This window comes from Nocardia cyriacigeorgica NBRC 100375, assembly GCF_000308555.1.
In the GTDB taxonomy this organism is placed as follows: Bacteria; Actinomycetota; Actinomycetes; order Mycobacteriales; family Mycobacteriaceae; genus Nocardia; species Nocardia cyriacigeorgica.
Window position 1 is genome coordinate 1 of the sequence record NZ_BAFY01000201.1, and the last position, 55990, is coordinate 55990.

56 protein-coding genes and 1 pseudogene are annotated in these 55990 nt (G+C 68.9%); 28 read left to right on the forward strand and 29 right to left on the reverse strand.

Features of this window, described 5'->3' with window-relative positions; all coding sequences use genetic code 11:
- The 7 genes and pseudogenes from RJ05_RS31470 to RJ05_RS20295 all read left to right on the forward strand — a co-directional run.
- Positions 1-321 (forward strand): annotated as a pseudogene (locus RJ05_RS31470) (lytic transglycosylase); the annotation flags it as partial.
- A 167-nt stretch (positions 322-488) separates the two neighbouring features.
- On the forward strand, positions 489-1358 hold the full coding sequence (locus tag RJ05_RS20275; RefSeq protein WP_036539415.1) for a lytic transglycosylase domain-containing protein: 870 nt from the start codon (positions 489-491) through the stop codon (positions 1356-1358).
- 19 nt (positions 1359-1377) lie between these two features.
- Complete coding sequence (locus tag RJ05_RS20280; RefSeq protein ID WP_036539417.1) at positions 1378-2514, forward strand: Mrp/NBP35 family ATP-binding protein; 1137 nt, start codon at positions 1378-1380, stop codon at positions 2512-2514.
- A gap of 170 nt (positions 2515-2684) precedes the next feature.
- Positions 2685-3041 (forward strand): DivIVA domain-containing protein, encoded by a 357-nt coding sequence (locus tag RJ05_RS20285; RefSeq protein WP_036539419.1) that lies wholly within the window; start codon positions 2685-2687, stop codon positions 3039-3041.
- Positions 3038-3598 (forward strand): DNA-3-methyladenine glycosylase I, encoded by a 561-nt coding sequence (locus RJ05_RS20290; RefSeq protein WP_036539422.1) that lies wholly within the window; start codon positions 3038-3040, stop codon positions 3596-3598. The genes RJ05_RS20285 and RJ05_RS20290 overlap by 4 nt, the downstream gene beginning before the upstream one ends.
- Positions 3599-3764: 166 nt before the next feature.
- On the forward strand, positions 3765-3932 hold the full coding sequence (locus RJ05_RS30130; RefSeq protein WP_011211259.1) for a DUF3117 domain-containing protein: 168 nt from the start codon (positions 3765-3767) through the stop codon (positions 3930-3932).
- Between the two features lie 31 nt (positions 3933-3963).
- Entirely contained in the window at positions 3964-4815 is an 852-nt protein-coding gene (locus RJ05_RS20295) for a putative RNA methyltransferase (RefSeq protein WP_085996244.1), read from the forward strand.
- A gap of 3 nt (positions 4816-4818) precedes the next feature.
- On the opposite strand, the gene glgA is transcribed toward RJ05_RS20295, so the two are convergent.
- Positions 4819-5988, reverse strand: a complete 1170-nt coding sequence (gene glgA / locus RJ05_RS20300; protein ID WP_036539502.1) for a glycogen synthase — start codon at positions 5986-5988, stop codon at positions 4819-4821.
- A gap of 128 nt (positions 5989-6116) precedes the next feature.
- Between glgA and glgC the strand changes: the two genes are divergently transcribed.
- Entirely contained in the window at positions 6117-7331 is a 1215-nt protein-coding gene (gene glgC, locus RJ05_RS20305) for a glucose-1-phosphate adenylyltransferase (RefSeq protein WP_036539424.1), read from the forward strand.
- A 51-nt stretch (positions 7332-7382) separates the two neighbouring features.
- On the opposite strand, the gene RJ05_RS20310 is transcribed toward glgC, so the two are convergent.
- The 4 genes from RJ05_RS20310 to RJ05_RS20325 all read right to left on the reverse strand — a co-directional run bounded on the left by RJ05_RS20310 (position 7383) and on the right by RJ05_RS20325 (position 11522).
- A complete protein-coding gene (locus RJ05_RS20310; protein ID WP_085996245.1) occupies positions 7383-9044 on the reverse strand; it encodes an ABC transporter permease in 1662 nt (553 codons plus the stop codon).
- Entirely contained in the window at positions 9041-9988 is a 948-nt protein-coding gene (locus RJ05_RS20315; protein ID WP_036539427.1) for an ABC transporter ATP-binding protein, read from the reverse strand. The genes RJ05_RS20310 and RJ05_RS20315 overlap by 4 nt, the downstream gene beginning before the upstream one ends.
- A gap of 21 nt (positions 9989-10009) precedes the next feature.
- Complete coding sequence (locus RJ05_RS20320) at positions 10010-10675, reverse strand: TetR/AcrR family transcriptional regulator (RefSeq protein ID WP_036539430.1); 666 nt, start codon at positions 10673-10675, stop codon at positions 10010-10012.
- Positions 10676-10883: 208 nt separating this feature from the next.
- Positions 10884-11522 carry an O-methyltransferase gene (locus RJ05_RS20325; protein WP_014352679.1) on the reverse strand — a complete coding sequence of 213 codons (639 nt, stop codon included), beginning with the start codon at positions 11520-11522 and terminating at the stop codon, positions 10884-10886.
- 258 nt (positions 11523-11780) lie between these two features.
- Here RJ05_RS20325 and sigE point away from each other — a divergent pair, with 258 nt between their 5' ends.
- From sigE to RJ05_RS20360, 6 genes are all read left to right on the forward strand, one after another.
- Positions 11781-12452 (forward strand): RNA polymerase sigma factor SigE, encoded by a 672-nt coding sequence (gene sigE / locus RJ05_RS20335; RefSeq protein WP_051016765.1) that lies wholly within the window; start codon positions 11781-11783, stop codon positions 12450-12452.
- 77 nt (positions 12453-12529) lie between these two features.
- Complete coding sequence (locus tag RJ05_RS20340; RefSeq protein ID WP_036539435.1) at positions 12530-12922, forward strand: hypothetical protein; 393 nt, start codon at positions 12530-12532, stop codon at positions 12920-12922.
- A gap of 10 nt (positions 12923-12932) precedes the next feature.
- Positions 12933-14462 (forward strand): S1C family serine protease, encoded by a 1530-nt coding sequence (locus RJ05_RS20345; protein WP_036539438.1) that lies wholly within the window; start codon positions 12933-12935, stop codon positions 14460-14462.
- 33 nt (positions 14463-14495) lie between these two features.
- Positions 14496-14912, forward strand: coding sequence for a Sec-independent protein translocase protein TatB (gene tatB / locus RJ05_RS20350; RefSeq protein ID WP_036539440.1), 417 nt, complete (start codon positions 14496-14498; stop codon positions 14910-14912).
- Between the two features lie 52 nt (positions 14913-14964).
- A complete protein-coding gene (locus RJ05_RS20355; RefSeq protein ID WP_036539442.1) occupies positions 14965-15825 on the forward strand; it encodes a hypothetical protein in 861 nt (286 codons plus the stop codon).
- Between the two features lie 236 nt (positions 15826-16061).
- Positions 16062-16538, forward strand: coding sequence for a hypothetical protein (locus tag RJ05_RS20360; RefSeq protein ID WP_138445650.1), 477 nt, complete (start codon positions 16062-16064; stop codon positions 16536-16538).
- 43 nt (positions 16539-16581) lie between these two features.
- Here RJ05_RS20360 and RJ05_RS20365 read toward each other — a convergent pair whose 3' ends face one another.
- The 6 genes from RJ05_RS20365 to dapE all read right to left on the reverse strand — a co-directional run bounded on the left by RJ05_RS20365 (position 16582) and on the right by dapE (position 22975).
- Positions 16582-17520 (reverse strand): glucosyl-3-phosphoglycerate synthase, encoded by a 939-nt coding sequence (locus RJ05_RS20365; RefSeq protein ID WP_051016766.1) that lies wholly within the window; start codon positions 17518-17520, stop codon positions 16582-16584.
- Entirely contained in the window at positions 17517-18398 is an 882-nt protein-coding gene (gene folP / locus RJ05_RS20370; protein WP_036539446.1) for a dihydropteroate synthase, read from the reverse strand. The genes RJ05_RS20365 and folP overlap by 4 nt, the downstream gene beginning before the upstream one ends.
- Positions 18399-18450: 52 nt before the next feature.
- Positions 18451-20160, reverse strand: a complete 1710-nt coding sequence (locus RJ05_RS20375) for a long-chain-acyl-CoA synthetase (protein ID WP_051016771.1) — start codon at positions 20158-20160, stop codon at positions 18451-18453.
- 58 nt (positions 20161-20218) lie between these two features.
- Positions 20219-20854, reverse strand: coding sequence for an LOG family protein (locus RJ05_RS20380; RefSeq protein ID WP_036539448.1), 636 nt, complete (start codon positions 20852-20854; stop codon positions 20219-20221).
- Complete coding sequence (locus RJ05_RS20385) at positions 20848-21654, reverse strand: LOG family protein (protein WP_036539450.1); 807 nt, start codon at positions 21652-21654, stop codon at positions 20848-20850. The genes RJ05_RS20380 and RJ05_RS20385 overlap by 7 nt, the downstream gene beginning before the upstream one ends.
- Positions 21655-21877: 223 nt before the next feature.
- Positions 21878-22975, reverse strand: coding sequence for a succinyl-diaminopimelate desuccinylase (gene dapE, locus RJ05_RS20390; protein ID WP_174343960.1), 1098 nt, complete (start codon positions 22973-22975; stop codon positions 21878-21880).
- 121 nt (positions 22976-23096) lie between these two features.
- Here dapE and dapD point away from each other — a divergent pair, with 121 nt between their 5' ends.
- Positions 23097-24044 (forward strand): 2,3,4,5-tetrahydropyridine-2,6-dicarboxylate N-succinyltransferase, encoded by a 948-nt coding sequence (dapD, locus tag RJ05_RS20395; RefSeq protein WP_036539451.1) that lies wholly within the window; start codon positions 23097-23099, stop codon positions 24042-24044.
- A gap of 124 nt (positions 24045-24168) precedes the next feature.
- Here dapD and RJ05_RS20400 read toward each other — a convergent pair whose 3' ends face one another.
- Complete coding sequence (locus tag RJ05_RS20400) at positions 24169-25596, reverse strand: acyl-CoA synthetase (RefSeq protein WP_036539453.1); 1428 nt, start codon at positions 25594-25596, stop codon at positions 24169-24171.
- 167 nt (positions 25597-25763) lie between these two features.
- Here RJ05_RS20400 and RJ05_RS20405 point away from each other — a divergent pair, with 167 nt between their 5' ends.
- Positions 25764-26615 (forward strand): oxygenase MpaB family protein, encoded by an 852-nt coding sequence (locus tag RJ05_RS20405; protein WP_036539455.1) that lies wholly within the window; start codon positions 25764-25766, stop codon positions 26613-26615.
- A gap of 20 nt (positions 26616-26635) precedes the next feature.
- Here RJ05_RS20405 and RJ05_RS20410 read toward each other — a convergent pair whose 3' ends face one another.
- A complete protein-coding gene (locus RJ05_RS20410; RefSeq protein ID WP_036539457.1) occupies positions 26636-27262 on the reverse strand; it encodes a TetR/AcrR family transcriptional regulator in 627 nt (208 codons plus the stop codon).
- A 131-nt stretch (positions 27263-27393) separates the two neighbouring features.
- On the opposite strand from RJ05_RS20410, the gene RJ05_RS20415 reads away from it, so the two are divergent.
- On the forward strand, positions 27394-28254 hold the full coding sequence (locus RJ05_RS20415; RefSeq protein WP_036539459.1) for an oxygenase MpaB family protein: 861 nt from the start codon (positions 27394-27396) through the stop codon (positions 28252-28254).
- A 15-nt stretch (positions 28255-28269) separates the two neighbouring features.
- On the opposite strand, the gene RJ05_RS20420 is transcribed toward RJ05_RS20415, so the two are convergent.
- From RJ05_RS20420 to RJ05_RS20440, 5 genes are all read right to left on the reverse strand, one after another.
- Complete coding sequence (locus RJ05_RS20420; protein WP_036539460.1) at positions 28270-29220, reverse strand: proline dehydrogenase family protein; 951 nt, start codon at positions 29218-29220, stop codon at positions 28270-28272.
- Complete coding sequence (gene pruA, locus RJ05_RS20425) at positions 29217-30857, reverse strand: L-glutamate gamma-semialdehyde dehydrogenase (protein WP_036539463.1); 1641 nt, start codon at positions 30855-30857, stop codon at positions 29217-29219. The genes RJ05_RS20420 and pruA overlap by 4 nt, the downstream gene beginning before the upstream one ends.
- Before the next feature lie 119 nt (positions 30858-30976).
- Entirely contained in the window at positions 30977-32074 is a 1098-nt protein-coding gene (dapC, locus tag RJ05_RS20430; RefSeq protein ID WP_036539464.1) for a succinyldiaminopimelate transaminase, read from the reverse strand.
- Between the two features lie 35 nt (positions 32075-32109).
- Complete coding sequence (gene fdxA, locus RJ05_RS20435; RefSeq protein ID WP_014352705.1) at positions 32110-32433, reverse strand: ferredoxin; 324 nt, start codon at positions 32431-32433, stop codon at positions 32110-32112.
- A gap of 109 nt (positions 32434-32542) precedes the next feature.
- Positions 32543-35128 carry a bifunctional FO biosynthesis protein CofGH gene (locus RJ05_RS20440; protein WP_036539467.1) on the reverse strand — a complete coding sequence of 862 codons (2586 nt, stop codon included), beginning with the start codon at positions 35126-35128 and terminating at the stop codon, positions 32543-32545.
- Between the two features lie 99 nt (positions 35129-35227).
- Here RJ05_RS20440 and RJ05_RS20445 point away from each other — a divergent pair, with 99 nt between their 5' ends.
- Together RJ05_RS20445 and RJ05_RS20450 are read left to right on the forward strand one after the other, a co-directional pair.
- Entirely contained in the window at positions 35228-35725 is a 498-nt protein-coding gene (locus RJ05_RS20445) for a PH domain-containing protein (RefSeq protein ID WP_036539468.1), read from the forward strand.
- Between the two features lie 194 nt (positions 35726-35919).
- Positions 35920-37515, forward strand: coding sequence for a PH domain-containing protein (locus tag RJ05_RS20450; protein ID WP_085996246.1), 1596 nt, complete (start codon positions 35920-35922; stop codon positions 37513-37515).
- A 101-nt stretch (positions 37516-37616) separates the two neighbouring features.
- On the opposite strand, the gene RJ05_RS20455 is transcribed toward RJ05_RS20450, so the two are convergent.
- From RJ05_RS20455 to typA, 5 genes are all read right to left on the reverse strand, one after another.
- A complete protein-coding gene (locus RJ05_RS20455; protein WP_051016767.1) occupies positions 37617-38069 on the reverse strand; it encodes a hypothetical protein in 453 nt (150 codons plus the stop codon).
- A complete protein-coding gene (locus RJ05_RS31670; RefSeq protein WP_165448901.1) occupies positions 38066-38224 on the reverse strand; it encodes a hypothetical protein in 159 nt (52 codons plus the stop codon). Before RJ05_RS31670 ends, RJ05_RS20455 begins: the two co-directional genes overlap by 4 nt.
- Before the next feature lie 10 nt (positions 38225-38234).
- Positions 38235-39128, reverse strand: a complete 894-nt coding sequence (mshB, locus tag RJ05_RS20460; protein WP_036539471.1) for an N-acetyl-1-D-myo-inositol-2-amino-2-deoxy-alpha-D-glucopyranoside deacetylase — start codon at positions 39126-39128, stop codon at positions 38235-38237.
- Positions 39125-40870, reverse strand: a complete 1746-nt coding sequence (locus RJ05_RS20465; RefSeq protein WP_036539473.1) for an ABC transporter family substrate-binding protein — start codon at positions 40868-40870, stop codon at positions 39125-39127. The genes mshB and RJ05_RS20465 overlap by 4 nt, the downstream gene beginning before the upstream one ends.
- 140 nt (positions 40871-41010) lie before the next feature.
- Entirely contained in the window at positions 41011-42912 is a 1902-nt protein-coding gene (typA, locus tag RJ05_RS20470; RefSeq protein WP_036539475.1) for a translational GTPase TypA, read from the reverse strand.
- Positions 42913-43184: 272 nt separating this feature from the next.
- Between typA and RJ05_RS31675 the strand changes: the two genes are divergently transcribed.
- Together RJ05_RS31675 and RJ05_RS20475 are read left to right on the forward strand one after the other, a co-directional pair.
- A complete protein-coding gene (locus tag RJ05_RS31675; RefSeq protein ID WP_085996247.1) occupies positions 43185-43361 on the forward strand; it encodes a hypothetical protein in 177 nt (58 codons plus the stop codon).
- A gap of 51 nt (positions 43362-43412) precedes the next feature.
- Complete coding sequence (locus RJ05_RS20475; protein WP_036539477.1) at positions 43413-43712, forward strand: 4a-hydroxytetrahydrobiopterin dehydratase; 300 nt, start codon at positions 43413-43415, stop codon at positions 43710-43712.
- On the opposite strand, the gene RJ05_RS20480 is transcribed toward RJ05_RS20475, so the two are convergent.
- Positions 43651-44907 carry a mannosyltransferase gene (locus tag RJ05_RS20480; RefSeq protein ID WP_081597439.1) on the reverse strand — a complete coding sequence of 419 codons (1257 nt, stop codon included), beginning with the start codon at positions 44905-44907 and terminating at the stop codon, positions 43651-43653. The genes RJ05_RS20475 and RJ05_RS20480 overlap by 62 nt on opposite strands.
- Positions 44908-45280: 373 nt before the next feature.
- Here RJ05_RS20480 and RJ05_RS20485 point away from each other — a divergent pair, with 373 nt between their 5' ends.
- Both RJ05_RS20485 and RJ05_RS20490 read left to right on the forward strand, forming a co-directional pair.
- Positions 45281-46060 (forward strand): Rv1157c family protein, encoded by a 780-nt coding sequence (locus RJ05_RS20485; RefSeq protein WP_036539479.1) that lies wholly within the window; start codon positions 45281-45283, stop codon positions 46058-46060.
- Positions 46061-46206: 146 nt separating this feature from the next.
- Positions 46207-46566 carry a hypothetical protein gene (locus RJ05_RS20490; RefSeq protein ID WP_036539482.1) on the forward strand — a complete coding sequence of 120 codons (360 nt, stop codon included), beginning with the start codon at positions 46207-46209 and terminating at the stop codon, positions 46564-46566.
- Between the two features lie 3 nt (positions 46567-46569).
- On the opposite strand, the gene RJ05_RS20495 is transcribed toward RJ05_RS20490, so the two are convergent.
- From RJ05_RS20495 to RJ05_RS20510, 4 genes are all read right to left on the reverse strand, one after another.
- A complete protein-coding gene (locus tag RJ05_RS20495) occupies positions 46570-47286 on the reverse strand; it encodes a DUF1906 domain-containing protein (RefSeq protein ID WP_036539484.1) in 717 nt (238 codons plus the stop codon).
- 176 nt (positions 47287-47462) lie between these two features.
- A complete protein-coding gene (locus RJ05_RS20500; protein ID WP_036539517.1) occupies positions 47463-48605 on the reverse strand; it encodes a hypothetical protein in 1143 nt (380 codons plus the stop codon).
- Positions 48606-48859: 254 nt separating this feature from the next.
- A complete protein-coding gene (locus RJ05_RS20505; RefSeq protein ID WP_036539487.1) occupies positions 48860-49465 on the reverse strand; it encodes a CHAP domain-containing protein in 606 nt (201 codons plus the stop codon).
- A gap of 107 nt (positions 49466-49572) precedes the next feature.
- Positions 49573-51018 (reverse strand): MFS transporter, encoded by a 1446-nt coding sequence (locus tag RJ05_RS20510; RefSeq protein WP_036539488.1) that lies wholly within the window; start codon positions 51016-51018, stop codon positions 49573-49575.
- A 69-nt stretch (positions 51019-51087) separates the two neighbouring features.
- Between RJ05_RS20510 and RJ05_RS20515 the strand changes: the two genes are divergently transcribed.
- The 5 genes from RJ05_RS20515 to RJ05_RS20535 all read left to right on the forward strand — a co-directional run bounded on the left by RJ05_RS20515 (position 51088) and on the right by RJ05_RS20535 (position 55337).
- Positions 51088-51576 (forward strand): MarR family winged helix-turn-helix transcriptional regulator, encoded by a 489-nt coding sequence (locus tag RJ05_RS20515; RefSeq protein ID WP_051016768.1) that lies wholly within the window; start codon positions 51088-51090, stop codon positions 51574-51576.
- 99 nt (positions 51577-51675) lie between these two features.
- Positions 51676-52326 (forward strand): ABC transporter permease, encoded by a 651-nt coding sequence (locus RJ05_RS20520; RefSeq protein WP_036539490.1) that lies wholly within the window; start codon positions 51676-51678, stop codon positions 52324-52326.
- Positions 52319-53476, forward strand: a complete 1158-nt coding sequence (locus tag RJ05_RS20525) for an ABC transporter ATP-binding protein (protein ID WP_036539491.1) — start codon at positions 52319-52321, stop codon at positions 53474-53476. The genes RJ05_RS20520 and RJ05_RS20525 overlap by 8 nt, the downstream gene beginning before the upstream one ends.
- Positions 53473-54255 carry an ABC transporter permease gene (locus RJ05_RS20530; protein ID WP_036539493.1) on the forward strand — a complete coding sequence of 261 codons (783 nt, stop codon included), beginning with the start codon at positions 53473-53475 and terminating at the stop codon, positions 54253-54255. Before RJ05_RS20525 ends, RJ05_RS20530 begins: the two co-directional genes overlap by 4 nt.
- Positions 54252-55337, forward strand: coding sequence for a glycine betaine ABC transporter substrate-binding protein (locus RJ05_RS20535; protein ID WP_249040527.1), 1086 nt, complete (start codon positions 54252-54254; stop codon positions 55335-55337). Before RJ05_RS20530 ends, RJ05_RS20535 begins: the two co-directional genes overlap by 4 nt.
- Positions 55338-55341: 4 nt before the next feature.
- Here the strand turns inward: RJ05_RS20535 and RJ05_RS20540 are convergent, their stop codons facing one another.
- On the reverse strand, positions 55342-55785 hold the full coding sequence (locus tag RJ05_RS20540; protein WP_036539495.1) for a MarR family winged helix-turn-helix transcriptional regulator: 444 nt from the start codon (positions 55783-55785) through the stop codon (positions 55342-55344).
- Between the last annotated feature and the right edge of the window lie 205 nt (positions 55786-55990).

The window sequence follows — 55990 nt, forward strand, 5'->3', positions numbered from 1 at the left end:
ATCTTCTGCCCGCCGCCTCCGCCGCCGGCCCCCGGCCAGGTGGTGCCCGCGCCGATGCCCAAGCCCGGTGCGCCCGCCGAACCGGCGCCTGCCGCACCGCCGGCCGACCCGGCCCAACCCGGTCAGCCCGCGCCCGCCCAGCAGGCGCCCGGCGATCCGGCTCAGCCCGCGCCCGCGGACCCGAACGCGCAGCCTCCCGCCGAACCGTCCACGACCCCGGAGCCGGGTCCCCCGCCCGCGCCCACCGCCACGCCGACACCGCAGCCGGCGGTGACGCTGCCGTTCGGCATCGTGGTCCCACTTCCCGCTCCCCCAAAGTGATTTCAAACCGGAACACAGATCACGAAGCAGTAACAAAAAGATCTCGGATGCTGTAGCCTTCCTTCGTAGGTCACGAAGGGCTCACGGCTGAGACAACGGCTCGTAACGGAGTCGGCGCCCCTCCGCCGTGAGCTCGGCTCATTGAGTCGATGGAGGGTCACAGCACCGTGGGGCGTCACCGCAAACAACCGCCGCCTACCGTTCGGCGAAGCTCCGTACTTGCATTGACCGGGCTCGTTCCCGCCGGATTGGTCGCCGTCAACACCGCATCGGCCGTCGGCACCGATCCCACCGCGGCCTCGATCCAGGCGCACCTGCCCGGCGACGAGGGCGCCGACACCACCGCGAGCTTCGCCGCCGACGCACAGACCGTCGTCGACCTGGAAAGCCTCACCCACGCGATGGCCAAGCAATCGCGTGCGGTCCCGCCGACGGTGAAAACCGTTGCGCTGCCCGAAGATCGGGTGCCTGCCGACCTGCCCGCCGCGCAGATGGGCATACCGGGCATCGCGCACGCCGCCTACGTCGCCGCCGAACAGGCCCTCGCCGTCGAGAACCCCACCTGCCATATGCCGTGGACGGTGCTCGCGGGCATCGGCCGGGTCGAATCGACCCACGTCTACAACGGCAAGGCCGATGCCGACGGCAACGCCCTCGACCCGGTCTACGGCCCGGTGCTCGACGGCAGCCTCGCAGGCAACAATGTCATCCACGATTCCGATGGCGGTGCCCTCGACGGCCTGTCCGGCTACGACCGCGCCGTCGGCCCCATGCAGTTCCTGCCCGAAACGTGGTCGCATTACGCGGCCGACGGCAACGGCGACGGCATCGCCGACCCGCAGAACTACTACGACGCCACCCTGACCGCGGGCAAATACCTCTGCGACGGCGGCCTGGACATGCGCGATCTGGCCCAGCAGTCCAAGGCGATCCTGCGCTACAACAACTCCATGGCCTACGTCGCCAACGTCATGGCATGGGCCAATTCCTACGGCACCGGCATCGCACCACAGCCCGCACAGCTGCCCCGTATCTGAGACGCCTAAAATCGGCGGCATGCCAGTGGTAACGGAAGCGGACGTGCGGGGCGCCCTCGCAAAGGTCGACGACCCGGAAATTCGCAAACCGATCACCGAACTGGGCATGGTGAAAAGCGTCAGCATCGGCGCCGACAGCGATGTCCATATCGAGGTCTACCTGACGACGGCGGGCTGCCCGCTGCGCACCGAGATCACCCAGCGGGTCAGCAAGGCGGTCGCCGACGTCCCCGGCGTCGGCGCGGTCACCGTCGACCTGGACGTGATGAACGATGAGCAGCGCACCGAACTGCGCAAGCAGTTGCGTGGCGACTCCGCCGAACCGGTCATCCCCTTCGCCCAGCCCGGCTCGCTGACCCGGGTGTACGCGGTGGCCTCCGGTAAGGGCGGTGTCGGAAAGTCCAGTGTCACCGTCAATCTCGCCGCTGCCATGGCCGCGCGCGGACTGTCCGTCGGCGTGCTCGACGCCGACATCTACGGCCACTCCATCCCGCGGATGCTCGGCACCGACGCCCGGCCTACCCAGGTCGAGCGGATGATCATGCCGCCCATCGCGCACGACGTGAAGATGATCTCCATCGCCCAGTTCACCCAGGGCAACACGCCGGTGGTGTGGCGCGGCCCGATGCTGCACCGCGCGCTGCAGCAGTTCCTGGCCGACGTGTTCTGGGGCGATCTGGATGTGCTGCTGCTCGACCTGCCGCCCGGCACCGGCGACGTGGCGATTTCCATCGCCCAGCTGATCCCGAACGCCGAGATCCTGGTCGTCACCACCCCGCAGCCGGCCGCCGCCGAGGTAGCCGAGCGCGCGGGCGCCATCGCCTTGCAGACCCGTCAGCGGATCGCCGGCGTGGTGGAGAACATGTCCTGGCTGGACCTGCCCGACGGCACCCGGATGGACCTCTACGGCTCCGGCGGCGGCCAGGCTGTCGCCGAGCGCCTCACCCGCGCTGTCGGCGCCGACGTGCCGCTGCTCGGCCAGATCCCGATCGAGCAGTCGCTGCGCGAGGCGGGCGACGAGGGCACCCCCATCGTGCTGCGCGATCCGGAGAACCCGGCCGCGGTGGCGTTGCGCGAGGTCGCCGACAAGCTCGCGGTGCGCCGGCGTGGACTGGCGGGTATGTCCTTGGGGATCGACACCACACGCCACCTATAGGACACCAGCCGTGGCGTGGTATCGAATCCGACAGTGACAACTGATTTCGCACCGACATGGGTAACTCGCCGGGTACGGGCTAACCCAGCCACTCAGCGACCGCCGGCCGCCGACGCCGCTGGTGCCGCGCCTGAGTCCGGCCAAAAATCGCGGAGAGGCGGAACAGCGTCATGCTCACGCTGCTGTTGTATGTGCTGATCGTCGGGTTGTTGGCCGCGGTGCTGTTCCTACTCGCGGGGGCGGTCTTCGGGCGGTCGGAGGAGCTGGGACCGCTACCGGAGGGCACCACCGCGACGGTGCTTCCGGTCGAGGGGATCTCCGGCGCCGATGTGCGCTCGCTGCGGTTCCAGCAGGTGCTGCGCGGCTACAAGGCCGGTGAGGTGGACTGGGCGCTGGCTCGGCTCGCCGCGCGCATCGACGAACTGCACGGCCAGCTGGCCCAGGCGCGTGCCGAGGCCGGGGCGAACGTGGGCGCCGCCGCGCAGCCCGGTCCGGTTCAGCCGCCGGTTGGCCCGGATCCGCGATGACCGCCGTCGAGCCGGTCCGCTGCCCGTGGTCGCTGGAATCGCAGCTCTATCGCGACTATCACGACACCGAGTGGGGCCGCCCGCTGCACGGTGACGACGCCATGTTCGAACGGCTGTGCCTCGAGGCCTTCCAATCGGGCCTGGCCTGGATCACCATCCTGCGCAAACGCCCGGCGTTCCGGGCCGCCTTCGCGGGGTTCGCCATCGAGAAGGTGGCCCGCTTCGACGACACCGACCGTGAACGCCTGCTCGCCGACCCCGGCATCGTGCGCAACCGCGCCAAGATCGACGCCGCCATCGCCAATGCCAAGGTCGCCCGCGACCTCGATACCAGCCTGGACGAGCTGATCTGGTCGTTCGCTCCGCCCCCGCGCCCCCGTCCGCGCACCCTGGCCGACGTGCCCGCCGTCACACCCGAATCCACCGCTCTGGCAAAGGAATTGAAGCGCCGCGGATTCAGATTCGTGGGCCCGACCACGGCGTACGCGCTGATGCAGGCGACCGGGCTCGTCGACGACCACCTGGCCGATTGCTGGGTCGGCGGCGACCCGCCCTAGACCTACCGAGCGGTCACATTTCGAACTCAGGTATCCGTCCACTCCGGCGATAAGGAAGAATAGACCGAGTGCAGCTCGCCACAATGCCGGCGAGCTGCCCAGTTGGCGACAACTGGAGTTCCAAGCAAGTGCGCAGCACACCGCGCAGATCTGGAGGGAGCAGAGGATGGCGGCCATGAAGCCCCGCACCGGGGACGGTCCCCTCGAGGCAACCAAGGAAGGGCGTGGGATCGTCATGCGGGTTCCACTCGAGGGTGGCGGGCGTCTGGTCGTAGAGCTCACGCCGGATGAAGCCGCAGCGCTCGGTGACGAATTGAAGAGTGTCACCAGCTAGTCACCCGACGACGCACTCGGCACTGACGCTGGTGACGAGTGCGCTGGCCTGCCCGGAATGCCAGGCCGGATTGGCGATGTCGGAGCGGTCGTTGCGCTGCGGCGCGGGGCACAGCTTCGATATCGCCAAGCAGGGGTACGTGACCCTGCTGACCGGTGCCTCGACCAAGATGACCGGCGATACCGCGGCCATGCTCGACGCCAGAGCGGCTTTCCAGGGCGGCGGGCATTTCGCGCCCATCGCCGACGCCATCGTCGCGGCCGTCGCCGGGAACGGGTCCGCCGGGTACCCAGGCTCGGGTCCAAGCGCGTCCGCACTCGTGCTGGAGATCGGCGCGGGCACCGGCTACTACCTGGCCCGGGTCCTGGACGCACTGTCGCATGCCAACGGCATCGCACTCGACGTGGCCAAACCTGCCGGACGACGCGGCGCCCGTGCCCATCCACGGGCCGCGGCGGTGGTCGCCGATGCCTGGCGTGGCCTGCCGCTGCGCGCCGGCACCGTCGACGTGGCCCTGTCGGTGTTCGCCCCGCGCAATCCCGGCGAGGTGGCGCGGGTACTGACCCCGAACGGCCGATTCGTCGTCGTAACCCCTACCGACCGGCACTTGGCCGAGCTGATCGAACCACTCGGCATGGTGAGTGTGGACCCGGACAAGCAGGATCGGCTGACCGCCACCATGTCCGGGCAGTTCGCGCTGCGCGGGCGCGATGCGGTCGAGTACCCGATGAAGCTGGCGCGCACCGACGTCGCCCAGGTGGTCGGCATGGGGCCGTCGGCTCATCACACCGATGCCGTCGAGTCCCGGCTCGCGGCCCTGCCGGACACCATGGAGGTCACCGCTTCGGTACTGGTGGGTACCTATGAACTCGCCGGAGTCTGAACCTCAGGGTTTGCGGACCCGGTCGTAGACCTCGAGAGTCTGCGCGGCGATCCGTGACCAGTCGAATTCGGCCACCGCCCTGGCCCGGCCCGCGGCCCCGTATTCGGCCGCGAGCACCTGATCGGCGGCCAGCTCGTTCACCGCCTCGGCCAGGCCACGCTCGTATTCGCCCGGCGCGGCCGGGTCGTAATGCACCAGCCGTCCGGTGTTGCGGTCGGCGACCACCTCGGGGATGCCGCCCACATCCGAGGCGACGACGGCGGTGCCGCAGGCCATGGCCTCGAGATTCACGATGCCGAGCGGCTCGTACACCGACGGGCAGACGAAGACGGTCGCGGCGGCGAGCACCTGCCGGATCTGCTCGGTGGGCAGCATGTCCTGCACCCAGAACACATTGCCGCGGCGACGGCTCAATTCGTCGACCGCCGAGGCCACCTCGGCGGCCAGCTCCGGCGTGTCGGCCGCGCCGGCGCACAACACCACCTGGATCTCCGGGTCGAAATCACGGGCGGCGGCCAGCAGATGCGCGACGCCCTTCTGCCGGGTGATCCGCCCGACGAAGGCCGCGATCGGCCGGTCCGTGCGTACCCCCAGCTGCCACAGGAAGGGCTCGCCGCCGGTTTCGGGTGCGCCGGGGTGCCACACCGAGGCGTCGATGCCGTTGTGCACCACGTGCACCCGCGCGGGATCAACGGCCGGGTAGGCGTCGAGCACGTCGCGGCGCATCCCCGCGCTGACCGCGATGATGGCGTCGGCGTGTTCGACGGCATTGCGTTCCGACCAGGACGACAGCCGATAGCCGCCGCCGAGCTGCTCGGCCTTCCACGGCCGCCGCGGTTCCAGCGAATGCGCGGTCAGCACATGCGGGATGCCGTAGAGGGTGGCCGACAGATGTCCGGCCAGGCCCGTGTACCAGGTGTGCGAATGCACCACGTCGACCTCGCCGGTGGCATCGGCCATCCGCAGCTGGGCCGACATCATCTGGATCGCGGGATTGGCGGCGTAGAGGTGGGTGTCGGGCTGATGGACCACCGCATCCTCGCGCGGGGCGCCCATGCAGTGCACGGTGACCTCGGCGAGCGCGCGCAGCTCGGCCACCAGCTCGGTGACGTGCACGCCCGCACCGCCGTAAACCTCCGGCGGGTATTCGCGGGTCAGCATGGCGACCCGCAGCCGATCGGCCGGCCCCGTCATCGCCGCCGCGTGCGCGAAACTCACGGATTCAACGTAGACGCTCGGCCGGGCCCGGGCCACTCGCACGCCGCCCCACCTCCTGGCGTGAGGTTCGGTAGTTTGACAGTGTGAGGAGCCAGCCGCACGTACTAGGAATCGTGCTCGCCGGTGGCGAGGGCAAGCGACTCTTTCCACTCACCGCCGACCGCGCCAAGCCGGCGGTCCCGTTCGGCGGTGCCTACCGCCTCATCGACTTCGTCCTCAGCAACCTCGTCAACGCCGGATACCTGCGGCTGTGTGTGCTCACCCAGTACAAATCGCATTCGCTGGACCGGCATATCTCGCAGACCTGGCGACTGTCGGGTTTCGCGGGCGAATACATCACCCCGGTACCGGCGCAGCAGCGGCTCGGGCCGCGCTGGTACACCGGCAGCGCCGACGCGATCATGCAGTCGCTGAACCTGATCTACGACGAGGACCCCGATTACATCGTGGTCTTCGGCGCCGACCACGTCTACCGGATGGACCCCGAGCAGATGGTGGCCCATCACATCGAGTCCGGCGCCGGTGTCACCGTGGCCGGTATCCGGGTGCCGCGCAGTCAGGCCAGCGCGTTCGGCTGCATCGACTCCGACGAGTCCGGGCGCATCACCCAGTTCCTGGAGAAACCCGCGCACCCGCCCGGCACTCCGGACGACCCGAATTCGACGTTCGCTTCCATGGGCAATTACGTGTTCACCACCAGGGTGCTGGTCGATTCGATCCGCGCCGACGCCGAGAACTCCGATTCCGACCACGATATGGGCGGCGACATCATCCCGAAGCTGGTCGCCGCCGGTCAGGCCGCCGTCTACGACTTCGCCGACAACGACGTCCCCGGCGCCACCGACCGCGACCGCGGCTACTGGCGCGATGTCGGCACCATCGACGCCTTCTACGAAGCGCATATGGATCTGGTCTCGGTGCATCCGGTGTTCAACCTCTACAACAAGCACTGGCCGATCCGCGGTGCCGCGGAGAACCTGCCGCCGGCCAAGTTCGCCCAGGGCGGGCTGGCGCAGGAGTCCATCGTGGGCGCGGGCTCGATACTGTCCGCCGCGACGGTGCGCAATTCGGTGCTCAGCGCCAATGTGGTGGTCGACGACGGCGCCACCGTCGAGGGCAGCGTGCTGATGCCGGGAGTCCGCATCGGCAAGGGCGCGGTGGTGCGGCGCGCGATCCTGGACAAGAACGTGGTGGTCTCCGAGGGCGAGATCATCGGCGTCGATCTCGACCGCGACCGCGACCGCTTCGCCATCAGCAACGGCGGCGTCGTCACCGTCGGCAAGGGCACCTGGGTCTGACATCTGACGATGCCCCCTGGCATCGTTGCCAAGGGGCACCGCCGCGTCGGTTCAGCGCAGGTCGCGCCCGCGCCAGCCGACCAGACCCAAGGCCAGCAGAGCCGCCGCCACCAGGGTCACCACCAGCACCGGGGTCGCGGTGAACTCCAATCCCGGCACCTTCGGGGCATGGCTGAACGGTTCGAGATCGCGCAGCCACTGCGGCGCACCCGAGACCGAACCGAGCAGGAAGACCGCGATCGCCGCCGTCAGCACACCCCACGCCACCGGCGTCCAGCGCGGCGCGAGTCCGAACAGGGCAACGGTGATCGCGACGAACAACCAGATCGCCGGCAACTGCACCAGCGCGGCGGCCAGCACACCGGGCAACTTGCCGCCGATATCGTCGGCCGCCAGGCCGTACACCAGCCCGCCGAGCAGGCCCGCGGTCAGCATGGCCAGCACCGGGCCACCGAGCGCGAACAGCAGATGCGACAGCGCCCACCGGACCCGGCCGACGGCGCCGGTGACGACGGTTTCGGCGTGCCCGCTGGTCTCCTCACCGAACATGCGCAGCGTCGCCGAGATGGCGTAGGCCGAGCCCGCGACACCGAGCATGGTGAACGCGTAGGTGACCATCGAGTCCTCCAGCGATTCGGTGCCGCCCATCCGGGTGATGAGATCTCGAATGGTCTCATTCGAACCGAGTTCGTCGCCGATGCCGTGCACCACGCTGCCGATCAGCAACCCGTAGAGCCCCAAGCCGATCGTCCAGGCCAGCAGGGTGCCCCGTTGCAGGCGCCAGGCCAGCCCGAGTGGACCGGCCAGTCCCGTACCGGCCGCGGGCGGGCCGAGTCGTTCGGCGATCAGGCCCGCACCCACGTCGCGGCGCATCAGCAGCAGATAGGCCGCGCCGACACACACCAGCACGGTCACCAGATGCAGCGCCAGGACCCACCAGCGGTCCCCGGCGAAGGCCCGCACCTGCAACGACCAGCCCTGCGGCGAGAGCCAGGTCAGCGGGCTCACCGGCCCGTTCCCGGCCTGGGCGTCGCCCACCGCCCGCAACGTGTAGGCGAGCGCCAGCACACCGAAGGCGATGCCGCGCGCCAGCCGGGCGCTGGTGGACAGCTGCGCGGCCACCGCGGCCACCGCCGCGAACACCATGCCGGAGCCGGCCAGCGCCGCCCCGAACGCCAGCGATCCGCCGGCCGGGACGTCGGTGGCCATCAGGCTCAGCGCGCCGATCACACCGGTGGCCAGCGCGCCGCCGAGCCCGAGCACCAGCGCCGCGGTGAGACCGGCGAAGCGCCCCACCGAGGTGGAAGCGACCAGCTCCGTACGCCCGGTCTCTTCCTCGGCCCTGGTGTGCCGGATGACGGTGAGGATGGTCGCCACCGCGACCAGGGTGAAGAACATCCCCGCTTTCCAGATGCCGACCGCACCGATGCTGGTGTTGTAGATCGGCCCGTACATGGCCAGCTGCGAGGGGCTGGCCAGGATGGAGTCGGCGAAGGAGGCGCGGTCGGCCTCGGTCGGATAGACGGTTTCGATACTCGCGACGTAGACGCTGCCCAAGGGCACCGACAGCAGTAATACCCAGGCGGGCAACACGATTCGGTCGCGGCGCAGCGCCAGGAGCAGCATCCGGCCGGTGCCGGCGAAACCGGACGCGGTGCGGTAGCGGGTGGCGACGCGATGCTCGCCTGTCCTCGGAAGCGTTGCGGTGGTCATTTGCGCACCTGCACCAGCTCGGAGCCGGACGCGGCGTCTTCGGATGCGGCCGCATCCTCGCCATTGACCGAATAGTGCCGCATGAACAGCTCTTCCAGCGTCGGCGGCTGGCTCACCAGACTGCGCACCCCGGTATCGCCGAGGATGCGGATCAGTTCACCCAGATGCTCGCTGTCCACCTGGCAGCGCAGCGTGCGGTCGTCCAGCTGCACATCTTCCACACCCGGCAGCGCACTGAGATCGCCTGGGTCGCCGGTCAATTCGGCGGTGATGGAGGTGCGGCTCAGGTGCCGCATCGAGTCCAGCGTTCCGCTTTCCACGGTGCGGCCGGACCGGATGATGGTCACCCGCTCACACAGCACCTCTACTTCGGACAGGATGTGGCTCGACAGCAGGACCGTGACCCCGCGTTCGGCGGCCTCGGCCACACAATCGCGGAACACCTGCTCCATCAACGGATCGAGGCCCGAGGTCGGCTCATCGAGCAGCAGCAGTTCGGCATTCGACGAAAACGCCGATACCAGCGCGACTTTCTGCCGGTTGCCCTTCGAATAGGTGCGGGCCTTCTTGCGCGGATCGAGTTCGAACCGCTCGATCAACTCGGCGCGCCGGGCGGTATCGATGCCACCGCGCATCCGGGCCAGCAGATCGATGGTCTCACCGCCGGACAGCGACGGCCACAACGTGACATCGCCTGGCACATAAGCGATCCGGCGGTGCAACTCGACCGCGTCCACCCACGGGTCGTGGCGCAGCAGCCGTACGTCGCCGGAGGTGCGGGCCAGCACGCCGAGCAGGATCCGGATGGTGGTGGATTTGCCGGCACCGTTGGGGCCGAGGAAGCCGTGCACCTCGCCCCGGTTCACTTCCAGGTCCAGCCCGTCGAGGGCGCGGACCTGACCGAAGTGTTTGTGCAGGTCCCGGACGTGGATTGCCGATGTCATGGGAACTCCTTCTGCGGAGATCTAGGTATCTGGACTCGGTTGATCGAGGAGAGCGTCGAGCATCATCGGACTGGTCAGCAGGCCGTTGGTGAACAGCTCGACGCCGGGGAGAAGCATTTGGTCGGCGTAGGCGCGCAGGGCCTTGCCGTAGTCGAGGGGGCCGTCGTGCGCGGCGGCATACAGCTGTAGGAACAGCATCAATCCGCCGCCGTTGTTGAGCGCCAGGTAGCGGGCGGTGGCGTGTAGATCGCGCGGGGCGCGGATCGTGCCCGCCGCGATGCCCGCACGCAGATACTGCTCGACGTCGGACACCATGTGCTCGAACAACGTGCCGGCCAGGGCGCCGCCCGCCTGAAAACTTCGCACGATATAGGCGATGACCGGCCCGAAGCTTTCGATCTCGGCGAGCTGGCCGAGGATGTTGGACGGCGACGGATGCTCGACCGAATCCAGCTTGGAATCGCGGATGACCTTGCGTACGTAGTCGTCACATTCCTCGCGCAACCCGTCTTTCGACCCGAAATGGTGATTGACGAGTCCCGGCGAGACACCGGCGGCGGTGGCGATGGCACGCACTCCGACGTTGAACCCCTGCTCACCGAAGACGGTGATGGCGGCGTCGCGGATGCGCGCACGAGTACTCAGATCCGGGGCGGATCCTTCCGATACGGCTGGTCGGTTAAACACATGTTCAATATACTAAACACTCGTTCAATCGGCCGTCAATGGGTGGGCGCAGAACTTCCGTCGAGCGGTCTGGACACCGCCGCGAGCAGCGCAGATGACGGCATCGGGACGGCATGAACGCCCTTCGGTGCAGCGCGGACATCAGGCACGGGAGGCGCGGATGTCGATCACGGGAGACGCGAGCGACAGCCGGCGAATTTGGCCGACGTCAGCCGCGGGAAGCGCAGAGCAGCCCATCCCCGACCGGGATCAGCACGCTGGTCAGATTCGGATCCTCCGCGATCGCCCTGGTCGCCGCGCGCACCGCCTGCGTGGCCGCATCGCGTTGCGCCGGATCGGGCACCCGCCCGCCCAGCAGTGCGTTGTGCAACAGGATCGCCCCGCCGTCGCGTAACAGCCGCACCCCCTCGGCGACGTACTGCGGGTGCTCGACCGGCGCGGCATCGATGAACACCAGGTCGTAGGCACCGTCGGCCAGGCGCGGCAGCACATCGAGGGCGCGGCCGTTGATCAACCGGGTGCGGGCGAGCGGGATATCGGCGGCGCGGAAGGCCTCCTTGGCCGCTCGCTGGTGCTCCGGCTCGGAATCGATCGTGGTCAGCGTGCCGTCCTCGCGCATGCCGTCGAGCAGCCACAGGCCGCTGATTCCCGCGCCGGTTCCCACCTCGACCACGGCCCGCGCGCCGAGCATCTGGGCGTACATGCTCAGCAGCGCGCCCACCGACGGCGCCACCGGGGCGGCGCCCAGCTCGGTGGCCCGCTCGCGGGCGCTGACGAGGATCTCGTCCTCCACGACGGATTCCTCCACGTAGGCGAGATTTCGCTCCAGATTCGATGCCACGCCCATGAGGCTATGCCAAACCGTGACCAGCGGCCTGAAACATTCTCAGGTGTCCCTCAGGATCTCCATACACAGGCCATATCGCGACAGGAAAGAGTAGGCAGCACGCAAGACCAGCCGACCGGCGGGCTCAGAGCCAGAGCACCGGGTCGGGAACAACCGGACACCTTCTCTCGGTTGTACCCGACAGCGACGGTCCGTGGACCCGGACCGCTGCTCGAACTCCGACGCCTCGGTCCCGAGTAGGAGGTATTTCCCATCCACATGGTCGATGCGGCGCGCGAGTACGCCACCCTGCCCGAGCTGCCGACGCAGCGCGATGTCACCGCCCTGGAGCTGGCCGAGGTGGCCGAAGACGAACTGACCGGCACCGCGGCCTTCGATGCCACCGGCGATCGCTCGGTCATGCCCACCTGGGACGAGCTGGTCCGCGAACATGCCGACCGGGTCTACCGGCTGGCCTACCGTCTCTCCGGCGACGCCCAGGACGCCGAGGATCTCACCCAGGAGACCTTCATCCGGGTCTTCCGCTCACTGTCGAACTATCAGCCCGGCACCTTCGAGGGCTGGCTGCACCGCATCACCACCAACCTGTTCCTCGACATGGTCCGCCGCCGCAGCCGCATCCGGATGGAAGCGCTGCCCGAGGACTACGACCGGGTGCCGGCCCAGGGCCCAGGGCCCGAGCAGGTCTACCACGACGCCCGCCTCGATCCCGACCTACAATCGGCGCTGGACGCGCTGGCGCCGGAATTCCGCGCCGCGGTCGTGCTGTGCGATATCGAGGGGCTGTCCTACGAGGAGATCGGGGCAACGCTCGGGGTCAAACTCGGCACCGTCCGCAGCCGGATCCATCGCGGCCGTCAGGCACTGCGCGAGCACCTTGCGCATAATGGAACCCAGGACCGGTTCGCCGACGCGGCGACCAAGTCCTGAACCAGCAAGAACGGGTGATCTCCGGCCGTGGCGCCGCGCCCGGCCGTGATCGAGTCGGTTGGAAGGATGAGCACCGAATGGTTGGCGACTCCGGTACGTCAGGTCGTTCACCGCGTTTCCGTTCCACCGAGCATCTGGCGAGCGAGGCTGTCGCCGCCTATGTGGACGGCGAACTGCGGATGAACGCGTATCTGCGTGCCGCGCAGCACCTTTCCGTCTGCCCCGAATGCGCGGCCGAGGTCGAAGCCCAGCAGCAGGCGCGCATCGCCCTGCGCAGGGCCGCCCAGATCTCCATCCCGCACGGGCTGCACGACAGCCTGACCCGCATTCCGCTCGGCGAACTCCCCGGCACCGATCGTTCCGCCGCCGCGGCGCACAAATCCCGTGACGAGGCCGTTTCCGGTTTCCTCGGTGCGTCTTTCGCGACGAGCTTCGACAGTAGGCGGTGGACAACGTGGTGGCGCAAGTAGAGTTTGGCGCGTGACCACCGAATCGACGAACACCGGATCGGCCGACACCTCGGATTCGGCGGCCAACAGGGGGAACCTGCGGCCGCCGGACGCGCCCGTACTCGGGCCGCGCCCGGTATACCGCCCGCACGTGGATACCCACACCGCTCGCGCCTTCCGCCGCCCCAACGGTCAGGCCGGATCCTTCGCACCACGGCCCGGCTCGGCCACCGCCGCCCAGGGCCCCGACCAGGTGCAGAACCGGCCGCCGGACGCCGTGCTGGCCGAGGCGTTCGGCCGGCCGGAAGGTTCCGACGAACTCCTCCAGCGTGATCCCGACGCCGTCACCGGCGAGCCCGAGGTGGCAGGCCCCGCCGATCCGTGGCGCGACCCGGAATCCGGCGCCCGCCTCGGTGCGCCCGCCCTGCCCACCCCCGCGGCCCGGACGCACACCGAAGCCACCAAGCTCTCGGCGCGCGAGGTGCTGTTCGGTTCCCGGGTGGCGCCGCGCGCACTGGCGCTGCTGGCCGCCATTGCCTTGGTCATCGGCCTGATCGGCGGCCTCGTCGGCCGGTTGACCGCGGAGACCGCCTCCACCCTGACCTCACGCAAGGTTGCCCTCGAGCAGACCGGAGATCCCGAGCAGCCGCACGGTCAGATCGCCCAGGTCGCCGACGCGGTGCTGCCATCGGTGGTCTCGATCCGCACCACCGTCGGCGACAACGGTGCCACCGGCTCGGGCGTGGTCATCGACGGCAACGGCTACATCGCCACCAACAATCACGTCATCTCGATGGCCGCCCAGGACGGTTCCGGCAACGCCAAGATCCAGGTGATGTTCTCCGACGGCACTCGGGTGCCCGCGAACATCGTCGGCCGCGACACCAAAACCGACCTGGCGGTACTGAAGGTCGATGTGAAAAATCTCACTGTCGCGCAGCTCGGTAAGTCCGAGGACGTCCGCGTCGGCGACGCCGTGCTCGCCATCGGTTCCCCACTGGGACTGAGCAAAACGGTCACCTCCGGGATCGTCAGCGCACTGCATCGCCCGGTGAAGCTCGAGGGTGAGGGCAGCGACACCAAGGCCGTCATCGACGCGGTGCAGACCGACGCCTCCATCAACCCCGGTAACTCCGGTGGCGCGCTGGTGGACATGGAGGGCCGGGTCGTCGGCATCAATACCGCCATCCGCAGCGAGACCGGCGGTTCGGTCGGCCTCGGCTTCGCCGTCCCGGTGGACGTGGTCACCGACGTCGCGCAGACGCTGATCCGCGATGGCGTCAAACACCATCCGGTGATCGGCCTGAGCGCTCGCACGAAGGCCGTGGCCAACGAGGCGATGAGCGGTGCCGAGGTGGCCGATGTGGCGCCGGGCGGGCCTGCCGCGCGGGCGGGGATCGTGGAGGGTGACGTCATCGTCAAGGTCGGTGATCGTGAGGTGACCGGGCCGGAAGAGCTGGTCGTCGCGGTGCAGGCGAACAAGATCGGCGACACCGTGACGGTGCGGTTGATCCGGGAAGGCCGGCAGGTGGACGTTCCGGTCACCCTGGAATCCGACTGATCCGGCGCCCCCGGCGCGCGGTAGCCTGGTCTGGTGTTCAGCAACATCGGGTGGAGCGAGATGGTCATCCTGCTCGTGGCCGCCCTCGTCATCCTCGGTCCGGAGCGTTTGCCCGGTGCCGTGCGCTGGACCACGCGCAGCCTGCGCCAGGTGCGCGATTACGCCAGTGGCGCGACCGCGCAGTTGAAGCAGGAGCTCGGGCCCGAATTCGAGGACCTGCGTAAGCCGCTCGCCGACCTGAACGAGCTGCGCGGCATGACCCCGAAGTCGATGGTGACCAAACACCTTCTGAACGGTGACGATTCGCTGTTCAGCGATCTCGGCAAGGCCATGCCGGACAAGCAGGACCTCTACGGCACCAATAGCGGTATGCCGGGTTACCCAGCGCCGAAGCCGGAGAAACCGTTGGAGCGCAACGAACGTCCGCCGATCGACACCGACGCCACCTGATCTGTCAAGCGAACTAGACACCCGTCCGGCTTACGCTGTCTACACTTCGCACATGTCGGCCGATGACGTGGCGCGGGTGTTCGCGATCGAGGACAAGGTCGAGCGCCTCAAGGCAGCCACTGACGGTGTCGCGGCGGCGCAGCAGACCATCAACGAGCTCACGCGAATTCGTCGCGCGGTTATTCGTGAATTGCATGCCGAGGGCTGGACGTTCGCCAGAATCGGTGCGGCAGCCGGGCTTTCCCGGGCGCGCATCCATCAGGTGAGCACGCAGGGCCCGGCGCCGGAAGGCTTGTTCTTCGGGCACGGCTCGCTCACCGTCCTCACGCCCCGGGTGCGTACCGGTCGGTTGATCGGCGCCCCCGATCCGGCCGCGGCCCCACGCCTGGCGGATCTGCTGCGGGAACTGGGATTCGCGGTCACCGTCGAACAGTTCCCGCCGGGACATCCCCTCGATCTCAATCGCGACGGGCTGATCGTGCTCGGCGGGCCCGAACTCTCGCCGAGCCTGCGTCAGCTCATCGCCGCCGATCCGCGGCTGCGCCGCTCGGTGGCCCGTGCCGGTGACGGACGTCGCGGTATCGAGGATCGGGCTGCGCGGCGGGTGTACCGGCCCTCCGGTCCCGACCCGCACGACATCGCCTATCTGGCCCGGCTGCCGCGCCCCGACGGCCAGGGCTCGATTCTGGTGATCGACGGCCTGCACCCGCCCGGCTCGCTCGGCGCGGTCCGCCTGCTGGCGACTCGGCTCGCCGGACTGCACGAACGCGCGGGCACCCGCCGGTTCTCGGTATTGATCGCGGTGCGCTTCGACCGCGCGACCGGTGAGCCACTGGAAGCCGAGCTGCTCACGCCGGTGTATCGCCATGAGCCGGCCGAGGTGCGGCCGACGGCCATTCGCACCCGTCGCTGAATCCGGCCCGCCGCTGACCGGTGCGGCGGTGAACCGGTCGCGCCGCTGGTCCCGGCACGACGGTGAGCCCGCCGACGACTGAATCACCGGCGACACCGCAGCTTGAACGCTCACCCTCGAGCTCACACGTCACCGCCACATGCTTAGATAGCCAGGAAATAACCATTCGTCGGCACCGACCCTGCTCGGTACCGGTTTTCCGGCAATCACATGACGCGGAGGCACAGGTGAATGTGATGACGATCATTGCGATAGCACTGATCGCAATCGGATTGCTGGTGACCATCGCCATCTTCATCCGCAAGCCCGCCGAACACCGCCGCGCCCACGTCACGGTGGCCGAGCTCCAGGCCAGGCTCGCCGATGAGTCCGGGCCGGAGCACGCGCGCGCAGAGAGCCCGGAGTCGGCAGCGGAGTCCGGAGCGACGGCAGCGGATTTCGAGCCGGCAGCGCCGGATGTGCGTGATCGGACGAGCACGGACGCGATCGGACCGGCCCGCACCGACGAGCAGACCGCCGGCACGGACGAGCAAGCGCGAGCCCACGCCGACGAGCAGGCACCGGCCGATACGGGCCCACAGGCGCTGGGCGATACCGCAACGGCCCAGAAGCCGACCTCCGAGCAGGCACCGACAGAACCGTCAGCCGACGCTGACCGCCGGACCGAGACGCAACCTGCCGAAGACACGACCCACAAGCCCGACGCAGGCTGAGGCCACCCCGGCCGCTCTCACCGACCGGCTGCCCGGTCTACCCTCAGGCCGCGACGCTCTCCGGCCGCACCGTGTTCATCGGCGGCCGATCCGTCAGGCACACCTCCGTGCTGTGTGCGGTGAACTCGTCGCCGATCAGCGGGAACTGGGTCAGCGCCGCGCCGGAATCACGTACACCGCTGCGGCCCAGGACGGTGCCGAGGATCTGCCTGCTCATCACGCCGAGGTCGGCCAGCGGGCGGTTGCGGTGGGTGCGCACGCCCAGGTTGACCTGGCCGATCGCGTCCAGGCCGAGCCGGTCGTAGGTGTCGAGCAGCAGCCCGATCTCCACGCCGTAGCCGGGGGCGAACGGCACCGAGGTGAGCAGTTCCCTGGTACCGGCGTATTCGCCGCCGAGCGGTTGCAGCACCTCCGACAGATCGGGGCGAAGGGCCGCGAGCAGCGGGCGGGCCACCAGCTCGGTGACGCGGCCGCCGCCGTGCGCCTCGACCGCGTCGCCCTGCCGCAGCGGTCTGCGGTAGTAGGCCTTGACCAGGTGCAGATCGTCCACCGTCAGCAGCGGGCCGAGCAGTTTGGGCACGAAGGCCGGGTCGGGGTCGATCAGATCCGAGTCGACGAAGGCGACCAGGTCGCCGCTGGTCACCGCCAGCGAACGCCACAGCACCTCGCCCTTGCCCGGCACCGGATCGAGTTCGGGGACGGCTTGTTCCCGGCTGACCACCCGAGCGCCGGCCGCGCGTGCCCGCTCGGCGGTGGCGTCGGTGGATCCGGAATCGAGTACCACGAGTTCGTCCACCAGGCTGCCGAGCAGCGGCCGGATACTGGCCACCACCGCGGCGACGGTGTCCTGTTCGTTCAGCGCGGGCAACACCACCGACACGGTTCGGCCCGCCTTGGCGGCGACGAGTTCGTCCACCGACCAGTCGGGGGTATCCCAGGTATTCGTCATTGCCCAGCCGGGCTCACGGTGTTGGATGTTCATACCAGACCTCGCAGGGTTCGTGCGGGGGGCCGGATACCCTGTATCGCGGCGATCATGTCCACCACGCGCCGGGTCGCGGCGACTTCGTGGACGCGGAAGACTCGAGCGCCTGCCGCTGCCGACCATGCCGTTGCTGCCAATGTGCCCTCCAGCCGCTCGGTGAGATCGACACCAAGAGTCTCTCCGATGAAATCCTTGTTGGAGAGCGCCATCAAGACCGGCCATCCGGTATTTACAAGATCGTCGGCTCTACGCAACAGTTCGAGCCCGTGGTAGGTGTTCTTGCCGAAATCGTGGGTGGGGTCGATCAGGATCGAGTCGCGCCGCACCCCGGCGGCCTCCGCCGCCTCCGCCGCCCGCACCACCGTCGCGGTGACCTCGGCGACCACATCGCTGTAGCGGACCCGATGCGGCCGGGTGCGCGGCACCGCGCCGCCGGTATGGCTGCACACGATCCCGGCGCCCAGTTCGGCGGCGACGGCGACCAGCTCGGGGTCGGCGCCCGCCCAGGTGTCGTTGATCAGGTCGGCGCCCTCCCCGATCGCCTTGCGCCCCACCTCCGCACGCCAGGTGTCGACGCTGATCAGCAGATCCGGGTAGGCGGCGCGGATGGCGGCCACGAACGGGACCACCCGGCGGATTTCCTCGGCGGCGTCGACCACCTCGCCGGGCCCGGCTTTGACGCCGCCGATGTCGACCAAGTCGGCGCCCTCGTCGACGGCGCGGGCGACGGCGTCCATGGCAGCGGCATCGGTGAAGGTGGCGCCACGGTCGTAGAACGAGTCGGGGGTGCGGTTCACAATCGCCATGACCAGCGCCCGATCCGTCGCCACCGGGCGTCCGCACAGGGTCGGCGACGGCGCGTCGGGGCGGAACATGGGGTCGACTGTACCGACTCGTGTAATAGCCGCTGCGGGCCGCAGACCCCGGTCAGCCCCGGGGCGCACGCCCGGCTGCCACATCCGCGGCGTATCCGGCATAGGCCGGGATATAGCCGTCGGTGCGGCCGGCGAGGACGAACAGGTCGGTGTCATCGTCGGGCGAATACCCCTGTTTGCGCAGTTCTACCTTGCGGCTCTTGAACGTGGAGGTGGTCTCGAGCTCATCGACCACCCGGACGAACAGCGGCACCGCGTAGCCGGGCAGCCGCTCATACGCCAGCCGGGCCAGCTCGTGTCCGTCGAATCCGGCGCCGGGCGCGAGCGTCACCGCCGCCATCCCGGCCTTACCGTCCGCCCCTGGAATGTCCACGCCGAACACCACTGCCTGGGAGATCGACGACGAAGCGCTCAGTGCCGCCTCGACCTCGCTGGTGGCCACATTCTCGCCCTTCCAGCGGAAGGTGTCGCCGAGCCGGTCGACGAAGGCGATATGGAACCAGCCCTGATCACGGACCAGGTCACCGGTGTCGAACCAGACATCGCCGGTACGGAAGCCGTCACGGACGAGTTTGGCCTCGGAGGCGGCCTCGTCGGTGTAGCCGTCGAACGGCGTGCGGCCGGTGACCTTGGCCAGCAACAATCCGACGCCGCCGGAGCGCACCCGGCGCAACCGGCCGCCCGGGCCGCGCGCGGGCTTTCCGGTGGCGTCGTCGTATTCGACGATGGCGTAGGGCAGCGGACCGAATCCGGCGGTGCGATCGACCCCGAAGGCGTTGACGAAGGCGATATTGGATTCGCTGGCCCCGTAGAACTCCACGATCCGCCCGATGCCGAAGCGGCGTTTGAACTCGTCCCACAGTTCCGGCCGCAACCCGTTGCCGACGGCCAGCCGCACCCGATGCGCGCGGTCGGTGGGCTTGGCCGGCTGGTTGAGCAGATACCGGCACAGCTCGCCGATGTAGATGAACGCAGTGGCCCGTTCCCGGATCGCCTCGTCCCAGAACCGCGAGGCGGAGAACTGGCGTCCCAGCGCGAAGGTCGCACCGGCCGCGAGCACCGACGACAGCGCCACCGTGAGCGCGTTGTTGTGATACAGCGGCAGGCAGCAGTACATGGTGTCGTCGCCGCGCAACCGGACGCCGAGCCCACCGAGCCCGGCCATGCTCTTGGTCCAGCGCAGATGCGTCATGACGCTGGCCTTGGGCAGCCCGGTGGTGCCCGAGGTGAAGATCAGGAACGCTCGCTCCCCCGCGGTCACCTCGGCGCAGGCGGGCGGATCGGACGGATCACCGAGCCGGGCCTCGGCGTGCAGATCCTCGGCGTAGAGCACGTTCCCGGGTGGTTCGGACAGCGAGTCGAGCGCCTCCCGGCATTCCGCGCCGACCACGTTCAGCACGCTGCCGAGCAGCCCGAAGCTGTGCGCGAGCACCTGATCGCGCTGATGGTGATTGAGCAGGCCGACGGTGGCGCCGAGCTTGACCGTGGCCAGCACCGTGAACAGCGTCTCCGGGCGATTGGTCATCAGCACACCGACCACGTCGCCGCGGCCGACCCCGCGCCCGGCCAGCACGCTGGCGTAGCGGTTCACCAGCGAATTGGCTGCGCCGTAGGTGTATTCGTCGCCCTCGAAGCGCAAGAACGGCCGATGCGGATGACGGTGGGCCGCCCGCTGGAAATACCGGCCGACCGACGCCTTGTCAGCGGGGCCGACCAGCATGCCGAGGGCATTGCGCAGCATGCCTGGGGCATCCAACGCCATCCCGGGCAGGCTTTTGGCCAGGTCGAACACGCTGACGGTGGCGTCGTCGCTCACGGGATCAGTGCTCCTCGATCGGCTGCTGCTGCGCGGCAGCGGGATTGCCCACCGGCTCCGGCCCGCCGTTCTCCCGACGTGGGATGCGTGGGTGTAGCGCCTCGAACGCCTCGTCGAGGTCGGCTACCACACGCACCCGGTCCAGTGCGGGCTGTGGGACGAACCCGCGGGCGTGCAGCTCGTCCACCCAGGCGAACAGCCCGCGATAGTGTCCGTCCGGGTCCAGCACGACCACCGGTTTGTCGTGCACGCCGAGATAGGCCCCGGTCCAGGTCTCGAAGAATTCCTCGAGGGTGCCGATACCGCCGGGCAGGGTGAGGAAGGCATCGGCGCGGTCTTCCATCACCTGCTTGCGCTGGCGCATGGTGTCGGTGACGACGAGTTCGTCGGCGTCCACATCGGCGACCTCGCGATGCACCAGGTGCTTCGGGATGACGCCGATGGTGTTCGCACCGCCGGCGCGCGCGGCCGTGGCCACCGCCCCCATCATCGACACGTGGCCGCCGCCGGAGACCAATTGCCAACCGCGCCGGGCGATCTCGGTGCCCACCTGCGCGGCCAGCGCCAGCTGCGCCTGGTCGATGGTGCTGGCCGAGCAGTAGACGCAGACGGCATAGGCACGTTCGCCCGCGCTCACCATTTGTCCTCCGTGCCCATGGTTTCCAGGTTCTCGCGTTCGGCCGTCGCCTGCTCGAGAATCCGCACGACGTCCTCGACGCTGTCGGTGACGTAGAGCAGATCGACATCGCCCGGTGAGATCTTGCCCGCCCCCAGCAGCGAATCGCGGATCCAGTCCACCAGCCCGCCCCAGAACCTGGTGCCGAACAAGATGATCGGGAACCGGGTGATCTTGCGGGTCTGCACCAGCGTCAGCGCCTCGAACAGCTCGTCCATGGTGCCGAAACCGCCCGGCAGGCAGACGAAGGCCTGGGAGTACTTGACGAACATGGTCTTGCGGACGAAGAAGTAGCGGAAATTGATGCCGAGATCGACCCATTCGTTGAGCCCCTGCTCGAACGGCAACTCGATGCCGAGCCCGATCGAATAGCCGCCGGCCTCACACGCGCCGCGGTTGGCGGCCTCCATCGCGCCCGGCCCGCCTCCGGTGATCACCGCGAACCCGGCGTGCGCCAATGCCGAACCGATGGCGCGGGCGGCCTCGTACTCGGGATGATCGACCGGGGTACGCGCCGAACCGAACACCGACACCGCGCGCGGCACCTCGGCCAGCGCCCCGAAACCCTCCACGAATTCGGCCTGGATGCGCAGCACCCGCCACGGGTCGGTATGCACCCAGTCGCTGTCACCGCGCCGATCCAGCAGATTCCGGTCGGCGGTGCCGATCCCGGGCTTGCGATCCCGGCGAAACATGATCGGCCCGCGGAATCTGGCTGTCGACTTCGGCTTGCTGTTGGGGGGCTCGGCGGCGTCAGTGGACATGGCCGGAGTCTAATTGCGGCGCCTGCGGCACCGCGGTTCGCGGCCCCTGGGAGTCTCGTACTCCGCTACCGCTGCTTGCCTTCGGCGTGCGCAGCGGCAGCGGAGACACGAGACGGGCCGCGAACTCGGGGGCTCGGTCTCGCTTCGCTCGAAAACGGGGGTTGATCCACCGTGTGTTTTGTTTCCGTCGCTGGTCGGAGGCTATCCGGCGGCGCGACTGCGATTACGCGGAGCCGGTCAGATAGCTCCGCAGCATCGCGGTGACCTGGGTGATCTGGGTCAGCGGGACCCGCTCGTCGCGCTTGTGCGCCAGGTTCGGATCGCCGGGGCCGAAGTTCACCGCCGGGACGCCGCGGGCGGCGAAACGGGAGACGTCGGTCCAGCCGTATTTGGCGCGCACCCCGGCCGCGCCGTGCGCGTGCACCGTGGTGATCAGGTCCTTGGCGGCGGGGGCGGTCAGGCCGGGCAGGGCGCCGGGGGCCGCGTCGGTGACCTGGAAGTCGAGTTCGAGACCGGCGAAGACCTCGCGGACGTGGTCGGTGGCCTGGGCGACGCTGCGGTCGGGCGCGAAGCGGAAATTGACGTCGACCTCGGCGGCATCGGGCACCACATTGCCCGCGACCCCGCCGGCCACCCGCACCGCCGACAGCCCTTCGCGGTAGACACAGCCGTCGATATCGACCTCACGCGCCCGGTACTCCGACAGCCGCTGCAAGACCGGCGCCAAACGATGAATGGCGTTGTCGCCCAGCCAGGCCCGCGCCGAATGCGCCCGGGTGCCCGAGGTGGTGAGCCGGGCGCGCAATGTGCCCTGACAGCCGGCCTCGACCCAGCCGCCGGACGGTTCGCCGAGGATGGCCAGATCGCCGTCCAGCCACTCCGGGCGTTCGCGCTCGATCCGGGCCAGGCCGTTGAACTCTGCGGCGATTTCCTCGCAGTCGTAGAAGATCAGCGTCAAGTCGTGCGCGGGTTCGGCGATGGTGGCGGCCAGATGCAGGAACACCGCATCGCCGGATTTCATATCGACGGTGCCGCAGCCGTACATCACCGGCTCGCCGTCCTCGATGTCCATCCGGCTGGGCACGTTGTCAGCGATCGGCACGGTGTCCAGATGCCCGGCCAGCACCACCCGGGTCGGCAGCCCGCGATCGGTGCGCGCGAGCACCACGTTGCCGTCCCGCACGATCTCGAAGCCGGTGGTCTGGGTCCGCAACGCGGCCTCGACCGCGTCGGTGACGGCAAGCTCGTCCCTGGACACACTCGGGATGTCGACGAGGGCGGCGGTAAGGGCAATCGGGTCGGCGCGCAGATCGAGGGTCACCCGGCTCAGCGTAGTCAGCCGCCACTCGGTGCCCGGGACCTCGGCCACCGGCCGTGATCTGCGCGGCAGCCGCTGACGTGGCTGCACCACGCGACCGGGACGGTCGGTAGGCTCTGCTGACGTGAGCATTCAGGGAGCAACTGCAGTCGGTATCGCCAATGTGACCGCGGACGGCACCGTCCTCGACACCTGGTTCCCGAATCCCCAGCTGGGTGAATTCGCCGAAACCGCGACCAAGCGGCTCGACGAGGTGCCCGCGGAGTTCGCCGCGCTGGTCGGTCCCGACGAGGCGCGCGGCGTCGAGGTGATCGCGGTGCAGACAACCATCGCCGACCTGTCCGCCGCGCCGGTGGACGCCCACGACGTCTACCTGCGGCTGCACCTGCTCTCGCACCGGCTGGTCCGCCCGCACGAGGTGAGCCTGGAAGGCCAGTTCGGCCTGCTCAGCAACGTGGTGTGGACCAACCACGGCCCGGCCGCGGTGGAGGGTTTCGAGACCACCCGCGCCAAGCTGCGCGCCCGCGGCCCGGTGACCGTCTACAGCGTCGACAAGTTCCCGCGCATGGTCGACTACGTGGTGCCCTCCGGTGTGCGCATCGGTGACGCCGACCGCGTGCGCCTCGGCGCGCATCTGGCCTCGGGCACCACCGTCATGCACGAAGGCTTCGTCAACTTCAACGCGGGCACCCTCGGCGCGTCGATGGTCGAGGGCCGCATCTCCGCCGGCGTCGTGGTGGGCGACGGCTCCGATATCGGCGGCGGCGCCTCCACCATGGGCACCCTCTCCGGCGGCGGCACCACCGTCATCTCCATCGGTGAGCGCTCCCTGCTCGGCGCCAACTCCGGCCTCGGCATCCCGCTCGGCGACGACTGCGTCCTCGAAGCCGGCCTCTACCTCACCGCGGGCACCAAGGTCACCACCCCCGACGGAACCACCGTCAAGGCCGCCCAGCTCAGCGGCCAGAACAACCTGCTGTTCCGGCGCAACTCCGTCACCGGCGCCGTCGAGGTCGTGCACCGCAAGGGCACGGGCATCGAACTCAACGCCGACCTGCACGCCAACGACTGATCACTGTTGGGGGCGAGGCTGCCCGCCTGCCCTGCTGCGCGCGTTCGCGGCAGGGCAGGCGGGACCCCGCCGAATCCGGACACGCACCGGTAGTGGTCGACCGGCACAGTCACCGAGTGTGAGCTCAGCCGAGCAGCTTCTTCTGCACCTTGCCCATCGCATTGCGGGGCAGGGTGTCGACGACGCGTACCTCGCGGGGGCGTTTGTGGACGGAGAGTTCCCGGGCCACATGGTCGATCAGGTCGGACTCCGCGGGAGCTGTCATACCTGCGCGCGGGACCACGTAGGCGACGATGCGTTGGCCCAGGTCGGGGTCGGGTAGGCCGACAACGGCGGCTTCGGCGACGGCGGGGTGGCCGAGGAGGGTCGTTTCGACTTCGCCGGCGCCGACGCGGAAGCCGCCGGATTTGATGAGGTCGACCGATTCACGGCCGACGATGCGGTGGAAACCGTCCTGGTCGATGACCGCAACGTCGCCGGTGCGGAACCATCCGTCTTCGGTCCAGCAGTCGGAGGTCGCCTCCGGCAGATTGAGGTACCCGTCGAACAGCATCGGTCCGCGGACCTGGAGCCCGCCGATACTCTCGCCATCGTGGGGTACCGGAGCTCCGGATTCGTCGCACAACCTGGTTTCCACACCGCGCACGGGCAGGCCGACCCAGCCGGGGCGGCGTTCACCGTCCGCGCGGGTGGACAGGGTGATCATGGTTTCGCTCATGCCGTAGCGCTCGACGGGCGCGTGGCCGGTGAGTTCGGCGAGACGCTCGAAGACCGGCACGGGCAGGGGCGCGCTGCCGGAGACGAGCAGGCGGGCGTCGGCCAATTGCTTGGCGGCGTCCGGGTTTTCGGCGATACGCGACCATACCGTCGGCACACCGAAATACAGGGTGCCCGGCGCGGCGGCGTAGGCCTCAGGGGTGGGCTTGCCGGTGTGGATCAGCGGACTGCCGACGCGCAGCGCGCCGAGAACACCGAGGATCAGGCCGTGCACATGGAACAGCGGAAGGCCGTGCACCAGCACGTCGTCGGCGGTCCACGACCAGGCCTCGGCGAGCGCGTCGAGGCCGTCGGCGATGGCGCCCCGACTGAGCATCACGCCCTTGGGCAGGCCGGTGGTGCCGGAGGTGTAGAGCACGAAAGCCGTTGTCGCCGGGTCCGGTTCGGGATAGGTGTGCCACGACCTGGCATGCAATCGGACGGGCACCACCGGCAGGTCGGTCCCCTCCGGCGCTTCGCCGAGCCAGGCCTGCGCCCCGGAATCGGCCAGGATATGGGCGGATTCGGCGGACCCGGCATCCGGCGGCACCGGCACGGCCGTCACTCCGGCGATCAGGCAGCCGACCACGGCGAGCACAGTGGTCGCGGTCGGGCGCGCCAGCACCGCCACCCGGTCGGCGCGGGCGATGCGCTCGGCCACCGAGGTCGCGGCGCCGAGCAGATCGCTACGCGAGAACCGCGTTCCGTCGATAGTGACGGCATCGGGGATATCGGCGCCGGCGGCGACGGCGAGCGGATCCAGGGAGCGGAGCAGCAGCGGCGGACCGTAGGGCATTCGCTCACGCTACCGCGACGCGCGCGACGGGCCTGGATCGAGGCGGCGCGGCGGCACCACGGGCCGCGCTGCCGAGGGGGCACAGTGCGACCGCGACCGTTGACACCCCCGATGACGCGGTGAGAAAGTAGTTGTACAACCTTCTCAACGGTGAGATGGGGTCCACGATGACCAGCACTTCCCGCGCGAGCACCGCCTCGCGCACCGGCGAATTCGATATCCGCCGCCATATCGACGGTTCGGCCGCACTCTTCGGCGCCGCCGCCAACGTCATCATGCAGCTGAGCCATCCGGCCGTCGGCTACGGCGTACTGGAGAGCCCGGTGGACAGCGGCAAGATCCTGCTGCATCCGATCAAACGCACCCGCACCACGCTCACTTATCTTGCGGTCGCGATGCTCGGCACCGAGGACGAACGCGCCGCGTACCGCGCGGCCGTCAACGGCTCGCATCGCCCGGTGCGTTCGACCGCGTCGAGTCCGGTGCAGTACAACGCCTTCGATCCGCGCCTGCAACTGTGGGTGGCGGCCTGCCTGTACTGGGGCGGACGCGATCTGCACGACCGCCTGCACGGCCCGATGGACGATGCCGACGCCGACGCCTTCTACCGCCACGCCGCCCGTTTCGGCACCACTCTCCAGATGCCGGAACAGCTGTGGCCGGCCGACCGCGCCGCCTTCGAGCGGTATTGGACCGAGAACCTGGCGCGCACCTTCATCGATCCGCCGGTGCGCGACATGCTGAACGCCATCGTCGAGTTGAAGATGTTCCCGCGGCCCATGCGCCTGCCCGCGGTGCTGCGCTTCCACCGCTTCGTCACCGCCGGACTCCTGCCGCCGCATCTGCGCGAGCAGATGGGAATGCCCTGGAACGAGCGGGACGAGCGCAGGCTGAGCCGTTTCCTGCGCGGGGTCGGCGCGATCGAGGCCCGCCTACCGGTGGCGGTGAAAACCTTCCCGGTCAATGCTTTTCTCGCCGATATGCGGCTGCGCCGCCGGATGGGCAGGCCGCTGGTCTAGACGCGCACGGGTCGTGACGTTCAGGGGATGCGGAACGACACGACGACGTGATCGCGAGCGAATTCCCGCGCCGCCGCGTCATCGTCGAGGGGGATCACCGTCTGCGGCGTCAGCGCCAGCGACAGCGCGGTCCTGGCGATCATCTCCGCCAGTGGCAGCGGGTCGTAGTCGGGCAATTTGCCCTCACGCTGCAATCGGGTGATGAACTCCGCGACGTAATCACGCCCGAGCTCGATCACCGGCGCGCCCTTGACCGTCAGATACGGCAGCACGATCTCGGGTTCGGTCTGCAACAGCCGATCCAGCAGCTTGTTGCTGCGCAGACCGGCCAGGAAGGCCACGAACAATTCGACGATCTGATCCTCGGCGCCGGCGTCGCGTTCGATCTGGCGCTGCACCGCGGCGTCCACGCCATCGATGAACTCGCGCGTCTGCTGTAGCCCAACAGCCTGGATAAGGTCGGTCTTGCCCGCGAACCGCCGATAGAGCGTCGCCAGCGAGAGTCCACCGCGCCGCGCCACCTCGCCCATGCTGGTGCGTTTGATGCCGAAGTCCAGGAACGCCAGCAGCGCCGCGGACAGCACGGTTTGATCCTGATCCTTGCGCTGGGTACGCACCAGCGGCAGCAGATCGGCCAGCGCCGCCATATCGGCACCTCCGCGAGAGTCGGCGAAACAATGACTGACCAAGCATTGCACAGTTTCACCGCGGATTGACACACGAAGTGAGCGAATGAGAAGGTTTCCGCGTTACCTTCTCATCGGAAGTGAGGTCAACGATGACCGCTGTCGCGCCCGCAACCACCGGCGGAGCTGTCCCCGCGCCACCGGCAGACTTCGTCGTCGAGGACTACATCGACGGCGTCTCCGCCTTCCTCGGCGGCACCGCCAACGTCATCATGCAGCTGGGCCTGCGCCCGGTCGCCTACGGCGTGCTGGAAAGCGATGTCGACAGCGGCAAGGTGATGGTGCATCCGCTCAAGCGCCTGCGCACCACCCTCACCTATCTCGCGGTGGCGATGATGGGCAGCGAGGCCGAACGCGCCGCCTACCGCGAGGCCGTCAACGGCTCACACCGCAGCATCCGGTCCAAGCCGTCGAGCCCGGTGAAATACAACGCCTTCGACCCGAACCTGCAACTGTGGGTGGCGGCCTGCCTGTACTGGGGCTTCGCCGACATGCTCGACAAGCTGCGCGGCGGCATCGACGACGACGCGGCGGACGCCTTCTACCAGCACAGCGTGCGCCTGGGCGCCACCCTCCAGATGCGTCCGGAGATGTGGCCCGCCGATCGAGCGGCCTTCGCCGAATACTGGGAGACCAACCTGGCCGCTACCGCGATCGACCCGGTGGTCCGCGACTACTTCAACGATCTGATCGATCTGAAGATGATGCCGCGCGTGGTGCAGGTGCTGTTCGCGCGGTTCCAGCGGTTCGTCGTCACCGGCGTGCTGCCGTGGCATCTGCGCCGGGAGATGGGCATGCGCTGGTCGGCGCGCGACCAGCGGCGCTTCGATCGGCTGATGCGGCTCATCGGCGCGATCGTCACCCGGCTGCCCGCGCCCGCCAGGATGTTCCCGCTGAACTTCTACCTGTGGGATCTGCGCCGTCGCATGCGCAAGGGCCTGCCGCTGGTATGAGCGGGTGCGGGCCGGTCAGCGTCCCGTGAGGGCGCGCAGGAAGAAGCCGAGGTTGGCCGGCCGCTCGGCCAGCCTGCGCATGAGATAGCCGTACCACTGGTCGCCATAGGGCACATACACCCGCATGGTGTTTCCGGCGGCGGCGATCCTGGCCTGCTCGTCCTCGCGGATGCCGTAGAGCATCTGGTATTCGACATCGCCCGCGCCGCGTCCGGTGTCGGCCAGCAGCCAGTCCGCGGCGGCGATCATCTCCGGATCGTGCGAGGCCACCATCGGATACCCCTCGCCGCGCATGAGCACCTCCAGACAGCGCCGATAGGAGGCGTCGACCTCGTCGCGGTGCTGATAGGCCACCTCGTCCGGTTCCCGATAGGCGCCCTTGCACAACCGGATCCGGCTGCCGGGACCGGCGAACTCCCGGCAGTCGGCCTCGGTGCGACGCAGATACGCCTGCAATACCGTGCCCAGCCACGGGAACTCCTCGCGCAGCTCGGCCACCGTCGCGAGGGTGGCGTCGGTGGTGGTGTGGTCCTCGGCATCGACGGTGACCCAGATGCCCGACTGCACCGCCTTGGTGCACAGCGTCCGAAGATTCTCGGTGGCGATCGCGGGGCCGTCACCGGGCAGCGCCTGCCCGAGCGCCGACAGCTTCACCGACACCTCGAGCGGCGCCGCACCCGCGGGTCCGAGCGAAACATCCAGCGCGGACAGGTCATTGAGCAGCGACTGATACTCCGCGACCGCGGCGTCGGCCTGCGCGCGATCGGTGGTGTTCTCGCCGAGATAGTCGACGCTCACCGCCCGTCCGCTCGCCAGCAGTTGCCTGGCCACCGGGATCAGCTCGGCCCTGGTCTCTCCGGCCACGAATCGCCGCACAATGTCGGCGGTCACCGGCGTGCCGGTCACCAGCCGCTTCAGCCGCGGCGACCCGGCCGCGGCGAGGATGGCGGGCCGCAGCGGGTTCACGCCTGCTGCCCCATATGCGGATACCGGTGATCGGCCGGCGGGACGAAGGTCTCCTTGATCACGCGCGGCGCGACCCAGCGCAACAGATTCAACGGTGATCCGGCCTTGTCATCGGTGCCGGAGGCGCGCGCACCACCGAAGGGCTGCTGTCCGACGACGGCTCCGGTGGGCTTGTCGTTGACGTAGAAGTTGCCCGCCGCGAACCGCAGAGCCGCCGAGGCCTGCTCGATGGCGTGCCGGTCCTGGGCGAACACCGCACCGGTCAGTGCGTAGGGCGCCGCCGATTCCACCTCCGACAGGATCGAGGCGTAGGCGCCGGGCTCGCCGTCGTCGTAGACGTACACCGACAGGATCGGGCCGAAATACTCGGTGGTGAAGGCCTCGTCGCGCGGATCGTCGGCCAGCAGCACCGTCGGCCGGACGAACCAGCCCTCGCTGTCGTCGTAGCGGCCGCCGACCGGGATGCTCAGCCCGGCCGAGCGGGCGCGTTCGATGGCGGCCACGCTCTTGTCGTAGGCCCGCCGATCGATCACAGCCCCACCGAAATTGGACAGATCGGCGACGTCACCGTAGGCGAGTTCGCGGGTCAGATCGAGGAAGTCGTCGCCCATCTGCCGCCACAGCGAACGCGGCAGATAAGCGCGGGAAGCCGCCGAACACTTCTGGCCCTGATATTCGTAGGCGCCGCGCACGAGTGCTGTCGTCAAGGCCGCCGGATCGGCGGAGGTGTGCGCGACGATGAAATCCTTGCCGCCGGTCTCCCCCACCAACCGCGGATACCCGTGGTAGGTGCCGATATTCGCGCCGACCTGCCGCCAGAGGAACTGGAAGGTCGTGGTCGAGCCGGTGAAGTGGATGCCCGCCAGCCGCGGATCCGCCAGCGCCACCTCCGACAGATCCACACCGTCGCCGGTGACCATATTGATCACTCCGGGCGGCAGGCCCGCCGCTTCCAGCAACCGCATCGTGTAATACGCGGCCAGCGTCTGTGTGGGTGAGGGCTTCCAGACCACGGTGTTGCCCATCAGCGCCGGCGCGGTAGGCAGATTGCCCGCGATGGCGGTGAAGTTGAACGGGGTGATTGCGTAGACGAAACCCTCCAGCGGGCGATAGTCCATCCGGTTCCATACACCCGCGCTGGACCGAGGTTGTTGTTCGAGGATCTCGCGGGCGAAGGCGACGTTGAAACGCCAGAAGTCGATCAGCTCGCAGGGCGCGTCGATCTCGGCCTGCTGCACCGATTTCGACTGACCGAGCATGGTCGCGGCGGCGATCGTCTCCCGCCACGGTCCGGACAGCAGATCAGCCGCGCGCAGCAGCACCGCCGCGCGTTCGTCGAAGGGCAGCGCGCGCCAGCCGGGCGCGGCGGCGACGGCGGCGTCGATGGCGCCGCTCGCCTCCGAATGGGTGGTATCGGTGTAGGTGCCCAAGATGTGGCGGTGCCGGTGCGGGGCGACGATCTCGTGCCTCGCGCCGATGCCCGGCCGGTGTTTACCACCGATGACCAGCGGTATCTCGACTCTCTCGGCGGAGATCGCGGCCAGCTTGCTCGCCAGCCGCTCCCGCTCGGGACTGCCGGGTGCGTAGGTGTGCACCGGCTCGTTCGCAGGGGCAGGGACAACCGTCACAGCGTCCATAACCCAGGCTAACTCCGGTGTGGCGCGCAGCGCAGAAACCACGCCCACCTGCGACGAAGCAGTTTGCCGGTGCTGCTGCGTGGAGCAGGGACCGGCGCGACAGGCGTCCGGCCCTTCCTTCAGCCCGCGCCGAGCCGCGAGGCCGCTTCGGCGATCCGTTCGTCGGTGGCGGTCAAGGCGATCCGCACATGCTTCGCACCGGCCGGACCGTAGAAATCACCGGGGGCGGCGAGGATGCCGCGTTCGGCCAGCCAGTCCAGGGTGTCGCGGCACGGCTCATCCCGGCTGGACCACAAGTACAGGCCCGCCTCGGAATGGTCGATGCGGAATCCGGCGGCCAGCAGTGCGGTGCGCAGCGTCTCGCGGCGGGCGCGGTACCGCTCACGCTGCTGGTTCTCGTGGGCGTCGTCGCCGAGCGCGGCCGTCATCGCGGCCTGGATCGGCAGCGGCACCATCATCCCGGAGTGCTTGCGCACCTCGAGCAGTTCGGCGATCAGTTCCGCGTCGCCGGTCACGAATCCCGCACGGTAGCTGGCCAGATTCGACGTCTTCGACAGCGAATGCACCGCCAGCAGACCGGTGTGGTCACCGTCGCAGACCTCGGGATCGAGCACCGAGACGGCCCGGCCTTCCCAGCTCAAACCCAGGTAGCACTCGTCGGAGACGACGATGGCGCCGCGCTCGCGGGCGAACGCGACGACCTTGCGCAGATGCTCGACCCCGAGCACCTTTCCGGTCGGGTTCGACGGCGAGTTGAGGTAGATCAGCGCGGGTGACTCCGGTCCGAGCTGGGTCAGCCCGTCGGCGCGCGCGATCCGGGTACCGGCCAGCAGGCCGCCGACCTCGTAGGTCGGGTAGGCGACCTCGGGGATCACCACCAGATCGCCCGCACCGAAGCCGAGCAGCCGTGGCAGCCCGGCGATCAGCTCTTTGGTGCCGATCACCGGAAGCACCGCCGCCTGGTCGATCCCGGTGATCCCGTACCGGCGCCGCAACGCCGCCACCGCGGCTTCTCGCAACGCGGTGGTGCCGTGCGTGGTCGGGTAGCCGGGGACCTCGGCGACCGAATTCAGCGCGGCGCGGATCAGCGGATCGACCGGATCGACCGGCGTACCGACCGACAGATCGACGATCCCACCCGGATGCGCGGCGGCTTTCGCCTTGGCGCCCGCGATGGTGTCCCACGGGAAATCGGGAAGCAGCGAACTGACCCGCACCCGGGCCGCGTGACCGGTACTCGACAACCCAGTGCTCACTCAGCAGCCATGGGCGGCAGTTCCTTGATGAACGGCGGATCGTAGTCGACCTTGCCCACCTTGGTCGCGCCGCCCGGCGAACCCAGCTCGTCGAAGAAGTCGACGTTGGCGTTGATGTAGCCGCTCCACTGATCCGGGGTGTCGTCCTCGTAGAAGATCGCTTCGACGGGGCAGACCGGCTCACACGCACCACAGTCCACGCACTCGTCGGGTTGGATGTACAGCATGCGAGCGCCCTCGTAGATGCAATCCACGGGGCATTCCTCGATGCACGCCTTGTCCTTCACGTCAACGCACGGTTCAGCGATGATGTACGGCACTGCCGTTCTCCTAGTCTGTCCTCACCTCGGGGGTACTGCGCCCGGCACAAGTATCCCTGGCGCCTCACACGTTACCCTCGGTCAGCCTGCCCTAACTTCGGGCGGTGGCTCAGTGGATGGATAGTTCGAGTCCCGCCACGGGTCCGCGACCCGCCGGAACACCATAGGTGGTGGTGCGTTCGCGGACCGGACGGCCGATGCCCGCGGCGATCTCGGTGAGTTCGGCCACGGTTTTGGCCGAACCGTGCTGCGAGCCCGCCATGCGGGAGATGGTCTCCTCCATCAACGTGCCACCGAGATCGTTGGCCCCGCTTTCCAGCATCACCCTGGTACCGGTGGTGCCCAGTTTCACCCAGCTGGTCTGGATGTTGTCGATGCGCCCGTGCAGCATGATCCTCGCCAGCGCGTGCACCGCCCGATTGTCCCGGTTGGTCGGTCCGGGCCGTGCCGCGCCCGCCAGGTACAGCGGGGCACTCTGATGCACGAACGGCAGCGGAACGAATTCGGTGAAACCGCCGGTGCGGTCCTGGATATCACGCAGTACCCGCAGATGCCCGACCCAATGCTTCGGGTTGTCGACGTGGCCGTACATCATCGTCGAACTCGACCGGATCCCCACCTCGTGCGCGGTGGTGATGACGTCGATCCAGGCCGAGGCGGGCAGTTTGCCCTTGGTGAGCACCCAGCGCACCTCGTCGTCGAGGATTTCCGCGGCGGTGCCGGGAATGGTGTCGAGCCCGGCTTCCTTCAGCGCCACCAGCCAGTCGCGCACGCTCTGCCCGCCGCGCGAGGCGCCGTTGACGATCTCCATCGGCGAGAAGGCGTGCACGTGCATCGACGGCACCCGCGCCTTCACCGCCCGCACCAGATCCGCATAACCGGTGACCGGCAGATCGGGGTCGATACCGCCCTGCATGCACACCTCGGTGGCGCCGTCGACGTGCGCCTCCCAGGCGCGGTCGGCGACCTCGTCGGTGCTCAGGGTGAACGCGTCGGCGTCGCCCTTGCGCTGGGCGAACGCGCAGAACCGGCAGCCGGTGTAGCAGATATTGGTGAAGTTGATATTGCGGTTCACCACGTAGGTGACCTCATCGCCGCAGACCTCGCGGCGCAGGCCGTCGGCCAGTGCCGCCACCGCTTCCAGGTCGGCGCCGTCGGCGGTGGCCAGCGCCAGGTACTGCGCGTCGGACAGGCCCGCCGGGTCGCGTTCGGCGGCGCGCAGGGCGTCGAGCACGTCGGCGTCGAGCCGCTCGGGCGCCGCGGCCAAGTCGCGAGCCTGTTCGCGCACGGTGTCCCAATCGCCGAAGGCGCTGTTGAGGTCGCTGCGGGTGTCGGTGTTGCGGCCGTCGGTGTCGATGGCGGTGTTGAGGTCGACGCGGCCGGCCGATTCCCAGGACTCGTCGGGCTCCTGCCAGGGCAGCCCGACCGGAATGGTGTCGGGCCTGGCCAGGCCGGTCTCCGGATCGGTGAGCGCCGCCACGTGCGCCCCGATGCGCGGATCCACCCAGGGATTGCCCGCGAGCACGTACTTCGGGTGCGCGGAGGTGCGTTCGACCAGTTCGAATCCGGCGGCCGCGGTGAGTTCGGCGAGGGTGTCGAGGTTGGGCCAGGGGCGTTCGGGATTGACGTGATCGGGCGTCACCGGCGACACCCCGCCCCAGTCGTCGATGCCCGCGCCGAGCAGCGCGGTGCACTCGGCCTGCGAGACCAGGTTCGGTGGCGCCTGCACCGGGACGTCGGGGCCGAGCAGCAGCCTGGTCACCGCGATGGTGGCCAGGAATTCGTCGATATTCGCGTCGGGGGCGTCACGCATGGCGGTGTCGTCCTTGGCGCGGAAGTTCTGCACGATGACTTCCTGGATATGCCCGAACGCCTTGTGCTGCTGGCGAATCGCCATGATCGATTCGGCCCGCTCGGTCATCGTCTCGCCGATGCCGACGAGAATGCCGGTGGTGTAGGGCACCGAGAGGCGGCCGGCATCGGTGATGGCGCGCAGCCGCACCGCCGGATCCTTGTCGGGGCTGCCGTAGTGGCAGTTGCCCTTCTCGGTGAACAACCTGGTCGCGGTGGTCTCCAGCATCATGCCCATGGACTGGGCCACCGGCTTGAGCCGCGAGATCTCCTCCCAGCTCATCACCCCTGGATTCAGGTGCGGCAGCAGCCCGGTCTCCTCCAGCACCAGGATCGAGACCGCGCGCAGGTAGTCGAGGGTGGAGTCGTAGCCACGTTCATCGAGCCACTGCGCCGCCTCCGGCCACCGATCCTCCGGCCGGTCGCCGAGAGTGAACAGCGCCTCCTTGCAGCCGAGGGCGGCCCCGCGACGCGCGATGTCGAGCACCTCGTCCGGCTCGAGGAACATGCCGCGGCCCTCGGCACGCAGCTTGCCCGGCACGGTGACGAAGGTGCAGTAGTGGCATTTGTCCCGGCACAGATGGGTGAGCGGGATGAAGACATTGCGCGAATAGGTGATCGTCTTGGGCCTGCCCGCCGACTCCAGGCCGGCATCACGCACCCTGGCCGCGCTGCGACACAGATCCACCAGGTCGTCGCCGGTGGCGTGCAGCAAGACCGTGGCCTCGTCGACGTTCAGGGTCACTCCGTCGCGCGCCCGTCGCAGGGCCCGGCGCATGGCCGATGGGCTCGGCGGTGGGGACGGAACGGTCGGCTCGGGTAGGTCGATCACGCCCTCGATCATGCGCCACACATCCGGAACTGTCTCCCTCCAGGCTTGTGAGCGTTGACAACTCCCCGGCCTCGCGGGCTATTCCATCCGCGGCGTGCCACGATGGCAATCATGTCGCAGCCGCGCACGATCATGGCCGAGCCGGCCTGGCGTCCCAGTCCCAAAGCGAAACTGCTGTGGACCCTGCAATCGGTGCTGGCCTGGCTGATCCCGCTGGTGGCGCTACTGATCTGGGTGGCCTTCGACTCCGCTCATCGTTCGCTGCAGGGCACGGTCACCGTGCTCGTTCTCGTGGTCGCGGCGATCAGCATCGCCGTGGTGCCGTGGTGGCGCTACCGGGTGCACCGCTGGGAAGTCACCGATCAGGCGGTGTACACACGGACGGGCTGGCTGACCCAGGAGAGCCGGGTCGCGCCGATCTCGCGCATCCAGACCGTCGACACCGAACGCGGGCCGCTGGAGCGTCTGCTGGGGCTGGCGACGGTCACCGTCACCACGGCGTCGTCGGCGGGTGCCGTGGAGATCAGCGGGCTGGAACAACCGGTGGCCGAACAGACCGTGACCCGGCTGACCGAGATCGCGGCGCTGCACCGCGGAGACGCGACATGAGCGCACCACCCGGCGACGGCGGCCACGGCCCCGGCACCGAGCAACCAGGGCCGCAAGCCGAGCAACCAGGGCCGCAAGCCGTACAACCAGGGCCGCAGGCCGAACAACCAGGGCCGCAGGCCGAACAACCAGGGCCGCAGGCCGAACAACCAGGGCCGCAGAACGAGCTGCCCTGGCTGCGGCTGGACAAGCGGATGCTGCTGGTGCATCCGGTCAACGAAGTCGTCCGGTTCATCCCGGTGCTGCTCGGCACGCTGATCCTCGGCACCAGCAGCGGCAACCACGGGTGGAGCGTCATCCCGTTCGTCGCGATCGTCGGCTACGCGCTCACCCGCTGGTTCACCACCACCTACCGGGTCGGGCCGACCCACGTCGAACTGCGGACCGGTCTACTCCAGCGCAAGAAGCTGTCGGTGCCGCGCTCCCGGATCCGCTCGGTCGATATCGAGGCCGACCTGCTGCACCGGATCCTCGGGCTCGCGGTGCTGGCGATCGGCACCGGCCAGCACGCCGAGTCCAGGGAGAAGTTCGAGCTCAACGCGCTCGACGCGGATGTGGTGCCGCTGCTGCGCACCGAACTGCTCGCGCACACAAGGGCACCGCATGTCGACGCGGATCAACCGGAGGGACCGCCACCGCAGGCTCCGGCCGAACCCGAGCCGGCCGGGCTCGTGCTGGACGGTTCGCGAGTGGATCGTGGCCGCGAGATCGGGCACTGGCGCGCGGCCTGGGTCCGCTACGCGCCGCTGTCGCTCACCGGATTCGCCATTGTCGCCCCCGTCGTCGGTGTCGGATTCCAGTACGGCCTCGGCGAAGTGGTGTTCCGCTCGGATGCGGTGCATTCGGTCGAGGGCCGCGGCACGCTGTTGCTGATCCTGTTCGGCATCGGGTTGCTTGTCGCCGTCGTCCTGGTGACCAGCCTGGCCGCCTGCGCGCACTACCTCGCGACGTATTTCGGTCTGCGGGTCACCGACAACGGCACTACCCTGCATCTGCGCTACGGCCTGTTCACCACCAGGCAGGTCACCCTCGATCTCGCGCGGTTCCGCGGCGCCACCGTCAACGAGCCGCTACTGCTGCGGCTGGCCGGCGGGGCCGCGCTCGAAGCCATCATGACCGGGCAGAACCCGCGGCAGAAGATCCTGTCGCAGGCCCCGAGGGCCGCCGTCGACCACACTCTCGCGCATCTGCTGAGCCCGCACACGGCGAAGTATCCGAACGGGACCTCCCATGCCCGCGCGACCGGAATGAGCGCCCCCGCGATCGTCGCGGCCACGGCACCCGGCCGAGTAGATCTCACCCCGCACGGCCCGGCCGCGCGCCGCCGCCGCTATACCCACGCCATGTGGCCGGTTCCCGCGGTCTCGGCCGCCCTGCTGCTGCCCATCCTGGCCGGAGCATCGATCTCGCCGTGGTGGTGGCTGCTTCCGCTCGCGCTGATCCCCGTCACCGCGGCCCTGGCCGAGGACCGCTACCGCGGCCTCGGGCACGCCGTCCTCCCCGCCACCGCGACCTCCCCCACCTGGCTGATCACCCGCTCCGGTTCCCTCGACCGCGACCGTGACTGCCTGGAAGCGCCCGGCATCATCGGCTGGACGGTCCGCCAAACGTTCTGGCAACGCCGATCCGGCCTGGCCACCGTCACCGCCGCCACCGCCGCCGGCAAGAAGCGCTACCACGTCATCGACATACCCCTGGATCAGGCGTGGGCCCTCATCGAGGCAGTGACACCCGGACGGCTGGGCGAGCGGCCGGGTGCGGCGGCGAGCGACCGCGCCACCCATTCGTGACGACGGATCGCCCCGGCAGCTCGTCCTCCGCCGGCCTTCTGTACCACGTCGGAGCTCATCTCGATCGCATGGGCGGCCGGAATGTCAACGGCGCCATCGTGTCAGCGACGCGCTGCCGGCTGGGCGACCTTCGTCCGGTTGGCCTGCAGATAGACGTAGATCAGTGGGGGTGCGAGGCCGAACAGCATGAGGAGGAGGGTGCGGGCGTCGCTGCCGAGCGGGACGTCGCCGCCAGGGCCGGAGCTCGCGGCGGCGAGGAACGACAGGGTCCACGCGACGATGGGGATGAGCATGACGATGGGGCGTGGGGACACGGTGCGGGCTCCGAGTACCAGCGCCACGTTGATCACTCCGGCGAGGGGGGCCGCGATCGGGAAGGCGACGCTGCCGAGATACAGCGGCAGGTAGAGCACTTCCAGGATCAGCGTGATCACCGCGTCGACGACCAGTGCGAGCATGATCAGCGCGCCGAGCGCGGCGTCGTACACGGGCCGGGGCAGGCGCGACCGCGACGGGGCCGGCTTGCCCGTCTGGTCGTCCACGGCGGCCGTCACGCGACCGGAGGGTAGCCGAGCAGCGTCAGCAGATGGCTCTGCATGTCGGCGAACGCGTAGAGCACCGACATGTAGAGCTCGTGCTGATGTTGCGCGCCGGGACGCAGGCTTTCCACGAATGCCACGATGGCGTTCTGGAGCTCCCAGTTGTACATGTGATCGAGTTTAGGCCGGGGCGGCGAACAGATCGTGCTCGCGTCCGTCCGGCCCAAGCGGCCCGCGCACGCCGCGGACGAGCACGAAATGTTCCTCCGGCAGCACCGGCTGGGCGATGTTGTTCGACAGCGCGAATTCGCGTCCGGACGGCGCCACCGTCACCTGAGTGGCATGCGCACGCAAGGCTTCCCGTTTGGCGGCCAGCACATCCGAGACATCGACCGTCGTGGTCACCGTGCTGCTCGGCACGCAGGCCAGCTCGCCGTCGGCGGGCAGGCGCCACCCGGCGGGCAGCGCACCGGGCAGGCCTTCCACCGTCCGGCGGGCCAACGCCTCGGTGTGCAGCTTCAGCAGGTCGGCGTCGGTCACCGTCCAGTAGAACTTCGGTGTGTCCCAGCCACGTTCGGCCGCCGCGTGCACGGCGGCGGTGGTGATTTCGTGGGCGCGCACATGGTCGGGATGCCCGTAACCGCCCTTGGGGTCGTAGCCGACCACCACCCGGGGCCGCAGCTCGAGCACGATCTCGGTCAGCGCGTCGACCGCTTCCCGGCCCGATCGGACGAACGCGCGCGGATGCTCGGCACTCGGCGTGCCCGCCATGCCGGAATCACGCCAGCGTCCGGCGCCGCCGAGGAAACGCGGCGGCGCGGCGTCGAGAGCGGCCAGCGCCCTGGTGAGTTCGAGGATGCGGTAGCCGCCGAGCTGATCGGCGTGCTCGGCGGTCAGCTGCGCCCACTGCTCCCCGATCACCTCGCCCTCTTCGCCGAGGGTGCAGGTGACCACGGTGACCGGGATGCCCCGGCGGCGGTAATGGGCGATGGTGCCGCCGGTGGTGATGGATTCGTCGTCCGGATGCGCGTGCACCAGCAGCAGGCCGCCGGTGCCGGTGGCGGGGCCGCTCATCCGACCCGTCGCCAGTTGGCCGCGTCGCCGAAGATGCCGACCTGGATGGCTCCGCTGAGCGAGGCGCCGTCCACCGACGGACCCGAGGCCGCGACCACGTTGTCCTGCACGATCGGCAGCACCGTCGCCGCCGCCCACAGCCGCGGTTCGGCCTCGGCGAGCACCCGCGCGGTGTCGATGCCGACCAGCGCGCCGTCGATGGCGGGCTGGGCGCCGGGATCGCAGACACCGGACAGGTTGCTGGGCGCCAACCGCACCACTTCGGCGTCGGGTTCGGGATCGCCGTCCGGGCCGGGCGGCGCCACCGGCGGGCAGCCATACCGGGAGGCGAGCACGGTGGCCGGGTCCGAGCCCGCCACCTCCCAGCCGACGATGGCGTCGATGGTGCCCTCGACCAGTTCCTTGCCGTACAGCTCGTCACCGGCGACGCTGCGCACGCTGGCGTCGATGCCCGCACTGCGCAACTGATCGGCGGCGGTATTGGCCACGGCCAGCGCGGTGGGATCGTTGGCGACGGCACCGATGCGGATGGTCAGCGATTTGCCGTCCTTGGCCACCGGACGCGGGCGCGGCGCGGGCGAGGTGGCCGAGACCACCGGCGGCGGCTCCGGCGCGCGCCCGTACCCGGATTCGGCGAGCAGCGCGAAGGCCTCGTCCTGGCTGGGCCGCGGCGGCGCGGTCGGCACATAGCCGGGATCCGACGGCGAGAGCACCTGCGCGCGCACCGGTTCCACCCAGCCGCCGGTCTGCGCGCCAACGGTGGCCAGCAGCGCCGGATCCAGCAGAGCGAGCACGGCGGTCCGCACCCGCGGGTCGACCAGCGCGCCGCTGCGGCCGTTGAGCACGAATTGCAGTTCCCGCGACTGCGGCATGATCGCCGTGCGCACCGACGGGATCGCCGCCAGCTGCGCCTGGGTCGCCACGCCGCCGTGCACCAGCGCCATCTGCGCGTCACCGGTGCGCAGCGAATCGGCCACCTGGGCGGGAGTTCCGCCGCGGCGCAACAGGATCTGATCCGGCACCGCGGGCTTGCCCCAGTACCGGTCGTTGCGTTCGAGCAGGATCTCGTCGCGGCCCTGATCGGCGGACTTGATCTTGAAGCTGCCGCCGGACACCGCGATGCCCTCGGTCAGCGTGCGCTGGAAACCGCCCGGCGAATCCTTCACCAGATGCGAGGGCAGCAGATTCGCGAACAACTGCTGCCACGCCGGATACGGCGCCGCCATGGTGACGGTGACGGTCTTGCCGCCCGCCGTCGACTCGACATCGGTGATCAGCCGGTAGCCCGCCGGATCCACCACACCGGGCTGGGTGATCATCTGCCGCCACAGGAACCGGAAGTCCTCCGCGGCGATCGGCGCACCGTCGGACCAGTTGGCCTGATTGCGCAGCTTGTAGGTGATGGTGAACGGCTCGTGCGAGGTCACCTCGGCCTGCTCGACCAGCGCCGAATCGGGCACCCATTGCGTGGCGCCGGGCACCGCGGGATCGGGTACCGGACGGAACGGGCTCGGCAGCACCATCGAACTCACCGCCGCCGTCGCGGGCGACTGATCCGAACGCAGATGCGGGTTGAAACCGATGCCGATGTCGTCGATGGCCACCACGACGGTGTTCTTGCCCGGCTCGGCCGGCGTCGTCTTCGGACTGTCGGTGCTCTCGATCGGCGGCGGCGGGTTCGCGGTGCACCCGGCGACCACCGGCAGCAACGCCGTCATCACAACCAGCATCGCGCGCCACATCGCGCGCCGTCGCGCCCCCGAATTCACCCTCGGCACTCTACCTCGCCATGTCGTGCTCGGCCGTGCACGCGAAACCGCCGAGCACGAGGCCCGGCGGTTTCGGTTCACAGCATCGGTTTTCGCCTGGTCGCCGGCCCGGCCTACTGGGCGGCCGCCCGGTCGCGGGCCTTGCGACGGGAGGTCTCCCTGGCCCGGTCGGTGGCGGACAGGGTCACCTTGCGCACCCGCACCACCTCGGGGGTGACCTCGACGCATTCGTCGGCGGCACAGAACTCCATTGCGCCTTCGAGGTCGAGCTGCAACGGCTTGGCCAGGGTCTCCATCACGTCGGCGGTGGAGGAGCGCATGTTGGTGAGCTTCTTCTCCCTGGTGACGTTGATGTCGAGGTCCTCGGCGCGCGGGTTGATGCCCACGACCATGCCCTCGTAGGTGTCCGCGCCCGGCTCCACGAAGAACTGGCCGCGGTCGGCGAGCTGGATCATGGCGAACGGGGTGACGGTGCCCGCGCGGTCGGAGACCAGCGAACCGGTGTGGCGCGCGCGGATCTCGCCGGCCCACGGCGCGTAGCCGTGGAAGACGGCGTTGGCGATGCCGGTGCCGCGGGTCTCGGTGAGGAAGTCGGTGCGGAAACCGATCAGGCCACGCGAGGGCACGATGAACTCCATGCGCACCCAACCGGCGGCGTGGTTGTTCATCTGCACCATCTGGCCCTTGCGGGCGGCCAGCAGCTGGGTGATCGCGCCGAGGTATTCGTCCGGGCAGTCGATGGTGAGCTCTTCGTAGGGCTCGTGCACTTTGCCGTCGACGGTCTTGGTGACCACCTGCGGCTTGCCGACGGTCAGCTCGAAGCCCTCGCGGCGCATCTGCTCGACCAGGATGGCCAGCGCCAGCTCACCGCGGCCCTGCACCTCCCAGGCGTCCGGACGGCCGATGTCGAGCACCCGCAGCGAGACGTTGCCGACCAGTTCCTGATCCAGCCGCGACTTCACCATGCGGGCGGTCAGCTTGTGGCCCTGCACCCGGCCGACCAGCGGCGAGGTGTTGGTGCCGATGATCACCGAGATGGCGGGCTCGTCGACGCTGATGCGCGGCAGCGCGACCGGGTTGTCCGGATCGGCGAGGGTGTCGCCGATCATGATGTCCGGGATGCCGGCGACGGCGACGATATCGCCTGCGACGGCCACCTCACCGGGCTGACGCTCGACGCCGATGGTCTGCAGCAGCTCGGTGATCTTGACGTTCTTGACGCCGTCGGCGTGCATCCAGGCCACGTTCTGGCCCTTGCGCAGTTCGCCGTTGTGGATGCGCACCAGCGCCAGCCGGCCGAGGAAGGCCGATGCGTCGAGGTTGGTGACGTGCGCCTGCAGCGGCGCGGTCGGGTCACCCTTGGGCGCGGGGATGTTCTCGAGCAGCACCTCGAACAGGGCGTCGAGGTTCTCCGCGTCGGGGGCCTGCCCGTTCTCGGGGGCGACCTTCGACGCCTTGCCCTCACGGCCGGAGGCGTAGAGGACGGGCAGATCGAGGGCGAGCTCGGCGGCCTCGGCGGCGTCGTCGTCCAGGTCGGAGGCCAGGTCGAGCAGCAGATCGTGGCTCTCCTCGACGACCTCGGCGATCCGGGCGTCGGGACGGTCGGTCTTGTTGACGACCAGGATCACCGGCAGCGAGGCGGCCAGCGCCTTGCGCAGCACGAACCGGGTCTGCGGCAGCGGGCCCTCGGAGGCGTCGACCAGCAGCACGACGCCGTCGACCATGGACAGACCGCGCTCGACCTCACCGCCGAAGTCGGCGTGGCCGGGGGTATCGATGACGTTGATGACGGTCACGGAGCCGTCGGCATTGTGCCGGTGCACCGCGGTGTTCTTGGCGAGAATGGTGATGCCCTTCTCGCGTTCCAGGTCGCCGGAGTCCATGACCCGGTCGACCAGCTCGGCCCGTTCGGCGAAGGCGCCGGATTGGCGCAGCATGGCGTCGACCAACGTCGTTTTACCGTGGTCGACGTGGGCCACGATGGCGACGTTGCGAAAATCGCGTGCAGACGACACGCTTGTTCCTCCTGCTGTTGGGTAGATGGTGGCGACGGTGCTCAATGTCCGGCGCCTCAGGTTCCTGACGCTCGCGCTGTACTCGATGCCGGCGCGAGCGGGACCCTACGTGGTAACGCAAGCTGCCGCCTACGGGTCCTGACCCTCGCGCCGGGGCTCCCTGTACAAACAGGTGGAGAATGGAACTCACCGGGCATCGCGGCCAGATACACCCTACCGGCACCCAGGTGCACCTGGGACTCCACATTCGACTAAGGGTAGGCTTACTCGCCATGGGCAAGGTCAAGGCAAAGAAGGTTTCCAGCCTCAAGCCGAAGAAGAAGTGCTGCCGCAAGAAGACGCGGTGCATCAAGTGCCCTGTGGTCATCATGCGGATGAAACGCCTGGAAGCGGCCGGTGTGACGGGGAAAGAACTGAAAAAGGGTTTGAAGAAGGCGCGCGCTGCTTGAGGTTTCACGCAGTGCGCTCATGATCGTGCGCAACAGGGGTACAACGAGACAATGACCACTACCCCATTACTGTCCGACGACGAAATATCGGCGGCCCTGACCTCACTGCCGGAGTGGAGCCGCTCCGGGGATTCGATCACCCGCACCATCAAGGCGGCCACGTTCCCCGCCGGCATCGAATTGGTGCGCCGGGTCGCCGTCGCGGCCGAGGCGGCCAACCATCATCCCGATATCGATATCCGCTGGCGCAAGGTCACCTTCACGCTGTCCACGCACAGCGCGGGCGGGCTCACCGCATTGGATGTGGCGCTGGCGCACGAGATAGATCGGCTGGCCGCGCCGTCCGAGTGAGCAGCCGCGGCGCGCAGATGATCCACACCAGCATCGCCAGCACGCCGGTGACGTCGACCGTCCCCAGCCAGGACAGCACCCACGGCCGGGGAATGGTCCAGATCGAGTCCTGGAAGAACGACAGCACCCACGGCGCGCCGACCAGCGCGGTCACCAGCCAGTAGCCGGCGAAGATCCGCGCGCCCGGCACCTCGCGCAGCGGCCCGTACAGCAGCCACAGCACCGTCGGCAGCAGCCACACCCAGTGGTGCGACCACGAGATCGGCGAGATGAGCAGTCCGAACAGCTGCACCATCAGCAGGGTGCCGAGCCGGTCGTCGGGGCCGAGCGTGCGCCACGCCAGCAGCGCAAGCACCGCGACGAGCACGACCGAGGCAAGCCACCACGGCCCGGTCTCCACGTCGTAGCCGAGCAGCCGGCTCAACGCCCCGCGCAGCGACTGGTTCCACACCGACCCCACCGGGCCGATCCGGTCGGCGTCACCGAGCAGGGTGCCGAAGTAGTGCCTGGTCTGTCCGGCCGAGATGAGGAAGCTGAGCCCGACCGTCGCGCCGAAGACCGCTGCCGACCACGCCACGGTGGCCCAGCGCCTGCGGGCGAGGAAATACAGCCCGCTGATCGCCGGGGTCAGTTTGATGCCCGCGACGACACCGACCAGCGTGCCGGAGATCCACCACCGCGTACTGCGCACCGCGAGCATCACCGCGAGCACCAGGAAGACGTTGACCTGCCCGTAGTCCATGGTGGTTCGCACCGGCTCGAGCCAGAGCCCGATCGCGGTCCAGGTGATCGAGGCGGTACGCCAGCCCGGCTGCCGCGCGGTCTCGGCGCCGAGGATCAGTTCCAGCGCGATCCGCACGATCCCGTACAGCGCCGCGGCGATGGCCAGCAGCCAGGCGATCGCGACCACCGTGAACGGCAGATAGTGCAGCGGGAAGAACACCACCGCGGCGAACGGCGGATAGGTGAACGGCAGCGGGAAATCCGGGGTCTTCTCCGCGTAGGTGAAGTCGTAGAGCTTGTCGGTGAGCAGGGCCGCCGAGCCGTCGACGTAGACGTGCAGGTCGACCAGGTTCATGCCGTTGGGCGCGAACAGCATCCACAGCAGCCGGGCGAGCACACTGGCCGCCAGCGCGGCCACGGCCCAGCGGGTGTGGGTGGCCCAGCGGTGCGGTTCGGCCGATCGGGCGGGCACGACCGGCGGGCATGCGTCCGTCCGAGCGCTCTGCTGGTTCAAATGCGGGACTTTCGAGTCGGGCCGGGCCGGGGCGGATCGCGGTGTTCGGCGATTCGGCGGGCTGGAGTGGAAGGCTCCGACTACATTAACCGCAGTGCGGGCGGCGACAACGCTGCCCTGGCTCAGTCATCCCTCGAACCACAAGTAACATTTGCATCAACTTTCACACCAGTAACACTGAACGGCGCTACCTTCTGATAACACGTTCGTCCACGGCGCGCATTTCCGGCACCGCTGCTGTACAACATGCGGCGTTGTCCTTAGAGTGACCCCCGAAACGACGGCTTTTCAGCGTCGACCAGATGTACCCGAGGTAAGGACGGCAAGACCAGTGCTTCGCACCCGAGGATCGCGGATCGCCTTGTCCGCGCTCGCCATTGCGGCGAGCGCCATGCTCGCCGCGCCCGCGACAACCGTCGCGGCTCCGGCCCCGGCGCCCGCCGCGGCGCCGAACAGCGTCCCGATGGTTCCCGAGGGCGTTCCGGTGGACGCGCTCGCCGCCCTGACGCCCGCCATCGTGGGCCAGATCGCGGCCGCTGACACCGCGAGCCCACAGGCCGCCCTGCTGGACCAGGCCAAGGCCCTGTTGGCCACGCTGAATCTGCCGCCGCAGATCAAGTCGACGCTGGAACGCATCATCAAGTTCCTCGACGGCAGCGGCGGCGGTGGCCCCGACCTACCGGAGCAGGGCCCTGCCATCGCGCAGTTCCTGTACCCGACCATCGGCAAGGGCTGCATCTCCGACTCCGCCGACTCGGTCGGTACCGCGCTCGCGGTGCCCGGCCCGGCCCAGCTGCCCCCGCCGGGGCCCGCGGCCGGTCAGACCGGGTTCGTGTTCACCGCGCTCGGCACCAAGTCGCCGACCGATGTGCAGAACCCGCCGATGACGGTGCAGTGGCTCAACCTCGACACCCGTCAGTCCGGTGTCCAGGCGCTGACCAACGAGGCCAAGATCAACCCGGACGGTCCGGCCACCCTGTCGGCCATCGCGAACACCGGCTCCGGCCGCGTCGTCGCGGTGATCGGCGGTTCGCTGACCACCCAGGCCGCCGATGCCGCTCCGCGCACCTGCAACTTCCTGCCGACCTTGGGCTTCTTCACCGTAGCTTGATACTCGACTCACCGAAGCCCCGGCCGCCTCGCGCTGCCGGGGCTTCGTCGTCGCCGGCGCGCCATCGCGACCATTGTGTGGTGAATGGTGTGCGAATCGCGGGCAGAGTCTCCCGCACCGCAGTGCCGCTGTGGTAGACCGAACCCATGGCGACTGTCGAACGTTCGATGAAGTCCCGCGATTCGGTCCGCAGCCGGCGTTCCCGCCGGTCGATTCTGTCCATCCGGTCCGAAGGTTCGATCCTGTCCATCGGCTCGGCGTATTCGATCCTGTCCATCGGCAGCGTCGGATCGATCCTGTCGATCGGCTCGGTGGGATCGTTCGCCTCGGTGATCTCCTCGGGGTCTTTCGCCAGCCTCGGTTCGGCGCTGTCGGGCCTGTCGAGGTGGTCGCTGTTGTCCTGGATGGGCAACCACCAGGCCCCGGAGTCGAGGCCGATGCTGCGGGTGGTTCCCGACGACGAGCCCGATCTGCGGGTCGACCCGGCCTGCCACTGCCAGACCTGAGGTCTACCAGGCCCCGTATTCCGGGGTGAGGATGTTGTTGAGGTCGACACCGACGCCGTCGATGGTGCGGTCGTCGATCTCGAACTGATGCAGATGCGCCGCCGGATTCACATAGCCCTCCGGCGTGCCCCAATCATGCTGCCAATACCAGGATCCGAGACCCGCGGCGACGGCGAGGTCGATGGTGGGCGAGTTCGCGTAGACGCCGGTGTTCTCCCGGCCGAGCACGGCGTGCCAGCCCAGCAGGTAGGGCGCGATCATGGTGGCGAAATCGGCCGCGGAGGGATTGTCGTCGATCGAGGCGTAGATGGGCACGCCTTCGGGTCCGCCGGCCGCCAGATGCAGTTCCAGGCCGCGTTCGGCGTGCCGCTTGCCGGCTTCCAGGCCACCGCGCCAGTCGGCGGTAGGGCCCTTGCCGAACTGGTAGCAGGACACGATCTTCAACCCCGCCGCGTTGAGGTCTTCGACCTCTGCGGCGAGCAGCGGTTTGCCCGCCATCCATTCGGCGCCGGGCCTGCGGTCGGAGACATAGCGGATGACGCCGGTATGTCCGGCGTCGCGGATCGCGGCCGCCGACGGCACCCCGGCGGCGTAATCGACGAGCGTGCCGAGCGATTCGGCGCGCGCACGCGGCATATTCACGGTGGCGCCGATCGAACCGATCACGGCAGCGGCAGCCGCGTAGCCGAACAGATCACGCCGGGACAGAGACGAACGCATCACTGGACTCCTTCGCCACCCCCGACGACACCGACCACTGAGTAGCGGCCCGGCGCACCTTCCCCAAGTGTCACTCGTGCGCCGGGAGCCTCGAACGTGAACTCATTCCACCACATTTCACATGCGAACCGCTAGACCCACTAGACCCTCTGATCACTCGAGCCACAGTGGGTCGTTCACACCGTTCCGTCGATGCGGGCGCCCACGTCGATGGTGCGCCCGGCCGGGTCGGCCAGTTCCTTGCGCACTACCTGCGCGACCTGCGCTATCACCTGTTTGCGGATGCCTGCCAGCACGGCGAGGGTGGCGGCCCGCAGGCCGACCGCGGAGAACTCGAGCCGGATGTCCTCGCGGTCCGGCGGCGCCACATCGATGACGATCAGCAGCGGATCGGCGGCCCGTGCGGTGAGCACCAGCGGGATGCGGACGTCGGCGCGGTAGTGGTTGGTCTTGAGGACGTCGACGGTGATGTCCAGCCAGACCGGCAACATCAGATCGAAGCCGACATCCGAGTGGCCGGGGTCGGGCCGTGGGCGTTCGGTGAGTTCGGGCAGCCGGACCGCCCCGCGCACCGTCACCGTCGCCGAGTCACGCGGGCCGGTGCGGAACGGGCCCACCTCGATCGCACGCCCGGCAAGGCCCTTGACCACCTCGAACACCCGGTCCCGGGTGACGATGAGCGGGAAGAACCGGTGACCGAATTCGTCGTAGCCGATCCAGTCGAACTCGCTGTCGCCGCGATGCGGAGACGGGGTGCCCGCGACCATCGCCTCTACGTCGAAGATCCGTGAACGGCGCGCCTGCGGATCGGCGAGCATGGCGTTGACGCGCTGCGCGACCTCGCGCTGCACCACCCCGGCCACCGGATCCAGCAGCCATTCACCGGCGGTGTCCACGGCCTGCGCGCGCAGGACGACGCTGACGTCGGCGGGTTTGATCGGCGGGATATCGATGACGATGAGCAGCGGTGCCGCGGTGCGCGCGTGCAGCGTCATATCGATGGCGACGACCGTCTCCAACCGCAATTTCTTGCCGCCGAGCAGTACTTTCACTGCCAGCGAGACCGGAACCCGCATCTCGAAGGTGACGTGCGGGCCGCTGCGTACCACCACCGGGCGGCCCACTTTCCCTTCGGCCACCAATCCGGCCAATCCCGCGGGCCCGATCGAGAAGGGACCGAACGTCATCCCCTTGCCCGCGATTCCGGCGACCGCCGCCTCGATCCGGTCGGTTGTCACCGCGTGGGTGACGAAACGTTCGCCGAACTCGGCGTATCCGATCCATCGCGGATCGTTGTGCGCTTGCTCCAACGGCTGCATCAGGCGTTCCGAGACTCTCACCTCCAACGGACTGTTCGACACGGTACGCGATCCGGGTGTCGATCAGACGGTATGGCGGTGACGGCCATGTCATGTCATGAAAGAAGTGATCCCCGTCCTGCCGATGAGGGGACAGCAGGACAGGGATCGGTGGTGGCGCTGCCGGGCGCCTCCGAGGTACATGCTAGGCGCCGATACCCGGTCCGACGAGCCCTTTGTTCGCTCGTCGGAACATTCACCGCGTCGGGTGCGGCTCAGATCCGGCCGAACCCGACAACGCCCGGCACCTCGGCGAGGGTGAACCGATGGATCCGCACGGTGCCGAATTCGTTGCCGCCGATCGTGGTGACGACACCGTTCTCGGCGCTGAGCACGATGTTGGTGTGCTGGGTGAACGGACTGCTGTCGCTGTAGAGCAGCACATCCGCGGTGCGCGGCTGGTAGCCGGCGTCGACCGGTGTGAACCGGCCTGCGGATTCGTAGTACTCCTGCAGGGTGTACACGCCAGGGATCCGCCATGAGCCCGAGTTCGGATTCGACAGCGGCAGGCCCGCTTCGCGCATGACCCAGCTGACGAAGTCGGCGCACCACGGCTCGGTGACGCCCTCGGCGTATTTCGGCCCGTCACCGGGATCGGCGAATTCACGCTCGAGTACGGCCACGACCGCGGCCTGTTCGGAGCCCAGCGCAGCGGTATCGATCGCGGGGAACTGCCGTAGCGATTCGCCCACCACCGCCGGGTACCCGTCGCGCTCCTGCCACCAGCGCACACCGAACACGCCTGCGACGACCACCGCGACGATCAGCACTCCGGCGATCAACCAGCCGCCGGGTCCCGCCCCGCGCCTGTCCGCTCGCATCGTCGTCGATGCGCCTCCCCGTTCCGACATTGCGGCTCCGTTCGTCCGTGGGCTACCCGCGTTGCCCTACTTCATTGGACGTTCGGCGCGGCCGAGCGGTTCCCGTCTCAGGCCGGTACGGCCGCGGCCGGCTCCTTCTTACCCATCGGAATCAGGCTGGTGAGCACGATCGCCACGACTGCCGCGGCCACCGAGATGAGGAACGCGGTGTGGAAGCCGTCGCGGGAGGGCAGCGCGTGCCCGGCCAGCGAGATGGTCATGTGCGCGAGCACCACGCTCATCACCGCCGCCGAGGTGGAGGTGCCGATGGAGCGCATCAGCGAGTTGAGGCCGTTGGCCGCCGCGGTTTCGCTCAGCGGCACCGCGCCCATGATCAGCGCGGGCATCGCGGCGTAGGCCAGGCCGACGCCGCCGGCCACGATGACGCCCGCCAGCGCGATCTGCCAGACGCTGTTCATCAGCACCAGCGCGCACAGGTAGCCGATGGCGATCACGCCGGAACCGATCGCGAGCGTGAACTTGGGGCCGCGCGCCGCCGACAACCGCGCCGATACCGGCGAGAGCAGCATCATCACCAGTCCGCCCGGCGCCATCACCAAACCGGCCTGCACCATCGACAATCCGAAGCCGTAGCCCGTCGCCTCGGGGGCCATGAGCAGCTGCGGGAAGGTCAGCGACATGCCGTAGAGCGCGAATCCGACAGCCACCGAAGCGATGTTGGTGAACAGCACCCGCGGCCGCGCCGACACGCGAAGATCCACCAGCGGCGAACGCTGCCGCAGTTCGAAGTAGCCCCAGCCGAGGAAGGTCAGCACCGAGACCGCGAACAGGGTCAGGATCGACGCGCTCCCCCATCCCCAGTCCGCACCCTTGCTGATCGCGATCAGCAGCGCGAGCAGCGCGATCGACAGTCCGACCGCACCACCGAAGTCGAAGCGGCCGGGGGTGCGCACCGGCGATTCCGGTACGAACGTGACCACGGCCAGCAGGCAGAGCAGGCCGAGACCACCCGAGATCCAGAACAGCATGTGCCAGTCGGCGTTCTGCGCGATGAAGGCCGCGAACGGCATGCCGATCGCACCGCCGACGCCGAGGGTCGCGCTGATCGTCGCCATCGCCGCACCCACCCGCTCGGGCGGCAGCTCATCGCGAATGATGCTGATACCCAGCGGAATCGCGCCGACGGCCATACCCTGCAGTGAGCGGCCGATGATCGCGGGCAGCAGCGCCGTGGACAGCGCGCAGATGACCGAACCCACGATCATCGCGCCCAGGTTCACCAGCAACACCCGCCGCTTGCCGAACATATCGCCGAGCCGACCGCTGATCGGGGTGGATACCGCCCCGGCGAGCAGTGTCGCGGTCACCACCCAGGCCGCGTTGGAGGCGGAGGTGTTCAGGTAGCCGGGCAGCGACGGAATGATCGGGATGACCAGCGTCTGCATCAGCGAGACGACGACACCCACCGTCGAGAGCGTCGCGATGAGGACAGCAGGCGCGGGGGTGCGCCGGTTGTCGGTCGTGTTCGAGGACACGTCGGCTACAGCGGTCATGAATGTGTACGATACATACCATGTGTATGGTGCACAATTTGGATTTCGAGTGACACGCGCGACATAGTGATGGCCATGTCCGATTCGGGTGATTTCGGTTCGGCGGCCGAGAAGCCGCTGTCGCGGCTGTCGTTTGAGCTGACATTGCTGTCCCGCCATACCCCCGCGGCCAGCCGGCATCCCCGATTCCAGCTGGACCGTTCGGCGTTCCTGATCCTCACCCGGCTCGACGTCGGCTCGCCGTTGAGCCTGCGGGAACTGGCCGAAGCGCTGCGGCTCGACATCTCGACGGTCAACCGTCAGGTCGGGGCCATGCTCGATCAGGGATTGGTGGAGCGGGTCCCCGATCCGGAGGGCGGGCTGGCCCGCAAGGTGCGGCCCAGCGACAAAGGCATGGAGCTGCTCGACGCCGACCGCACCGTCGGCCGCGACGGCATCGGCCGGGTGGTCGCCGATTGGCCTGCCGAGGACGTCGACCAGCTGCATCGGCTCATCACGAAGTTCAACCAGTCGGTCGAACAGCTCGAAGGCAACCCCTGGCCCCGGCCGGGTGACTGAGCACCCGAATCACCCACCCAGACCGCCGAATACCGCCCGCAACCCCGTCCGCTCGATACACTGACCCGCGACGCCGAGGGAAGCGGGGAGGCGGAAACTCTGGAAACGCTGTGGACTTTCGTCGTGAACCGGCGCCACCAACTGCTCACCGACTCCTATCTGCATGTGTCGGCGGTGGTCCAATCGGTGGTACTCGGCGCGCTGGTCGCCGTGGCCATCGGCGTGCTGGTCTACCGCAGTCCACTCGGCTCCTCGGTGGCCACCGCCGCGGCGAGCACCATCCTCACCATTCCGTCATTCGCCCTGCTCGGCTTGCTGATTCCGCTGCTCGGGCTCGGTGTCGCGCCGACCATCACCGCGATGGTGCTGTACGCGTTGCTGCCGATCCTGCGCAATACCATCGTCGGGCTCGCGGCGGTCGACCCCGCGATCACCGACGCGGCCCGCGGAGTCGGCATGAACCGCCTACGGGTGCTGGCACGTATCGAACTCCCGCTGGCCTGGCCCGCGATCCTGACCGGTATCCGGATCAGCACCCAGATGCTGATGGGCATCCTCGCCATCGCCGCCTATGCGAAGGGGCCGGGCCTCGGCAATCTGATCCTCACCGGCCTGACCAGGCTCGGCACCCCGAATGCCGTGCCGCAGGCCCTGACCGGCACCGTGCTCATCGTCGCCCTCGCGCTCACGCTGGACGGGCTACTGCTGCTCCTGGGCCGAATCACCACGTCGAAAGGGATCCGTGACTGACTCCGAACCCGTGTCCGGCGTCGAGATCGTCCTCGACTCGGTCACCAAGCACTATGGCGGCCAGCAGCAACCGGCGGTCGACAACGTCAGCCTGACGATTCCGGCCGGCGAGATCGTGGTGCTGGTCGGGCCGTCGGGCTGCGGCAAGACCACCACGATGCGGATGATCAACCGGTTGATCGAGCCGACCTCGGGCACCATCACGATCGGCGGCAAGGACGCGCTGTCGATCGACCCCGACGAGTTGCGCCGCGGCATCGGCTATTCCATCCAGCAGGCCGGGCTCTTCCCGCACATGACCGTCGCCAAAAACGTCGCGACGGTGCCGGGGCTGATCGGCTGGGACCGCAAGCGCATCGCGGCGCGCACCGACGAGATGCTCGAGCTGGTCGGCCTCGATCCCGACATCTATCGGCACCGGTATCCGCGCCAGCTCTCCGGCGGTCAGCAGCAGCGCGTCGGGGTGGCGCGGGCGCTGGCGGCGGACCCGCCGGTGCTGCTGATGGACGAGCCGTTCGGCGCCGTCGACCCGATCACCCGCGGGCTGCTCCAGGACGAACTGATGCGGTTGCAGGCGGAGCTGCGCAAGACCATCGTGTTCGTCACCCACGATTTCAACGAGGCCGTCAAGCTCGGCGACCGAATCGCGGTGCTGGGCAATCACTCCCGCGTCCTCCAGTACGACACTCCCGCCGCGATCCTGGCCGATCCGGCCGATGAGACCGTAGCCGGGTTCGTCGGCGCGGACGCCTCGCTCAAGCAGCTCACCCTCACCCGGGTGCGCGATGTGGAGCTGGGGTCCTGCCCAACCGCCCGGGAGGACGAACCGGTCGATCGACTGCGGCAGCAGCTGGACGGCCTCGACTGGCCGTGGGCCCTGATCCTCGACGACAGGCAGCGTCCACTGCGCTGGGTCTCGGCAGCTCATCTCGCACACGCCGATTCGCTGACCGAGGCGGGAAAGCCGGTGGGCGAACTGGTTTCGCTGCAATCGACGTTGCAGGACGCGTTGGAGGCGCTGCTGGCCGAGAGCACCGCGACCGCGGTGGTCACCGGGCAGAAAGGTGAGTACGCGGGCCTGATCACCATCGACACACTGGTCGGGCACCTGTCGGCCCTGCGAGCCGAACATGCGGGCAGTCGGCCATGACGGCAACGACAGCGCCGGCCGTCCGCACCGCAGGCCCCGCCGCCGAACGCCGCGCCGAACGGCTGCGACTGCTGGTCCAGCCCGCGCTGGTGCTGATCCTGGCAGCAGGCGTGCTGATCTGGGCGTTCAATCGGGATCTGACGGTGACGCAGCAGGCCAGCCTCAATGCGTCGAATATCGCGAAGGTCACCTGGCAGCATGTGCTGATCACCGTGACCGTGGTGCTGATCGTGGTCGCGCTGGCGGTGCCGCTCGGGACGCTGCTGTCGCGGCCGCGGTATCGCAGGCTCGCGCCGCTGTTCGTCGGCATCGCCAATATCGGCGCCGCCGCGCCCGCCATCGGCCTGATCGTGCTGTTCTATCTGGTCACCGAGACCACCGGCTTCTGGATCGGGGTCGCACCGATCGCCTTCTATTCGTTGCTTCCGGTGCTGCGCAATACGATTCTCGGCTACCAGCAAGTGGACCGGACGCTCATCGACGCCGGTCGCGGACAGGGCATGTCGACGTCGACGGTATTGCGGCGCATCGAGTTTCCGCTGGCCGTGCCCTATATTCTGGCCGGTCTGCGCACCTCGCTGGTGCTCGCCGTCGGTACCGCCACACTGTCGTTCCTGGTGAGCGCGGGCGGGCTGGGCATCCTCATCGACACCGGGTACAAGTTGCGCGACAACGTGACTCTCGTCGTGGGCGCGGTGCTCGCGGTCGCCCTGGCGCTGCTGGTCGACTGGCTGGGCGCCTTGGCCGAAGAGTTCTTGGGGCCGAGGGGGTTGACATGAACTCCGCGTGCACGGCCAACGAACGGGCGGATCGCCGACGGCCGAGGGAGGCTGCGCTGATCCGCAGCTCACAAAGTCGCGAGCCGCGCTCCCGGTCCCGTTCCCGCCGGGCACCGGGCAAGCTGATCCTGCTGGTTCTCGCAGGTCTGCTGCTGTTCACCGGGTGCGGCCTGGAAGCGGGCAGCGCCGTCCCGCTGCGGGTGGGGCCCGGCAGTATCCAACCGGTCCCGGAACTGGCGGGCGTGCCGATCACGGTGGGCTCCAAGGATTTCACCGAGCAGAACATCCTCGGCTACATCATCGAGTTCGCCATGGTGGCGGCCGGCGCCGAGGTGCGCGATCTGACCAATATCCAGGGCTCCAACAGTTTGCGCGACGCCCAGCTGCACGGCCAGATCGATATCGCCTACGACTACACCGGCACCGGCTGGATGAACTACCTCGGCAACGAGGCCCCGATTCCGGACGAACGCGGCCAGTTCGAGGCCGTCCGCGACGCCGACCTGGCCGCCCACGACATGGTCTGGGCCGCCGTCGCACCGATGAACAACACCTACGCCCTGGTCACCAATGCCGCCACCGCGGCCGAAACGGGCGTGCGCACCCTGTCCGACTACGCCCGCCTGATCGCCACCGATCCGGCCCGGGCCGCCACCTGCGTCGGCACCGAATTCAATGTCCGCCGCGACGGATTCCCGGGCATGGCACGTAAATACGGTATCGACGAGGGTGCGGTGCAGAAACGCCTCGTGCAGGACGCCCTGGTCTACACCTCGGTCGCCGACGGTCGCCAATGCAGCTTCGGCTCCGTCGCCGCCACCGACGGCCGCATCCCCTCCCTCGGCCTCATCCTGCTCGACGACGACCAGCGCTTCTTCCCGAAATACAACGCCGCCCTGGTCATGCGCCGCGATTTCGCCGAAGCCCACCCCCAGGTCATCACCGTCATGGAACCCATATCGGCGCTGCTCACCAACGAAACCATCACCGAACTCAACCGTCAGGTGGATGTGGACGGACGCGAGCCGTCCGAAGTCGCGCGCGACTGGCTGGTGGCCGAAGGATTCGTGACCGAGGGGTGAGGGTTCATTCCGGTTGAGCGCCGGTGGGGCCGCGGTGCGGCATCCCCGCGACGAAACGGGTGAGTAGGTCGGCGAATCGGGCTCGGTCGGCGTCGGTCCAGTTGTGCATCGCGGAGTCGAAGGCGTCGATGCGGCGCTGGTGGGCAGACCGGAGGACGGCCCGGCCCGCGGGGGTTACCGCCAACAGGGAACGGCGCCCGTCGGATTGGTCGGCGATGCGCTCGATGTAGCCGGCGTCGACGGCGGCGGCCACGAGCCTGCTCGCCCGAGGGCGGTCCACGGCGAGGGCTTCGGCGACGGTCGAGACCGTGGGATCTGTCGCGGCGCCGACCACGTCGAGGACATCGAAGGCCTGACCGGCGGGTTCGCCCCCGGGCGCAAGGGTGCGACGGGTCTGGCGGCGACGGATCTCCACCATGGCCCGTTCGACTCGCTCGACGTCGTTCATACGGAAAGGGTAGCGCTGGACATCTAGTTGTAGTATTACAACTACTATTCCATTCGCTGAAAGGGAGCCCTCCGAATGCGCTACGTGCTCTGCGCACTTGCGGTACTCGCAGTCACGGCCTGCTCATCGCCGTCACCGGAAACCGGCTCGGCCGGCACCCACGCGCCCGCCTCCGGCCCGGGTACCACCTCGGGGTCAGATCCGG

What these genes read in the sequence shown, in the direction of transcription:
- RJ05_RS20515 (WP_051016768.1), top strand. Translation starts at nt 51,088, where the DNA reads ATGGCCATGTCCGATTCGGGTGATTTCGGTTCGGCGGCCGAGAAGCCG.
- RJ05_RS31675 (WP_085996247.1), top strand. Translation starts at nt 43,185, where the DNA reads ATGGGCAAGGTCAAGGCAAAGAAGGTTTCCAGCCTCAAGCCGAAGAAG.
- RJ05_RS20340 (WP_036539435.1), top strand. Translation starts at nt 12,530, where the DNA reads ATGGTTGGCGACTCCGGTACGTCAGGTCGTTCACCGCGTTTCCGTTCC.
- RJ05_RS20325 (WP_014352679.1), bottom strand. Translation starts at nt 11,522, where the DNA reads ATGGGCGTGGCATCGAATCTGGAGCGAAATCTCGCCTACGTGGAGGAA.
- RJ05_RS20530 (WP_036539493.1), top strand. Translation starts at nt 53,473, where the DNA reads ATGACGGCAACGACAGCGCCGGCCGTCCGCACCGCAGGCCCCGCCGCC.
- RJ05_RS31670 (WP_165448901.1), bottom strand. Translation starts at nt 38,224, where the DNA reads ATGTACAACTGGGAGCTCCAGAACGCCATCGTGGCATTCGTGGAAAGC.
- RJ05_RS20495 (WP_036539484.1), bottom strand. Translation starts at nt 47,286, where the DNA reads ATGCGTTCGTCTCTGTCCCGGCGTGATCTGTTCGGCTACGCGGCTGCC.
- RJ05_RS20415 (WP_036539459.1), top strand. Translation starts at nt 27,394, where the DNA reads ATGACCGCTGTCGCGCCCGCAACCACCGGCGGAGCTGTCCCCGCGCCA.
- RJ05_RS20500 (WP_036539517.1), bottom strand. Translation starts at nt 48,605, where the DNA reads ATGCAGCCGTTGGAGCAAGCGCACAACGATCCGCGATGGATCGGATAC.
- RJ05_RS30130 (WP_011211259.1), top strand. Translation starts at nt 3,765, where the DNA reads ATGGCGGCCATGAAGCCCCGCACCGGGGACGGTCCCCTCGAGGCAACC.
- RJ05_RS20535 (WP_249040527.1), top strand. Translation starts at nt 54,252, where the DNA reads ATGAACTCCGCGTGCACGGCCAACGAACGGGCGGATCGCCGACGGCCG.
- RJ05_RS20385 (WP_036539450.1), bottom strand. Translation starts at nt 21,654, where the DNA reads ATGTCCACTGACGCCGCCGAGCCCCCCAACAGCAAGCCGAAGTCGACA.
- RJ05_RS20490 (WP_036539482.1), top strand. Translation starts at nt 46,207, where the DNA reads ATGGCGACTGTCGAACGTTCGATGAAGTCCCGCGATTCGGTCCGCAGC.
- RJ05_RS20505 (WP_036539487.1), bottom strand. Translation starts at nt 49,465, where the DNA reads ATGCGAGCGGACAGGCGCGGGGCGGGACCCGGCGGCTGGTTGATCGCC.
- RJ05_RS20380 (WP_036539448.1), bottom strand. Translation starts at nt 20,854, where the DNA reads ATGGTGAGCGCGGGCGAACGTGCCTATGCCGTCTGCGTCTACTGCTCG.
- RJ05_RS20540 (WP_036539495.1), bottom strand. Translation starts at nt 55,785, where the DNA reads ATGAACGACGTCGAGCGAGTCGAACGGGCCATGGTGGAGATCCGTCGC.
- RJ05_RS20290 (WP_036539422.1), top strand. Translation starts at nt 3,038, where the DNA reads ATGACCGCCGTCGAGCCGGTCCGCTGCCCGTGGTCGCTGGAATCGCAG.
- RJ05_RS20280 (WP_036539417.1), top strand. Translation starts at nt 1,378, where the DNA reads ATGCCAGTGGTAACGGAAGCGGACGTGCGGGGCGCCCTCGCAAAGGTC.
- mshB (WP_036539471.1), bottom strand. Translation starts at nt 39,128, where the DNA reads ATGAGCGGCCCCGCCACCGGCACCGGCGGCCTGCTGCTGGTGCACGCG.
- RJ05_RS20400 (WP_036539453.1), bottom strand. Translation starts at nt 25,596, where the DNA reads ATGCCCTACGGTCCGCCGCTGCTGCTCCGCTCCCTGGATCCGCTCGCC.
- RJ05_RS20355 (WP_036539442.1), top strand. Translation starts at nt 14,965, where the DNA reads ATGTCGGCCGATGACGTGGCGCGGGTGTTCGCGATCGAGGACAAGGTC.
- RJ05_RS20310 (WP_085996245.1), bottom strand. Translation starts at nt 9,044, where the DNA reads ATGACCACCGCAACGCTTCCGAGGACAGGCGAGCATCGCGTCGCCACC.
- folP (WP_036539446.1), bottom strand. Translation starts at nt 18,398, where the DNA reads ATGTTCCGCCCCGACGCGCCGTCGCCGACCCTGTGCGGACGCCCGGTG.
- RJ05_RS20315 (WP_036539427.1), bottom strand. Translation starts at nt 9,988, where the DNA reads ATGACATCGGCAATCCACGTCCGGGACCTGCACAAACACTTCGGTCAG.
- RJ05_RS20405 (WP_036539455.1), top strand. Translation starts at nt 25,764, where the DNA reads ATGACCAGCACTTCCCGCGCGAGCACCGCCTCGCGCACCGGCGAATTC.
- RJ05_RS20410 (WP_036539457.1), bottom strand. Translation starts at nt 27,262, where the DNA reads ATGGCGGCGCTGGCCGATCTGCTGCCGCTGGTGCGTACCCAGCGCAAG.
- RJ05_RS20440 (WP_036539467.1), bottom strand. Translation starts at nt 35,128, where the DNA reads ATGATCGAGGGCGTGATCGACCTACCCGAGCCGACCGTTCCGTCCCCA.
- RJ05_RS20465 (WP_036539473.1), bottom strand. Translation starts at nt 40,870, where the DNA reads ATGTGGCGCGCGATGCTGGTTGTGATGACGGCGTTGCTGCCGGTGGTC.
- sigE (WP_051016765.1), top strand. Translation starts at nt 11,781, where the DNA reads ATGGTCGATGCGGCGCGCGAGTACGCCACCCTGCCCGAGCTGCCGACG.
- RJ05_RS20475 (WP_036539477.1), top strand. Translation starts at nt 43,413, where the DNA reads ATGACCACTACCCCATTACTGTCCGACGACGAAATATCGGCGGCCCTG.
- RJ05_RS20375 (WP_051016771.1), bottom strand. Translation starts at nt 20,160, where the DNA reads ATGGCGTTGGATGCCCCAGGCATGCTGCGCAATGCCCTCGGCATGCTG.
- pruA (WP_036539463.1), bottom strand. Translation starts at nt 30,857, where the DNA reads ATGGACGCTGTGACGGTTGTCCCTGCCCCTGCGAACGAGCCGGTGCAC.
- RJ05_RS20450 (WP_085996246.1), top strand. Translation starts at nt 35,920, where the DNA reads ATGCTGCTGGTGCATCCGGTCAACGAAGTCGTCCGGTTCATCCCGGTG.
- RJ05_RS20510 (WP_036539488.1), bottom strand. Translation starts at nt 51,018, where the DNA reads ATGACCGCTGTAGCCGACGTGTCCTCGAACACGACCGACAACCGGCGC.
- RJ05_RS20360 (WP_138445650.1), top strand. Translation starts at nt 16,062, where the DNA reads ATGACGATCATTGCGATAGCACTGATCGCAATCGGATTGCTGGTGACC.
- RJ05_RS20285 (WP_036539419.1), top strand. Translation starts at nt 2,685, where the DNA reads ATGCTCACGCTGCTGTTGTATGTGCTGATCGTCGGGTTGTTGGCCGCG.
- RJ05_RS20365 (WP_051016766.1), bottom strand. Translation starts at nt 17,520, where the DNA reads ATGAACATCCAACACCGTGAGCCCGGCTGGGCAATGACGAATACCTGG.
- RJ05_RS20445 (WP_036539468.1), top strand. Translation starts at nt 35,228, where the DNA reads ATGTCGCAGCCGCGCACGATCATGGCCGAGCCGGCCTGGCGTCCCAGT.